Genomic DNA, 57,671 nt, shown 5'->3' on the forward strand with positions numbered 1-57,671 from the left:
AGACAGCTTGTGGAGTACCGAGTTGCTGCAGTTCACCGTCTTTCATTACTGCGATGCGATCCGCAAGAGTCATAGCTTCGATCTGATCATGGGTCACATAAACAATCGTGGTATTCAGCTTCTGGTGCAGACGTTTAATCTGATGGCGCATTTCAACACGCAGCTTGGCATCCAAGTTAGAAAGCGGCTCATCAAATAGATACAGCTTAGGACGGCGAGCCAATGCACGGCCCATCGCGACACGTTGACGCTGACCACCAGAAAGCTGCGACGGTTTACGATCCAGCAGCTGTTCGATTTGCAGCATTTCCGCTACTCGGTTTACCTCTGCATCGATCTCTTGCTGCGGCATCTTACGAATCTTCAAACCGAAAGCGATATTGCCACGTACCGTCATGTTTGGATAAAGCGCGTACGACTGGAATACCATCGCAATATCGCGATCTTTAGGTTCAACCTGCGCCACATCGACACCATCAATCACGATTTCACCCGAGCTAATATTTTCGAGCCCAGCGATGGTGTTCATTAGGGTGGATTTTCCACACCCCGAAGGGCCGACAAGTATCAAAAATTCCCCCGAATCGATACTAATATCGATGCCCTTTAACGTTTCGTTGTCCGCGTTGCGATAGGTTTTACGGATCTGTTTTAAATCTAATGTTGCCATGGGTAATTATCCTTTTACTGATCCTGCCGTTAGGCCACGAACAAAATATTTTCCTGCGAAGACATATACCAACAACGTTGGCAGTGCAGCGATGATCGCGGCAGCCATGTCGACGTTATATTCTTTAACGCCAGTACTGGTGTTGACTAGGTTGTTTAATGCCACGGTGATCGGCTGAGTATCTGAGCCGGAATAAACCACTCCGAACAAGAAATCATTCCAGATTGCGGTAAACTGCCAGATCACCGTCACCATGATGATTGGCGTTGAGATCGGTAATAAAATCTTGAAGAAGATGGTAAAGAAGCCAGCACCATCGAGCTTTGCCGCCTTGATCAATTCATCAGGAATCGAGATATAGAAGTTACGGAAAAACAGGGTCGTAAACGCCATGCCGTAGATAACGTGCACGATCACCAGACCAATGGTCGTGTTAGCCAAGCCCATCTTGCCAAGCATGGTTGCCATCGGCAGTAGCACCACTTGGAACGGAATGAAGCAACCGAACAACAGCAAGCTGAAGAACAGGTTCGAGCCTCGGAATTGCCATTTCGTCACCACATAACCATTGAATGCACCAAGCAATGTTGAAATCGCAACCGCAGGAATCACCATTTGGAACGAGTTCCAGAAGTAACCTTTAATACCTTCACATTTCACGCCAGTACAAGCGGTGTCCCACGCTTTATACCAAGCATCGAACACCCACTCTTTTGGCAAGCTCATCAGGTTGCCCGCCTTGATGTCTGGCAGAGTTTTGAATGACGTCAGCGCCATTACGAACAATGGCATTAGGTACACTAAACAGAAGAAAAGTAGTGCTGAATAAATAAAGATTCGAGCAAAATTGATGTTATTCATCATGACTTTTTCTCCCTAAGTTCAGAGTAAAGGTAAGGCACGAGAATCGCTAAGATACCAGCAAGCATCATCATGGCGCTGGCAGCACCAAGGCCGATTTGACCGCGAGTAAAGGAATGTGCGTACATAAATAGCGCTGGAAGATCCGATGAATAACCGGGGCCACCTGCCGTCATTGCGGTCACGAGGTCGAAGCTCTTAATCGCAATGTGCGACGTAATGATCACCGCACTGAAGACCACAGGGCGCAAACAAGGCAGAATGATTTTGAGGTAGATGGTAGGTAAGCTTGCCCCATCGATTTGCGCCGCTTTGATGATTGAAGAATCAATACCGCGAAGACCCGCTAAGAACATCGCCATCACAAACCCTGAAGACTGCCAAAGTGCCGCGATAACCAAGGTATAGACCGACATTTCAGAGTCGACTAGCCAATCAAATTTGAAGTCAGTAAATCCCCAATCTTGCATCAGCTTTTCAATGCCAAGACCCGGATTAAGAATCCATTTCCACGCCGTACCCGTCACAATGAATGACAGCGCCATTGGGTAGAGATAGATGGTACGAATCGCCCCTTCTTGACGGATATTCTGGTCAAGCAATACCGCTAAACCAACACCAAGCAAGATGGCAATCGCCATAAATAGAAAACCAAACAAACCGAGGTTGGTGATTGAGGTGATCCAGCGATCGTTATCCATCAGCTTTTCATATTGGGTTAAACCCACGAAATTAAAGCTCGGCAAAAATCGAGAGTTGGTGAACGACAACGCTGCCGTCCAAAAAATGTAGCCGTAGATACACACCACGGTCACTAACGCAGTCGGCGCCAGTACAATTTTAGGTAACCAATGTTGCAACCTGTCAGCAAAACTCGGTTTCGGTGCAGGCTGGCTCCTTGTGGGTTTTGGAGTCGACTCAGTCAAAACATGCTCCATAACTTATCCTTGTTGCACAATCGAGCCGATGGCTTACCTTTCGGCACCACATCAGCATCACGCATATCAGAATTGGGAGTGAAGAGTAGATAGGCTCCCTACGAGCCTACCCACCCTGGGGGTTTGGTGTTAGACCAAGTTAGATTAGATAGCCGCTTTCACTGCTTTTGCTAACTTAGCTGCCGCTTGTTTAGGATCGGCATCTTTCTCGTTGAAGAAGTTGGTCACCACGTCATAAATAGCGCCTTGAGCGTAGCTTGTTGTCGCTAAGCCGTGAGCCATACTCGGAACAAGATCGCCCGATTCAGCACTCGCTTTGAAGGTAGCCATTGAATCCAACGCACATTGGTCGAATTTAGACATGTCCATATCTAGACGTACAGGGATAGAACCTTTGTTAAGATTGAAGACTTCTTGGAAATCTTTGGTAAGAATGGTTTTCGCTAGGTCTTGCTGCGCTTTTTGGTTCTCTTTGTCACTCAGCTCAAAGAACGCAAAGCTATCGATGTTGAAAGTGAACTGGCCATCAGTGCCCGGTGCTGGTGCACAGATGTAATCTTTACCCGGCACTTTGCCTGCCGCAGTAAATTCACCTTTCGCCCAGTCACCCATGATTTGCATCGCGGCTTCGCCATTAATAACCATTGACGTTGCGACGTTCCAATCTCGACCTGGCGAGTTGCTGTCGATGTAATCACGCATCTTTTTGAACTTGGTGAACACTTCCACCAATTTGTCGCCAGATAATACGTCCATATCAAGATCAACGAACGCTTTGTTGTAGTCTTCACTGCCTAGTACATCAAGTGCCACGGCTTCGAATACCGTCGCGTCTTGCCAAGGTTGACCACCATGAGCCAATGGAATGAAGCCAGCCGCTTTAATCTTGTCTGCAGCAACAAAGAACTCATCTAACGTAGTTGGAACCGTAACGCCTGATTTTTCTAAAACAACAGGGTTAGCCCAAAGCCAGTTAACACGGTGAACGTTGACAGGAACTGCCACATATTCGCCATCCCACTTCATCACTTTAGTCACTACTTCTGGTAGTAGTTCATCCCATTGTTCTTGTTTAGCTGTCGCATCGAGAGACGTTAGAAAACCTAAACCACCCCACTCCTGAATATCATGACCTTTAATCTGCGCTGCAGAAGGTGGATTGCCCGATACTGCTCGCGTTTTCAAAACAGTCATCGCACTTTCACCGCCGCCACCAGCAACAGCAAAATCTTTCCACGTATGGCCTTGTTCTTCAATCATCTCTTTCAGTACCGCTGCGGATTTCGCTTCGCCGCCGGCAGTCCACCAGTGAAGCACTTCCACTTCACCAGCTTGAGAAAATGTTGAGGCAGCAAGAAGAGATAGAGTAAGTAGGGTTTTATTGATTTTCATTATAATCTTCCATGTTTAGCGGACTCGACGTCCGGTTCAATAAAGAGTCTACTTATTCTGATTTATAAGATTGAAACAAAAGGTAAGCCCTATGTAACACAATTGTTACATTACACTTCTAAGCCTCTTGGTATATAGACTTTGGCTTCTAAGCCACCTTGAGAGGAGTTGCGAATAATGAGATCTCCGCCGTGTCCATGTAGAATGTTTCGACAGATCCCGAGCCCTAAACCGTGTCCTTGGTCGTCGGTTGCCAGCCTAAAGTAGGGTTCAAACACCAACTCAAGTTTGTCTTCTGGGATTCCTTTTCCGTGGTCCTGAATCGTCACGATAACCCACACCGAATCACTGCTGATGTCGACCTCAGCTGATGTTCCATATTTCACCGCGTTGTCGATAAGATTCGTGAGCACACGTTTAATGGCTAATGGTTTGGCGACTAACGGTTCAACCACAGTGGGCTCAAATTCCACTATGGTTTGATGTTGGTTGTGCAGTTCAATCACGGAGAGCATCATCTCGTTGAGATCGATAATCGCGTTGTTTTCGTGAAGGTCAGTATCTCTTACCGCTTGTAACGCACCTTTGACCATCATTTCTAGCTCATCCAAATCCTTATTGAACTTGTCTTTCTTAACCTCACTTTCCAATAGCTCGGCTCGAAGCCTTAAGCGGGTGATTGGTGTCTTCAAGTCATGAGAGATAGCAGAGAAAAGATGCTCTCTATCGGCCACATAGCGACGAATCCGTTGCTGCATTCGATTAAAAGCCCGCGTCGCCATGACCAGTTCAGTTGCTCCCTCTTCGTTAAGTGGCGGCTGCTGAATATCCATACTCATTTCATTAGCCGCTCTTGCCAACTTTTTAAGAGGACGTACTTGGCGACGAATCATCAAGTAAGTCAACACCAGTAAAATGAGCGTTGAAGAAACTAAGAAGATCACCTGCTCTCTGCCAAGAATCGTATCGTCGAGTTTCACGTATGGCGCTGGCAACAGTGCGGCAATGTACACCCATTCATGACTGGTTAGCTCTATTTGAACAACCAGAATTGGCGGATTAAGAGGTTCTAACGTTAAGGTGTGATGCGCCCACGATCGCGGGAGATCGCTTAAGTAGATGTCGTTTTCAAGCAAGCGAAGGTGTTCAGGTCGAGAAAAATCTACCCGCACCGATTCGACTTTATTGAGCTTGCTACTTAAAACACTTTCTATCGCTTCTATCGATGCGGTTTTTAAGCGCGTGTCAGGGATCGGTTCAACGATCAAAGCCTCTTTATTGAAAGAAACGAAGAAGCGCGTACCGCCCATATTGCGGATCTGATCTAATACGATATGACGATACTTGACGGGCAAAGATTGGAAGAAAGTCACCGTTGAGGCAAACATGTTTGCCATGCTCGAAGAGGCAGAACGAATCCCTTCCAGTTCTTTGTGTTTGGATTCGCTATACCAAATAGACGTTGCGATACCTTGAGCAATCACAACGGCTAACAAGGTCAGCAACAATGTTCTTGCGACCAATGAGTTTGGTTTTAATCGACTCAACCAGTTCATAGGAAATACTTCATTGGCAAGGTGTTCATTAACAGCACTTGATTATCAGTGTTCATACTGAACAGGCACAGCAAGAATGTAACCGTTGCCGCGCATGGTTTTGATGTAGTGAGGGTATTTACCACTGTCGCCCAATCGGCTTCTCAGACGACTAAGCTGCACATCAATGCCACGTTCAAAAGGCAGCGCTTCACGGCCTCTGGTCGCGAAAGAGATGGTGTCACGGTCGAGAACTTCGTTAGGACGAGTTAAGAACAGCATTAACAAAGAAAAGTCACTGCCCGACAAATCCATCTCTTCTGAGTTTTCATTGTGGGAAATTCGATGCGCGAGCGTATCAAGTGTCCAATCACCAAAGATAATCTGCTTTGGCAGTGCATCACTCGTTTTGTCATCCACCACTTGAACGCGGCGCAATAACGCTTTGATTCGAGCCATTAACTGACGAGGGCTAAACGGCTTCGCGATGTAATCATCTGCACCAATTTCTAAGCCGATAATCTGATCGGTTTCATCCGATACCGCTGTCAGCATAATGATAGGCACATTTGATTGTTTTCGAACTCGCTGACACAAGGTAAAACCGTCGTCACCGGGCAGCATCACATCGAGCAGAATCAGGTCGGGATAACCTTGGCTTTGCAGGTGGGTTTCTAATTCAACACCGTCTCCAACAGAGGAGACATCGAAACCCGATTTAGTGAGGTACTCTTCCAGCAGCTCACGGATTTCTTGATCATCATCCACCACGAGAATTCGAGTATTTGTTGGCATCGCCCAAACCTATTAAATTTACAACTTATTCACATAGTGTATAGGCTGGCCGATTATTTGATTATTGACATGTTTGTAAAGTTAGACGAACAAACAGATAAAGATCACATCTTAGTGACCTCTACCTGTACTTAGCGACTCAAAGAATCATAGGAGGTTAAGAGGAACAGCTGATTTCCATGGCTTTGCCCCACTCAGGCGGCAAGGCAGCAAGATGTTCGTAGTCAGGATGTTCCGCATAAGGGTCTGCCAGCACCACCATTAATGCATCAATATCGCTGCTATCACCACGCTCAGCTTTATCTATCGCAAGCTGGGCTAGGTAGTTTCTGAGGATGTATTTCGGGTTTACTTGTCGCATCTTTTCACAGCGCTCGGCCACTGAACTCTCTTCCAATTCACAACGTTGCAAGTAGTTATTCACCCATAGCTTTGCGGCCTCGCGGTCGATAACCAAATCAATCACGTCTTGCGGCGGCAATGTATCTAGGTTCGACAGCGTTCTAAAGAACCTTGGGTAATCGACTTTGTTTTGCGACATCAGCTCGAACAACGATTCAAACAAACGACTGTCGCCTTCCTGTTTCGAAAGCAGCCCCAACTTACGACGCATTAACTGGCTGAAATAACCATTCATTTGCGGCTCGTACTGTTCTAACGCGGCCTCTAAATCGGCTTTATCGACTAGCGGAGAAAGAGAATGAGCCAGTGCCGACAAATTCCATAATCCAATTCTAGGCTGTTGATTAAAGGCATAACGACCTTGGTAATCCGAGTGATTACAGATCAATCTTGGGTCATATTCATCAAGGAAGGCGAATGGGCCATAATCGAAGGTTTGGCCGATGATCGACATGTTATCGGTATTCATGACTCCGTGAGCAAAACCATTCGCTTGCCACAGCGCGACCATTTCCGCAGTGCGATCAACAATCTGATTAAACATTGCAGCGTATGGCTTCTCTTCATCGAGACACTCTGGGAAGTGCCATTCGATGACTTTGTCGGCCAATAATTTATGTTCTGCCAACTGATTGGTATAAAACAGGTGTTCAAAGTGACCGAAGCGAATATGTGACTCAGCAGCACGAACCAACAATGCGCCCCACTCTTGCTTCTCTCGATATACGGGTGTATCGCTGGTCATCATCGCCAACGCGCGAGTGGTTGGAATATTAAGCCCTGCCATCGCTTCACTACATAAGTACTCACGAACCGTTGATCGAATAACAGCACGGCCATCGCCCATACGAGAATAGGGGGTTTTACCTGCACCTTTAAGGTGTAAGTCGAACGTTTCACCGCTTTTCGCGACAACTTGAGCTAATAACAGCCCTCTTCCATCACCTAAATCAGGGTTATAAGAGCCAAACTGATGACCTGCGTATTTCATTGCTACTGGCGAGAATTGCTCAGGTTCAACATTGCCCGACAACGTCTCAAGCAATTCCTCTGAGGCATCATCAAATGACGGAAAGCCGAGTTCATTCGCAAGGTTATGGTTCCATGCGAGCCATTGGACATTGTTTAGCGGTGTAGGTTGAATTGGGGTATAGAACAATCGAGGTAATGCAGTAAATCGATTGTTAAATGAAATAGAATCCCAGACAGACATGAGAGATACACTGTAGATAAAAGATAACTTAAGATTATCACAGTTTGATAACAACTTCAGATCAGGTTATGCAATGAGTCTATTGAGATAAAGGGGTTAATCAGACAAAGAGATTATTCAGAGAAAAAGGTTACTGAGAGAAAAGTACAGCTAAGAAAAGGTTAAGTGGCTAGCCTGATGAGAAGAGCCACATTTAAGAGAAGAAGAGTTCTGACTTTGAAGACTTTTTAACAAGTGTGTTCATAATAAAAACTAAAAATATAGAGCCATAAAGCTGACTACATTAGAGCAAGAATACCCACTAGAGACAGGGTAGAGAAAAGCCAAGTGCGGCTGATAACGCCAAAGTTACTGTGTTGAATCATTTCTTGATGCTGCATATGTCTCTCCTTGAGAACGTGATGGTGTAACACCAATATATCGGCTTTTCGCCAAAAGCAGCAAGCATATTAATATTAACCTTTTATGACAGCACTAAGAATTTTCTGTAACTATTCAGCCCTTTGATAAATCGAAAAGTTATGCTCGGCTTGTCGTCGAAAGTAGCGCTCCGGCACCAATAAACACACCCCCTGTAACACGATTAAATACTTTGGCTCGACCCTTTGCAAATAACCAAGTTGATGATTTTGCACCTAGGTAGGCATAGACCAATAACCAAGACAATTCCATGACAACGAAGGTCAAAGCGAACACCACAAATTGAGGAAATAGCGCTATCGATGGGGCAATAAACTGAGGGAAAAGTGCGGTAAAAAACAGGATGGCTTTTGGATTACTCGCGCCAACAATAAAGCCACTCACATAATGCTGCGTGGCACTTTCTTTAACAGGTTGAGAGCCTGCTTGTTGATTCGATAGCTTGTCATAATCTTGCTGACTCGACCGTAGCGACTTCCAACCGAGATAAATAAGGTAAGCAGCACCCGTCCACTTAATGATATTAAACACCACTTCTGATGAAGCAATAATCACCCCTAAACCGGTAAACGATAACGTTAAGATTCCGGTAATAGCAGTCACGCTACCCAAGGCGGTAAATATCGATAACTTAAAGCCTGATTGCACACCCTTAGTCATGCACAACAAAGAGCTTGGCCCTGGCGAGGCTGTTAAAATTAACACCGCCAACAAATAATAAATCCATGTATCAAAGCTCATCGCGAATTCTCCTTAACTCACTAAAACGACTAAATATTAAGCACCAATATGTAATAGCTATTCATATTAAGCAACTAAATATTGAGTATGTTCGCTCTGTGTTGATTACTTATCCCTTAAATTCCAGCAATAAAAAACGCCATGCATTGCTGCATGGCGTTTAAATTCAAACGTTTCAAATAGAACGTCTTATAAGGTTCTAATCTTAAGTTTCCAGCTTAATCCCTAAGCTAACAACTAACAGTAACCTAGTCTTTGTAGATAGAGAACTCGTCTGCGCAAGCTACTAACTGCTCACGAGTAATCATGAATACACCGTGACCACCGTTTGAGAATTCAATCCAAGTGAATGGAAGCTCTGGGTACTGATCCATCATGTGAACCATTGAGTTGCCGACTTCACAGATCAGAATACCATCATCAGTTAGGTAGTCTGGTGCGTTTGCCAAAATACGGCGAACCAGTTTCAGTCCGTCTGTACCTGCAGCTAGGCCAAGTTCTGGTTCGTGTGTGAACTCATCTGGCAGGCTGTTCATATCTTCTTCGTCCACGTAAGGCGGGTTCGATACGATCAGGTTGTATTTTTCTTTTGGCAAATCACGGAAAAGATCTGAACGGATTGGGAACACTTGTTGCTCCATGCCGTGATCTTGAACGTTCTGCTCTGCAACTTGCAGTGCGTCAGTAGAGATATCAATCGCATCCACTTCTGCATCAGGGAAAGCATGAGCACATGCAATCGCAATACAGCCACTACCCGTACACATATCCATGATACGAACAGGTTCTTCAGTTAACCAAGGTTGGAATTGAGCTTCAATCAGCTCACCAATTGGAGAACGAGGCACAAGTACGCGTTCATCAACAAAGAACTCAAGACCACAGAACCAAGCTTTGTTGGTTAGGTAAGCTGTTGGGGTGCGATCATTGATACGCTTAATCACGCGCTCAACAATACGTAGACGCTCACTGCTTGTTAAGCGAGAGTTCAAAACATGCGGAGGAACATCAATCGGTAGATACAGAGTAGGTAAAATAAGTTGTACCGCCTCATCCCACGCGTTATCAGTGCCGTGACCATAAAATAGGCCCGCTGCGTTAAAGCGGCTAACAGTCCAACGAATCACATCTTGAAGCGTGTGTAGTTCTGATACCGCTTCTTCTACAAAAATCTTATCCAAAATTGTCTCCGAAAAGCGCTACAATACTGCTAATTACGTTTCTAATTTAGAATTCATAACCTGATGAGCAAAAAAGACACCGACTTTGATGACGATTTCGCCTTATTCAACGATGCAGTAAAGGGCGTTAAAAAGTTGCAACAGGATACCATAGTCCAGCAGCCAAAAAGAAATACCAAGCAAAAAGAAATTACTCGAACGGCCAGACAAGCCAGTGATAGCGAGTTTTACTTCTCTGACGAGTTCATTCCGCACCTTAGTGAGGAAGGACCAACACGTTATGCGCGCGATGATGTCTCTAAATACGAAGTGAAACGCCTACGTCGTGGGGTCTATGTGCCCGACGTGTATCTCGATATGCATGGTATGACGCAACAAGAAGCCAAACGTGAGCTTGGGGCTATGATTGCACACTGTATTAAAGAAAGTGTGGCATGTGCCTGTGTTCAGCATGGTATCGGCAAGCACATCTTGAAGCAGAAAGTGCCACTGTGGTTAGCACAGCACCCAGACGTAATGGCCTTTCATCAAGCGCCTTTAGAGTTTGGCGGCCATGGGGCGCTACTGGTTTTACTTGCTATCCCAGATAAATAGCCATCGACTTGCTCTTTATTCTAAAAAGTACGTCCAGCACCTTGTCGTTTGGTCAAAATAGTCCGTTAGAAACAACAAAGGGCATCTCAATAATCATGAGGTGCCCTTTTATTTATCTTGAGAAAACGGTCTCAGCTATGGATTAATGTTCCAAAGCAACTCGCCCTTTTGTGTCTCAAGGTCGAATTCAATACACGCTAGCCCTGAGGTTGGGAACATAGGTGGCGCCATGCCCGTTGCAAATTCAGCCGTTAAATAGCCCACTAGAGGTAAATGAGAAACAAATAAAATGGTCTCTAGCTTTTCTACTTCAGCCATTGCTATGGTCAAATCAAACACATCGTCGGACATTCCGTAAGGCGTAATATCATCACAGGTTTCTACTTTCTTTCCAGAAAACGCTTGAGAGATTTCTAACCACGTTTCTTGTGCCCTTAAGTATGGGCTCACAAGCACTTTATCGAACTGGCTAAACCCTTGCTCATTTGCAGCTTGAGCTACCGCAAGAGACGCCATTTTACCGCGCTTCGTTAACGCTCGTTCTGCATCCGAGTTAGCAAAATGTTCTGCTTCACCGTGGCGCATTATGAATATTTTCATGTTCAGTCCTGTCTACGTAACATTTCGAAAGTCGATATATCCCATATCAGCGATACGCTACTTAGCGTTTGGCTCTCAAACTAGAGAAACCGCAGTCTATATAAATAATTATATCAAGTCACTTGCTAAAGAGTTCGACTTTCTTAACAATCTTATTAAAAGAAAATAAATCACTGATAAAAATCGATAAAAGTGATTTAGAAGTCGCCAAAAAGCACTTCATATCCCAAAATATGATCGCGAGGTTTGCACCTTAAATCATCGCGTACATAATTTAAAAACCACCTTCTCTGGAGATGCATCTGTGCATTTAAGCCCTAATGATGAACATCAATACCGTTACGTAACATTGGATAACGGGTTGAGAGTACTGTTAGTTCACGATCAGAACGCTCAAAAAGCTGCAGCCGCACTCGCCGTTAATGTCGGGCACTTTGATGACCCTACAGACCGAGAGGGTTTAGCTCACTACTTAGAGCATATGCTATTTTTGGGAACTGAAAAGTATCCAAAGGTCGGAGAGTTCCAAAGTTTTATCAGCCAGCATGGCGGTAGCAACAACGCTTGGACAGGAACAGAGCACACCTGCTTCTTTTTTGATGTTGAATTGAATGCCTTTGAAACCGCACTCGATCGCTTCAGCCAATTTTTCACGGCTCCCCTGTTCAACGAAGAAGCCTTAGACAAAGAACGCCAAGCTGTTGACTCAGAGTACAAGATGAAACTCAACGACGATTCACGACGCTTGTACCAAGTTACCAAAGAGCTGGTAAATCACAATCACCCATTCTCGAAGTTTTCTGTCGGTAATATCGATACGTTGGGCGACAGAAACGGTGAGACGATTCGACAAGAGATCTTAGCTTTCCACCAGCAACAATACTCTGCTGACTTAATGACGCTGACACTTTCTGGCAATCAGTCATTAAATGAGATGCAAAGCTGGGTTGAGGATCGCTTTAGCTCGATTACCAATAACAACCTACAAGGCAAGAAGGTTGAAGTACCCATTGTTGGCGAGTTAAGCACTGGCGTACAAGTACACGTAGAACCGATAAAAGAAGTACGAAAACTGATTTTAACTTTCCCAATGCCAAGCATGGATGAACACTATGGCATTAAGCCACTGTCGTTCTTTGCTCACCTATTAGGTTATGAGGGTGACGGCAGCCTAATGATGCAACTGAAGGAAAAAGGTTGGATTACTTCTCTTTCGGCCGGTGGTGGTGCCAGTGGCAGTAACTATCGTGATTTCACGGTCAGTTGTTCATTGACCATCGAGGGTTTGACCAAAACTGATAACATCATCCAAGCCGTATTCCAGTACATCAAATTGATTGAACAGCAAGGTATTGAAGAGTGGCGTTACCTAGAGAAGCGTGCGGTTTTAGAATCCGCTTTCCGCTTTCAAGAGCCCGCAAGGCCACTTGATGTCGTGAGTCACCTCGTGATCAACATGCAGCACTATCAAGAGCAAGACGTGGTGTATGGCGACTACAAAATGTCGCATTTCGATGAAGAATTACAACGCTCTCTGCTGCCTTACTTAACCACCGATAACATGCGAGCGACCATCGTTGCACAAGGTTTCGAATACGACCGAGAAGCCAAATGGTACTTTACGCCCTACTCCGTGACACCGTTTAGCAGCGAACAGCAACAGTGTTTTACCTGTATCAACCCCGGTTGGCAGTTTGAATTACCCGATAGAAACCCATTTATTTGTTATGACTTAGACCCTGCCGAGCTTGAAGAGCAAACTGAATTTCCACAGCTGCTCGAAGAGTTAGACGGATTTAAGTTGTGGCACCTACAAGATCATCAGTTTCGAGTACCTAAAGGTGTGGTGTATATCGCCATCGACAGCCCACACTCAGTGGCTAGCCCGAGAAACATCGTTAAAACACGCTTGTGTGTAGAGATGTTCTTAGACTCGCTTGAAAAGGATACTTATCAGGCTGAAATCGCCGGTATGGGCTACAACATGTATACCCATCAAGGCGGTGTCACACTCACGCTTTCTGGATTCAGCGAGAAGCAGCCACAATTGCTCAATATGATCCTTGAACGCTTTCAAGCACGCGACTTTAGTCCAACACGTTTCGAAACGATTAAGCATCAATTGCTCAGAAACTGGAATAATGCGTCGCAAGACCGTCCTATTTCGCAGCTGTTTAATGCGATGACCGGAATACTTCAGCCAAATAACCCGCCCTACTCTGTATTAATTGAAGCGCTGGAAACGATAGAGGTCGATGAACTCTCTTCTTTTGTTCAAGCTATCTTGGCTGAACTTCACGTAGAAATGTTTGTGTATGGCGACTGGAAAAAAGCCGATGCACACAAAATGGCGGAAACGCTAAAAGATGCCCTGCGTGTTCAAGACCAAGCGTACGAAGAGTCACTGCGCCCGTTAATCATGTTGGGTGAAAACGGCAGCTTCCAACGTGAAGTGGTGTGTAACCAAGATGATTCAGCCATCGTGGTTTATTACCAGTGCGCCGATATCTCACCTGAAAACATTGCGCTGTATTCACTGGCTAACCACTTAATGTCGGCCACCTTCTTCCACGAGATTCGTACCAAGCAACAGCTAGGTTATATGGTCGGCACCGGTAATATGCCGCTTAACCGACACCCAGGTATTGTGTTGTACGTGCAGTCCCCGAATGCTGCCCCAGCAGACTTATTAGCCTCTATAGATGAGTTCCTCAATGCCTTTTACATGGTGTTGCTAGAGCTAAATGACTACCAATGGCACAGCAGTAAACGCGGCCTCTGGAATCAAATTTCAACGCCAGATACCACCTTACGAGGTCGAGCTCAGCGCTTATGGGTTGCGATAGGCAATAAGGACTTGGAATTCAATCAAAGAGAACGTGTGCTAGAAGAGCTCAAAGGTCTGACTCGCTCTGACATGATGCGCTTCGTGGTTAGCCAACTTAAACCACGTACCGCAAATCGTCTGATTATGCACGCGCAAGGTAATGCGCATAACGAAGAAGAAAAGCTATCAGCAGGTGTGGAAATAGGCTCTATTGATGAGTTTCAACTGCGCCCGAAAGACTGTGAGCTTGGTTAGTCGTTCTTAGTAAAAAGATCAGAAGGTTGATGTGAAAGCATCAACCTTTTTTATTGAATGCAGCACAAGAGCAGATCTCCTATTACGCTCCTTCGTCGCTTTAGGAGATGACGGTAGTTTTGATTGAGGTGTGTTGACCACCTTCCTAATCAACACAATAGCTTACTTTTTACATCTCAATCGTCATTCCCAAGAGGGAGGAACGACTGAGTCGGGAATCTCCTTCTTTTCGCACACTCAAAAAATAAAAAGCCCGCATCAATTGCTTGGTACGGGCTTTATAATCAAAGTGCTAGAAAGTTACTAATAGAAGAGTTACTTATAAAAAGACTCATCCAACCCAGCACGTGTCAGTAGGCCATCACATGGCGCGAAACGATCACCGTACTTCTTAGCGAAGTCGTTCATCATCTCTACCAGTGACTTAATACCTACTTGATCCATATAACGGAACGGACCACCTAGGAATGGCGGGAAACCGATACCGAAAATAGCACCAATGTCGCCATCACGAGGGCTGCGGATAATGCCATCGTCTAGACAACGAACTGCTTCGTTGAGCATAGGTAACACACAACGCATTGCGATGTCGTTATCGCTTAGCTTAGGTTCAGGTTGCAGCTTAAGCAGCTTGTAAACTGACTTATCGACTTCTTTCTTCTTACCTTTGTAAGTGTAGAAACCTTTGCCACTCTTACGGCCTTTACGGTTGTCATTCAAAAGAATGTCAAACACATCAGGGCCTTGGAAACGTTCGCCTAATTCATTAACTAGAATCGGGATGATCTTCGCACCGATATCAACACCGACTTCGTCTAACAAAGTAATTGGGCCAACCGGGAAGCCGAAGTCCAGCAACGTGCTGTCGAGCTTTTCAATCGGCTCATTTGCCAATAACAGATGCGCTGCTTCATTCATGTATGGAGCAAGAATACGGTTCACGTAGAAGCCAGCTGTATCTTTAACAACAATCGGTGTTTTACCTTGCTTCTTCGCTAATGCAACAACCGTCGAAATGGTTTCTTCTGACGTTGTTTCATGAGGAATAACTTCAACCAGTGGCATTTTTTCTGCTGGGCTAAAGTAATGAAGACCGACTACGTTTTCTGGTCGTTGCGCCTTCTCTGCAATCTTATGGATTGGCAATGAAGAAGTGTTGGTCGCAAAGATAGTACTAGGCTTGGCATTGGCTTCAATGTCCGCAACCATCGACTGCTTAAGGTCAAGATCTTCAAATACCGCTTCAATCACAACATCAGTATGGTTAAAGCTTGTAAAGTCGATACCACCAGAAAGCTGAAGCATCTTACTTTCAAGGCCAGCTCGGCTCAGAATACGACGTTTACGCTGCTTATCGAACAACTTGTAGTTGTAGTTAAGCGCATTGAGCACACCGTCATTAGACACATCTTTAATACGAACCGGTACTTTCGCTTTAGCAACACTGACGTGGCTGATACCAGCGCCCATTAGACCGCCACCTAACACACCAACACGCTTAACCGCTTTCGGTTCTGCGTCTGCGCCGTGTTCTTTTTTCATTTCAGTCGTTGCGAAGAAAATCGAACGAAGGGCTTTAGATTCTGAAGTCATTACCAGTTCAGAGAAACGCTTCGCTTCATACTGAAGGCCTTTATCAAAACCGTTCTCGAGGCCATAACGAATCACATCAAGAATCGCATCGGCTGCAGGGTAATTACCGCGTGTTTTCTGGTTAGTTTTCTTCGAAGCCTGTTCAAAAATAACCTTGCGACCAAGCCCCGTACGTGAGATTAATTTTTCTTTGGTCGAAGCTTGGCTTTTAGACGCCAAACGCTTGCCCTTTTTACCGCCTGAGTTCTTTTCAACAAAGCTCTTAGCCACTTCCAACAAGATAGTTTCTGGCACACAAGCATCCACGACACCTAGCGATTTCGCTTTCTTAGCGCGCAGCTGTTTACCCGTAAGAATAAGGTCTAGAGAAGGCAGTAAACCGATAAGACGAGGAAGACGTTGCGTACCACCAGAGCCTGGTAACAGACCAAGTTGGACTTCTGGCAAGCCAAGGCGAGTCTTGTCTGAGTCTGTACATACGCGGTAATCACACGATAGTGCTAGCTCTAAGCCACCACCTAAACATGGGCCGTGAATCGCTGCGACAACAGGATAAGGCAAATCAGAAAGCGCTTGGAACATCTCTTGCCCCTGACGAGCGAGAGATTGTGCTTCATCAGCCGTCTTGCAGGCATCAAGCATTCGAACATCAGCGCCAGCAATGAAGTTATCTGGCTTCAATGAATGAACGATTAAGCCTTTAACTCGGCTTTGCTTTTCCTTCAACTGCTCGAAAATTGCCTTCATTTCTTCGGCAAACGCCGCTTGTAGCGTGTTCATTTTTTCGTTTGGCACATCGATCGCAAGCCATGCAATATCTTGGTCATCGATAGTTAAAGAGAACGCGGTCGCCGGTTTTATGGCTTCATCGTTTGAAATCGCCTTGTCACTTTTAGATGCAGTCACTGGCTTTGAATCCGTTTTTTTGACTGCTTTCTTTTCTTTTTTCACATCAAGAGTCGTAGACATTATTCCACCTCCAAGATCATTGCTGCACCTAAGCCACCAGCCGCACAAGCAGTATTCAATGCTAGGCCACCACCACGACGTTTAAGTTCACGCAGTGTCTGAGTCATCATACGCGCGCCAGTCGCTGCAAACGGGTGTCCGTAAGCAATTGAGCTACCCAGCACGTTGAACTTCTCCATATCAATCTCACCGATCGCTTTGTCACGGCTAAGATTCTTCTGAGCAAACTCATCGCTTGCGAACATTTTGACGTTAGCCAGAACTTGAGCTGCAAACGCTTCATGCATCTCGATAAGTGTTAGATCTGATAATTCTAGACCCGTGTTCTTCAAGACTTGAGAGGTCGCGTAAGTCGGACCCATCAACATATCCGTTTCAACACCAATCGCTGAGAACGCGTAGCCACGAATGTAGCCAAGTACTTCTAAGCCTAGCTCTTTCGCTTTGCCTTCGCGCATCAACATCACTGCGGCACCGCCATCGGTAAGAGGCGTGGCATTGGCTGCCGTTACGCTGCCGTATTGCCTGTCGAATGCTGGGCGTAATTTAGCGTAGCCTTCAACCGTCGAGTCATGACGAATGTTGTTATCTTCCGCTAAATATTTTTTATAAGGTGCTGGGAAAGCCGTCATCACTTCATCTTTTATTTTCCCTTCTTTCCAAGCTTGAGAAGCCAAAGAGTGAGAACGATGAGCAAGTGCATCTTGTTCTTGACGGGTAATACCATGAGTTTTCGCCATCTGCTCAGCGGTTTGACCCATTGATAAACCGGTCGAGTATTCGGCAACAGCAGGCGGCACTGGCATCAGATCTTTTACGGAAAGCGTTTTAAGAATCTTAAGCTTTTGACCCATTGTTTTGGTTTTGCTGAGCGCTAATAAGTTTGCCGCTAACTTTTTCGAAACGCCGATAGGCAATACAGAAGAAGAATCAGCGCCACCCGCAATACCGACATCAATAGTGCCTGCCATAATGCTCTCTGTGACGTTAACTGCCGCTTGAAAGCTCGTTGCACAAGCACGTGTCACACTGTACGCATCAGTATTAATGTCCATACCGGTGCCTAATACGATTTCACGCGCAATATTGGGCGCTTCTGGCATCTGCACAACTTGGCCGAATACAACTTGCTCAATAAGCGCAGGATCGATATCCGTTCGTGCAAGCATTTCGCTCACAACCATTTTGCCCAGGTCAACCGCAGGCACTTGGCTAAATTCTGTGCTCTGACGAGCGAATGGGGTTCGTAGTCCAGCGACAACGGCAACACGTTCTCCAGAACGCGTTTTGACTTCCTGTTTGCCCATGGTTTCTCCTTAAAGTTAAGAGGTCTGACCTGAAGCATTGTAAAGAAGTTGTTAATTAAATCAAACGAGCGTTTAAATAAACGTGATACGAGTATCTCACTGCTTGAAAATATAACTGCACATTCAGGCGAACCTTTTGGGGGGAAAGGTTGTCCTAAGAGACTAAACTATTGCTAGTTGAGACTGTTATGTGTGGGTAAAGAGTCGATGGTTTTGTATCAGAGTATTTTCTGAAGGCAAAAAAAAACCACACAAAGCTGTGTGGTCGGAATGTATATAAAGCAATTAACTTAACGCCAATTGAAATAATCAGTTTCCTGATTAGGAGAAAGTAAAGTCAGCCTTCAAAAGGAAGTGTCGTCTTGCTCAACATGCTAGCCACGAATGACTAACTAGACGACAAGGTGTACTATAACGGGTTCGAGGCCTTAGATTTTGAAGTAGATCAATTTTAATGTGATTTTACGATTTCCTGCCGATGATCGTTAGCTCTAAAAATATAAAAACGAAGCACAACGTATAGAGGACAGCTATACGCAGAGCAATTATGGAGGCTCGTGTGTCAATAATAAAAATGTTTGGAAAGAAAACAGCCAAGCGTCCGGTCAACTCTGATATGGACAAACAAAGAAAATACGAAGCACTCGTGCGTGCCTATCATCGTGACCTCTTTCGCTACGCCTATTGGTTATGTAAAGACAAAAGCATTGCCGAGGATTTAGTACAAGAGACTTGCCTTCGAGCATGGAAGTCACTCGATAGCCTACAAGATGAAAAAGCCGCTAAGTCTTGGCTGATTACCATCTTGAGACGCGAGAACGCTCGACGTTTTGAACGCAAGCAGTTTGATCTGGTTGATATCGACGATCATGGTAATGATGCTAGTGTCAGTGATGACCCACACCATCAACATCTGTGGTTACAAGCTCAGATCATGAAACTTGAAATTGATTATCGTGAACCTCTTTTCTTGCAAGTGATTGGTGGGTTTAGTGGTGATGAGATCGCAGATATTCTCGACCTCAACAAAAACACGGTGATGACACGTTTATTCAGAGCTCGAAATCAGTTGAAAGAGATGCTGGATACAGAAGAGGCAGAGAGGGGGCAACATAATGGATGATTTGGAATTTCGTCGTCGTGTATTGTCGGAACCTAAACAACGTACACAAGATATTATTGATGCCGCTGCAAATAGCGAAGCCAATAGTAACTTTTTAGACGATGTACTATCGCTTGATAAGAAGATCCATTCAGCAATGAACGTGGATGTGCCAGACGATCTTGCTGATCGTATTCTATTCAATCAAACCTCAAGCGAAGAAAGCAAAGTAGTAAGGCCTACTTTTGCTCGACGAGCGATGGCAATGGCAGCCTCAGTTGCATTCGTTGCAGGTTTACTCGTTGGCCAAGTTAACTGGGGAAATGCGTTAGTCTCTCCAGCTCAAGCAAGTTTGGCTGATACGGCAATGAAACATGTGGTTAATGAAAAGAGCTTCGTCAGTGGAATTGATGAACAAGTCACATCACAACAGATCAATGCCAAGATGAACCCATTTGCTTTTCAGTTTGATAAAGCGTTTCCTTATCACGTTTACTACCTAAATCATTGTGGCTTTGGTAAGTCCAACGCAATGCACATGGTTTTCCAAGGTGAAAAAGGCAAAGTCACGCTGTTTTTAACAGGGATTCCGACTGACAAATCGATCGACTTCGATGAGAAAGGCATGTCAGGTTCGGTAACACCTATCGATAACAGCAGTCTGATCCTCGTAGGTGAAGATGGCGAGGACGTTTCTAAGATCGCCGAAAAGCTAACCAAAATGATCAAACCGATGAGCTAATTCGCTCTCAAAGCCCCGTCACAAAAGGCCCAGCAACTATACTCTTGATATTGCTGGGCTTTATTTATAGATAAACCGGAAAACCATTCACACTGCCAATACCTCTAGAGTTAAAACTCTAAAAAGAAGCATTTCCCACCATTTTCGTGTCAGATAGGCGTCATTTCCATAATTTTATCCTCAAAATTCCCAATGGTCGGATTTGTATATCGTATACTTCCGAATAGGATCAGCCACCATTGAGCAATTGCTCAAATTAATCGCCCTGTAGAGGCGGATATATAAAGGAATAAATGAATGACTACCAACAACACGCGTCTGTTTAAAAAGTCTCTTTTAGCAGTAACAATCACACTGGCGTCTTCGCAAGCGATGGCAGCAGGTTTCCAACTTAACTCACAATCAGCAACCGGCCTTGGTCGTGCTTTTGCTGGTGATGCAGTAATCGCAGATAATGCTTCTGTTATGGCTCGTAACTCAGCAGCAATGGCTTTGTTTGATTCATCTCAGTTTTCTGCTGGTATCAACTACATCGAGACTGACATCGATGTGACAAACGTAAAAGCAGGCGGTACAGTGCCTGTCGATAGCGCAAACAATAGCAGTGGTACTCCGGTTCCTAATATCTATTATATCCACCGACTAAATGACCAATGGGCATTTGGTGCTGGTATCTACTCGAATTTTGGTACAACTAATAATTTTGATAGCAGCTTTGGTTCAAGCAGCGCTTTGGGCGGTGCACACACTGGTGTGTCTGCATTTGGCGGAACAACTGAAATTAAGAGCATAAACTATGCGCTATCAGCTTCCTACCGTGTTAACGAGCAGTTCTCTGTTGGCGCTGGTTTAGATATTGTTCAAGGTAGTGGTAAGCTTGAACGTAATTTAACAACGACGAACCCTTCAACAGGCGAAACTAGTACATCTAACCTAGCATCAATTGACGCGGATGGCGTTGGTGTGGGTTGGAACATTGGTGCGGTATATGAACTTGATTCAGCAAACCGCTTTGGCCTTTCTTATCACTACAGTCCCGAAATTGAAGCAGATGGCGACATGACTTTAGGTGGGGCGCTTCCATTAGATACGTTATACCTATCGTTACCAAGCATGGCTGAGTTTTCTGGTTACCATGAGATTAAAGATACTAAGTTTGCGGTTCACTATTCTGTTCAATGGATTGGTTGGAACACATTTGACACTTTAGAAGCGGATTCTGTTGCTGGTAAGCAAGAAATTGGTAACTACCAATGGCAAGATGGTTGGCACTACGCAATCGGTGGTACTTACTTCCTAAACGATGCTTGGACTCTGCGCGCTGGTTACATGTATGACACAGCTGCTCAAGATAAAGTAACTTCGATTTCTGTTCCTGATTCTGACCGTCAATGGTTCTCTGCAGGTTTCACATACGCATTCAAACAGCAGCATACTGTTGACTTCGGCTTTACTTACCTACTAGGTGAAGATGTAGATGTAAACGAGGGTAATGGTACGCTAACAGCAACTACTCATGCAGATGCTATCCTAGCTGGTGTTCAATACAGCTACAGCTTCTAATATAAGCTAAGTTATTAACCCCAAAGGGTCGCATTACGCGACCCTTTTTTGTTGCCTAAACCACTGACTCACATCGATTTAGGCTTACAGCTGTAGCCTGCAAAGGCAAAATACGCCTACAGGTGTACGCTCAAATTTCGCAACACAGCCGAAACATTCAGACTATTTACCTAATAATCAGTCACATTTTGTCATTAAATCCCTAAAACACTGTTTTATTCGAATTTCATTTTTAAAGTAATAACTCTAAACGTAGAATCACGCCACTAAATACTTATGATTCAGCGAACATAATAATGAAAATGAATAAGACTCTTCTATCCGCTGCAGTGGCAGTTGGACTACTTTCAACTTCTACCGTAACTCAAGCGGCCGGTTTTCAACTAGCAGAATACTCAGCAACAGGTCTTGGCCGTGCGTACGCTGGTGAAGCTGCAATGGCAGACGGTGCAGATGCTCAATGGCGTAACCCTGCAATGCTGACTTACCTAGAAGGCACACAAGTTTCTGTTGGCGCTATCTATGTTGACCCTAACATTGATATCGACGGTACTTCTACGTCTATGATGGGTAAGTCTACTTCATCAAACTCTAGTGATTTTGCACATAGCGCAGTAATTCCAAACTTTTATGTTTCTCATAAGTACAACGACAAGTTTGCATTAGGTTTTGCTGCTGGTACTAACTACGGTATGGAAACAGACCTAGGTAAAGACTTTGGTGGCGCAAACCACGGTAACGAAGCAAGTGTTACTACAATGGAGCTAAACTTAAACGCGGCTTACCAAGTACTAGAAACCGTTTCTATTGGTGGCGGTATTCGCTACATCATGGCTGAAGGCAGCTTTGGTGCAGTATCTACAGCGAACTCTCTAGTTCCTTTACCTGCAGGCACTGCTTTAAAATATATGGAAGGCGATGATACGGCTTGGGGTTGGCAAGTGGGTACAGCATGGCAAATCAATGAAAGCAACCGCCTAGGCTTTACATACAAATCAGAGGTAGACCTAACTCTAGAAGGTTATGCAAAAGGCTTTGGTTTCAACCAAGCAAATCCAGCTGCCCACAAGAGCGGCTCAATGGATCTTGCTCTTCCAGCAACAGCAGAACTTGCTAGCTTCCACCAGCTTACTGACAAAGTTGCGGTTCACGCGAGCATTAACTGGACTAACTGGAGCAGCTTTAAAGAGCTTGTTGCTGATTTTCCGGGTGAAAATAGCGTAGAAATCAAACAAGAGAACTGGGAAGACAACTACCGCTTTGCTCTTGGTACGACTTACCAAATGACGCCTAAGTTAGCTCTGCGCTCTGGTATCGCATACGATACTTCAGCGGTAAGTGAAGAGCACCGTACGGCAACGATCCCAGAAACAGACCGTACTTGGTTAAGCATTGGTGCTGGATATCAATGGTCTGAGCAATTAACTCTAGATGCTGGCTTCACTTACATTCTAGCGAAAGATGCCAAGATGCATGAAACCGATACTGCTGCTGATTTATTTGGTGGCAGCTTCGAAGGCGAAGTGACAGGTAGCATCTGGCTAGTGGGTATCCAAGCTAACTACCGCTTCTAATCGACTTAACCTAAAGTAACAAACAATAAAAAGGCTCGATGTTGCATCAACATCGAGCCTTTCTTTTATTCGCTATTCAGAATGTTATATCTAGTAATCTTCTAGGTATCCATCGATCAAATCTTCTTCTTCAAGGTCGACCTCTTCAGGCTCGATCTCGGCTTTAAAGTCACGACGTTGAATGTAAACATCTCGCGTTAACGCATACGGATCTGGCGAGTCATCCAACAGAGCTTCTTGAGAAACTAGCTGTGCACGAGTCTCCATACCTTCAAATGCCCACTTTCCGAGGCTTGCCCAGAAGTTCAACAGAGCTAAAGGCACATATAAACTATCCACTTGCTCCGTCACTTCACGAGTCGTAATAGGACCATAACCCGGCACCATAAAGTACGGCCCATTCCCTACCCCATAATGACCAATCGCATCAGAAAACGACTTATCATCATACTTGGTGATCCCGGCTTCACTCGCAATATCAATCAAGCCCAACAGACCAAAGGTTGAGTTAATCCAAAAACGGTTGAAATGATCGAGTGCTTTCTCGCCATTACCCATGAATAAGTTGTTCACCATACTTGCAGGTTCATCTAAATTGGCTAAAAAATTTGAGATACCAGAGCGAACTGGAACAGGAGTATAGCCAACATAAGCGAGGGAAACAGGGCGAACTAAATACGGGTCTAAATACTCGTAGTTGATATCCCACATAGCTCGGTTGAACCCTTCGAAAGGGTCATTCGGGTGGGACTCTTCGACGTATTCAGAGGTTTCGAGGTTATTATCATTAGTGCTTTCATCTGGCGCGCTAGAACAGCCCACCGTTAAGCTTGCGATAAAAAGTAAACTCGAGAGTCTTAAAACACTGACAGACATATCACCTTTTCCATAAGGAATTCATATAATAAAAAAGGCCAGCAATCGCTGGCCTCAATTGTTTGCGTAAGTCTATACCGTTTATCGCGAAATCGGAATAGCTAACACGTATGCAAAGTGATGATTAATATTGCTTATTGATGTTAATGGTCACTGGAGCTCCCAGTTCAACCACTTCACTTTCACCGTACCAATCACCATCGCGAGTTGAAACATTACCATCTGTATCAAGCCTAGCTCTAACCATCAGAGTTTCAAGGCTAGACAACTTGGCCCCTTCCATCATGCTGTTACCATCATCGAGAACAACAGTGCGTGGGAAAGAACCCAATGGGTAACGGGCTGCAGCGACCGGCATTGGCGAACCATCTGCTCTGTGTACTGACACAACCAGCACAGACTTAGGATCAGCATTCACATCGCCAGACAGCTCAAGCGTTACTGCAACACTCTTACCTTGGTCAACACCCATGGTGTCGCCCATTTTCTTCTGAGCACTTTCAATACTGCGTGACAGCATCTCGTAGCGACTGTCTTGTGGACCAATCATCTGTTGCATGATGCTCCAGTACTTCACAGCACCTGGGTAGTCTTGACGTTCAAACGAATCGAACGCTAGTAATGAGAACACACGAAGATCAACGTAATCATTTTGAATCAAGCGGCTCAAAATCAAACGAGCTTGGTTTTGATCGGCTTCATCAGGAGAAAGCATCAATGCTTGAGCGAAACCTAACTGAACATCTTCATTCTTAGGTTCAAGCTTGTAGGCTCTTTCCATTGAATCTTTCGCAGTTTCAGCATCGCGATTTGCTAATGCGATACGGCCCAGTAGCAGCCAACCCGTTGAGTCTTTTGGTTGATAGTGAAGACGAGTACGAAGCGCCAAAGTTAGGTCTTCCAATTCATCATCCGTTAACGCACCACCTTCTGATGACATCAGCTTTTTAGACAATGCAGGAAGATTTGCGCTCACTTCTTGCCAATGCTGCACCTTAGCTAATGCACCAAATTTAAAGTACATACCGTAGGTAACAACCAAAACAAGAATCACTGATGGTACAACGACACCCAGCGTAGAGATTTGTGTTTTCTTGATCTTTTCTTGTGCTGGAACATCATCAAGTAGCGACTGCTTTAAGTCAGCGATCAGTTCTTGCTGGTTATCAACAAGGCCTTCTTCCGCTTCTACTTCTAATTCAACTAAACGATCTTTATAGAAGGCTTTATTCAACTCATCGCGAAGCACGTCATCGTTGTTTTCTTTCTTATTCAAGAAAGGCAGAACAATCAATAAAACTGCGGCTAGCGAAAGGACAATTGTAGAAATCCAAAATAGAGTCATTACTGTTTATCTCCGTCGTTCTCTTCGTCGAGTAACGCTTTTAAACGTGCTTCTTTGTCTGCATCCCAGTCTTTATTGGACTCTACTGCTTTCGATTTTGACTTTCTGCTTCGTAAAACAATCAAACCAAAACCTAATACAACAACCGAAAACGGGCCAACCCAAAGGATCGATGTCGCTAAGGTCAGTGGCGGGTTATACGTTACAAAGTTACCGTAACGAGCAATCATGTAATCAATAATTTCTTGCTCAGACTTGCCATCTTTTGTCATCTCATACACTTTTTGACGCAAGTCGACCGCAAGTTCTGCGTTCGAATCACCAATCGTGTTGTTCTGACATTTTGGGCAACGAAGCGTATTGCTCAAATCTTTAAATTGTTGCTCTTGATCGACCGTATCAAATTCATGAAATTCGATAGGCGCAGCTGTTACCGACGCAGAGATAGCGAATGTGGCAAACAATGCTACAAGTGTTTGTTTAATCATTTTGCCTCCTCCAATAACTCTTGGTACATCGGCTCGAGTGTCGAAGCCCAGTTTGTTGGATTCACATCACCAACATGGCGGTAACGAACAACACCATTAGCGTCAATTAGGAACGTCTCTGGTGCGCCATACACACCGAGGTCTAGGCCTAGCATGCCATTACCATCGAATAAGCTGATCAGGTATGGATTGCCCAGTTCGTTCAACCAACCGACTGCTTTATTGCGATCATCTTTGTAATTAAGACCAATAATTTTAACGCCTTGATCAGCAAGCTTGTTCAAGTAAGAGTGCTCTGCATAGCAAGTAGGACACCAAGTCGCCCAAACGTTAAGCAGCAATGGCTCACCTTTAAAGATCGCTTGATCATGAAACTTACCAGGTTGTTCCAAATCCTCTAGGCCAAACTCAGGCACCTGCTTACCAATCAATACCGATTCCAGTTTAGTCGGGTCATCTCCCGACTGGTTACGCATCAGTTGGGTTGCAAAGACTCCAGCTAGAATCATAAAAGCAATCAGTGGAACGAATAAAATCTTCTTGTTCATTAGGCCTCCTGCTCTTGAGCCGACTTTTTCGTTGGCTTACGGAAACGGTAACGACGGTCACTGATTGCAATTACGCCACCAATCGACATGATCAAAGAACCCGCCCAGATCCAACGTACAAACGGTTTGTAGTAGATGCGAACAGCCCAAGACTTGTTGTCGTCTAAACGCTCACCCATTGCGATGTACAAGTCACGTGTTACGCCACGGTCAATCGCAGCTTCTGTCATCATAGACTTAGCTGTGGTGTAGAAACGTTTTTCAGCGTGAAGCGTGTTGATGTATTTGCCTTCTTTAGTAATTTCAAAGTCAGCAATATAACCATCGTAGTTAGGGCCATCTTTGTCACGAACCCCTGTGAACAGGAAGCTGTATTCTTCAAGCTGGTAGCTTTCACCAGGTGCCAGACGAACATCACGTTCAATACTGTAGTTTTGCACCATCGCGATACCGATCACTGTTACGGCTAAACCCATGTGACCACAGATCATTGCCCAATGGCTACGAGGCAGCTTAGTTAGGCCTTTCATGAAGGTATGACGGTGAGTCGCACGCTCATGCAGCTCAAAGCCGTGCATGAAGAAGATCCAGAACGCCATAACCCAACCAGCAAAAGCAGTACCACTGAAGCGGTCAGCCAGCAGAGTCACCATTAGCGCACTTAAACCTAACGAGAAGATACCCGAGACTAACATTGGCTTAATAAGCTTAGACAGGTTGTCACGCTTCCAGCGAATCAGTGGACCGATACCCAATAGGAACGAGAACGGAATCATTAACCAGAAGAACAACATATCAAAGAATGGTGCGCCGATTGAAACCGAGCCCAAACCTAACTGCTTATGAACTAGTGGAAGCAATGTACCCACTAACACAACCACTAACGCAGCAATCAATAAGATGTTGTTGCCGAGTAGTGCATTTTCACGAGAAACTAAATCGAAGTTACCACGGACACGAACCGATGCGCCTTTAACTGCGAACAACAGCAGTGAACCACCGATAACGAACACTAGGAAACCTAGAATAAACATACCACGAGCAGGATCCGACGCGAACGCGTGAACCGATACCAAGATGCCCGAACGAACTAGGAACGTACCGAGTAAGCTTAACGAGAATGCAGAGATAGCCAGCAATACTGTCCAAGCTTTAAATGTGCCACGCTTTTCGGTTACCGCTAGTGAGTGCATCAGTGCAGTACCAGCCAACCAAGGCATGAATGAAGCGTTTTCTACTGGATCCCAGAACCACCAGCCACCCCAGCCAAGTTCGTAGTAAGCCCACCATGAACCTAGTGCGATACCTACTGTTAGGAATAACCAAGCAGCGATTGTCCAAGGACGAGACCAACGAGCCCATGCCGTATCTAAACGGCCACTCATTAGAGAGGCAATAGCAAAAGAGAACGCTACCGAGAAACCTACGTAACCCATGTAAAGCATTGGCGGGTGAATAATCAAACCCGGATCTTGCAATAGTGGGTTTAAGTCACGGCCATCAACAGGGAAGAAAGGCAGCGTACGTAAGAACGGGTTAGACGTGATGATAATGAACAGCAAGAAGCCGACAGTAATCAAACCCATGATCGCAAGTACGCGAGCCACAGACTCTTGAGGCATACCGCGGCTAAACGTAGCAACAGCAACCGTCCAACCCGCTTGGATTAGAACCCAAAGTAATAAAGAGCCTTCGTGAGCGCCCCAAACCGCAGTAATACGGTAGTACCAAGGAAGTTGGCTGTTTGAGTTACTTGCTACGTATTGAATCGTAAAATCATTGGTGTAAAACGCGTAACACAAGATGAAAAACGAAATCGCCAGGAATCCGAACATACCCCACGACAACGGTCGTGCACTATTCATCAATAAAGTGTTATTTCGAGAGGCTCCATACAGTGGGAGCACACTCAAAAGCAATCCCAGCCCTAGGGACAGGATCATGGCAAAGTGGCCGATCTCGGCTATCATTGAGCACTTCCTTCTTTTTGTTCTGTCGAGTACTGCATTGGCTCATGGGTTTTCTTCATTGCTTCAGCAACTTCAGAAGGCATGTACTCTTCATCATGTTTCGCTAATACTTCGAACGCTTCAATTGTTGTCGCATCTTTTAGAACGCCTTGAGCAACAATACCTTGTCCTTCGCGGAAAAGATCAGGAAGAATGCCATCGTATAAAATCGTTACTTTAGGACCAACATCTTTCAAATCAAAGCTTACACGTAGTGATTCGTTGTCACGGCTTACAGAACCGACTACAACCATGCCACCAATACGTAGGCGTTGGCCAACTTCAGGTTTTTTACCATCTTTACCATTAACAAGCTCAGTTGGCGTGTAGAACAGATCCATGTTCTGGTTAAGTGCATAAACCATTAATCCAACAGTTGCACTGATACCAAAAAAGATCGCTAAGACAATGCCCAGCCTCTTTTTACGTCTTGGGTTCATAGAGTGTTCTCCATATTTTTTGCTGCATCGATACGAGCTTGACGATCAATCTTCGCTTGTACTTCAGTTAGTAATTGCTTACCACGACGAACACTTACTACCAGTAAGACGATCATCGCAAGGAATGTGATTCCAAATGCACTCCATACATATGAGGCGTAGCCACCCATGGCAAAGAAATCACTCAGAGATTCAAAATACATAATTACCTACCCTACTACGCTTTATCAGCCGCAAGTTTACGAACCCACGGACGGTGACTTTCTTTACTGATGATTTCGTTTCTAAAACGCACCATAGTGACTGCACCAAAGAAGAAGGCGAAACCGAATATGTTCAGAAGAAGCGGCCATAACATGTCATTTGAAATAGAAGGCTGATCAAACTTAGTAATTGTCGCGCCCTGATGTAGAGTGTTCCACCACTCAACAGAGAAGTGAATAATCGGCAGGTTGATAACACCTACGATAGCCAAAATACCCGCCGCTTTAGCCGCTGTTTTTTGATCATCAAAGGCGTGATGTAATGCAATTACACCCAAATATAGGAATAGTAGAATCAGCTCTGAGGTTAAACGAGCATCCCAAACCCACCAAGCACCCCACATTGGTTTACCCCAAACCGCACCCGTTAATAGCGCGATAAAAGTAAACACAGCACCAATTGGAGCCATTGCCAACGCAGCCATTTCAGACAACCTGACTTGCCATACCAAACCGATAAAGGCAGCAATCGCCATAGACATGTATACGCCCATAGACCAAATTGCTGACGGAACATGGATGTAGATGATTCGGAAACTATCACCTTGTTGGTAATCTGAAGGTGCGAACGCGAGCCCCCATACAGTACCGACGGATAGACACAATAGCGCTAGGATAGAGAACCATGGCAAAAGTTTACCAGCGAGCTGATAAGACGTTTCTGCTTTGGCATAGGGATGGAGCCATTTCCACATGTTGTAATCTCACTCTTACTTCATATTGCTTACAGCTATCACAGCTATAATTATTATAATTTAGTTGGCTTGTATCTTTTCCAGTGACTCTATGAGTTTGAAAGTGTTAATTAGTTCACTCTGAACAAACAAAGTGGAAGTGAGCGCTTAGTTAGCTAGTTTTAATCATAAAATTAACTAGTTAACACTCACTCTTAGCGCTGCGCTAATAGCAAATGGGGTAAGCGTCATTGTTCCCATTAACATCGCCCCTAATACTGCTAACTGTCCGTTATACGCAACACCTAGTGCTGCCGCATCAATCGCTGATGTAGCAAATATAAGAATTGGGATATAAAGCGGTAAAATAAGCAGGCTTAAAAGCACACCACCTTTCTGAAGCCCTACCGTTAAAGCCACCCCAATCGCACCAATAAAACTCAATGCAGGTGTACCGACCAATAACGTTAAAACAACCGACAGCCAGGTATCGAAATCCAAAGACAGTAATACCGCCAATAAAGGACTAATCAAAATTAATGGTAACCCGGTCAACAACCAGTGCGCTATGACCTTGGACAATACTACCAACTGCAACGGGATGGGCATCAGCATCATCTGCTCAAGGGCGCCATCTTGAAAATCATCGCGAAATAAACGCTCTAAAGAGAGCAATGCAGAAAGTAAAGCGGCAACCCAAACGATGCCTGCTGCAATGCGAGCGAGTAAGTTTGGCTCTGGCCCAATACTTAACGGAAAAAGGGTGATTACAATGATGAAAAACCACAGAGGGTTAAAGATATCCGCTTGACGGCGAAATGCGATAAGCAATTCGCGTCGAATGATCATTGTCATTGAAGAGATCATATTACTCACCCAACTTTATTTTTCTTAGTTTCGGGCTGTCAGCAAACATATCTTGGTGAGTGGTCAATAACACAATGCCACCATTATCCGCATGCTGAGAAAAAAGAGATTCCAGAACTTTGACACCCTGCTTATCAATTGCAGTCAGTGGTTCATCTAAAATCCATAACATTTGCTTACTCAACCAAAGACGCGCCAACGCAACACGGCGTTGTTGACCTGCTGAAAGTTGACCTGCAGGGACATCTTCTCTTCCCGCTAGACCCACTTGAGTCAAGGCATGATAGAGCTCTTCCTTAGTTGTATCAGCGTTATGAATCGATTGATAAAAACTAAGGTTCTCATACGCACTAAGTTCGCGCTTAACACCCGTTTGGTGCCCAAGAAACAGAAGGTTCTGATGATAAATGTCTCGACTCGACTCAATAGAGCTACCATCCCAAGAGATAGTGCCTTCATCACGGTCACCTAAGCCAGTGATGATCCTCAGGAGTGTCGTTTTTCCAGTACCGTTACGACCTTCAACTTGAACCAGTTCGCCTGGTTTTAGCTGAAAAGACAACGATTCAAATAGAACCCTGTCGTCACGAATAGCAGTTAAATTAGAGACTTCTAGCATAGGTAAATTTAGTCGAGTAATGAGAGGGCTATAGTAGCACACCAACAAGGTCACAAAACAGGACTAGGCGTTTTCGAGGGAACAAACTCCGTAAGAAACTGTTACTACCGCATCACAATTTACACATTTTTATTCTTGAAGCAGATATTGCTCTAGATACAAGCACTTATAAACATCGTTCTATAAATAAAGCGACAGACATAAAAAAAGAAGCCGAAGCTTCTTTTTAAGAGGAGTACATAATAAACATCTGAATATTAATACTGATTGGGCGCTCAATTTAACGACGTCGAGGCTTGCGATCGTGAGAAGAAGGCTGTTCATCAAAAGATGACGGATTACTTCTTAATGAAGGAATCTTCTCTTTGCCTGCAAGCTTATTCTGCAGAGACATCATTAGCTCAGCTTCCGCTTTTGGTAATTCGCATTCTTCAATCAGTTCGTTGATCCCAGCACCAAGCTGAACCATTTTGGTTGCTCGTGTATACAAACGACCATCAGTATCAGCGTGTTCGAGTTCAACAATACGCTCATTCAAATGCTTAATCACATCTTGCTGCTCAGTCACTTTTTGACCAAGACCAAGAACAACAGAACGAACCTCAAGTAATTGCTTACTCGATTTTTGCAGCTCTTTGTCCAAATTACGAACTTGAAGGCGTGATTGATCCACCTGTTTTTGAATAGCACTTTTTACTTTGCTAAGCAAAATCAAGATGAACAACGTAAACACGCCGACTCCTGCAATTAACACTGCAGGACTCAAAGGAAGCGCTTCAAACATTACAGGTGAGCCATCTCATCCCATTCGTCTTCGCTTAGTAGTTTGTTTAGATCTACTAAGATAAGCAGCTTGCCATCACGGTTGCTTACACCTTGGATGAACTTAGCACTTTCGTCAGTACCAACACTTGGAGTCGTGTCTATTTCAGAAGAGCGTAGGTAAACCACTTCAGCAACGCTATCCACTAAGATACCAATAACTTGACGCTCAGATTCAATAACGATGATACGAGTGTTGTCTGTGATTTCACCTTGCATCAAACCAAAGCGAGAACGAGTGTCGATAACAGTAACCACATTACCACGTAGGTTGATAATACCTAGAACGTAGTCTGGAGCACCCGGTACTGGAGCGATTTCGCTGTAGCGAAGTACTTCACGTACCTGCATAACATTAATGCCGTAAGTTTCTTCTTCTAGCTGGAATGTCACCCATTGAAGTACTTCATCATTAGTTGGGTCTTTTCTTACTTCAATTTCACTCATATGAGACATATTTAATCCTCTTGCCGTCGTTACCGACCACTATTGTTAACTTGATGCTTGTTGTTAGCCTAATGCTTATTACTAGCTTAATGCTTTTACATCTAGCCCTGCGTTTAGCATGGCGATCAATGCTTCGACGTGAATCAAAGCACACATTTTTTCTTTTACCATACCAGCGAGCCAAGGTCTTTTCCCTGCCATTTCTCGCCAACGTACTTTATCTGTATTGAGAAGCTCGGTGCCTTTCAGCTCGGTGCCGGCAAGCCCCCACAAGCTTTCTCCAAGCATAACTATATATTGATAGTTCTCTTTGTATTCATCATTTGTTAGTTTCTCAGACATCACCCATTTTGCGGTGTCGACAACATCTAACTGACTCTCTCGGTTTGTTTGCAAACCCAAATACCAAGCAGGCTTACCAATCAAATGGCTTAACTCTTCAAGGCGATGAATACCACCCAATTCATCAAGAGGAACCGCAAAAGTTACCCCGTTGACATCAAAATACAGTACCTGAAAATCTTCTGTTCGAGCTGTACTTTCCCAAGACGTAAACCTTTCAATACCGCCAGGTTGAGTTTCAAGCTCAACCTCAGGTTCACTGATCGATTTGATCTCTGGTTGTTCAATATTCGTTTCGTCTTGTTGAACTTCGACGTTCAACTCTTCAGCTATTGGTGACTCAATTGTCGGCTCGATAGCTTGTTCAACAGATTGCTCAACAACCATTGAAAAATCAGGCTCAGGGAGGTTCCAGTCTTGAATTTCAGGTTCTACAGAAAGCTGAACGGATTCAACGGCAGCATCAAACATTTTCATGTCTGCGTGCTGAGCAATTTTCTGTGTGTTTTGATCCATTAATTCATCAAGATTCAGTTCATCAACCACGTTCGTCGCTTCTAAGCGACTCAGCAGTTTTTGTACATCCTCAAGGTTTGGAACCTCAAACTCCGCCTGTCGCAATTCTGCATAGGTGGAGTAACTAGCACGTTTTGGCTCTGGCTCTGGCTCTGGCTCTGGCTCTGGCTCTGCAGATGATGACTCATCATTAGACTCGTCAACAACAAATTCGTCAGAATCCAGAACTTCATCGCCTAACAGCGCAGTAAAGTAATCATCAAGTGCTTGTTCACTCGATAAGCTAGGTCGCGCCATTGTTGATTCGTTATTCGCGCTCATTTATCGCCAGCCTTTCGAGATAAATAAGCAGCTGTTTGTAAGCAAATACACCACGACTACCCGATGCAAAATGAGATGCTGGTAAGCGCTTTAGGCTTGCATCTCTAAACTTAGTGTCAATAGGGACAGCAGACGTCCAAACTTGATTTGGATAATCTTCTTTCAGCTGAGTTAACGTCTGTAATGAAGCTTTGGTTCGCTTGTCATACATCGTTGGTACCACCGTCACTTTAAACGGTGTTTTTCGAGATTTTTGCATGATGGTCAGAGTGCGGATCATGCGCTCCAGCCCTTTCATTGCTAAAAACTCAGTCTGGACTGGAATCAATATACGATCGCTAGCAGCCAATGCATTGACCATCATCACACCAAGAATTGGCGGGCAATCGATCAGTACATAGTCATAGTCATCTTTCAAAGCGGCAAGCGCACGCTTTAAAATTAACCCCATTCCACTGCGATTACCCATCACACGGTCTAATGTCGCGAGCGACATATGTGCAGGGATAATATCGATGCCTTCGACTTCCGTTTGTAACAGCAACGGTCTTACAGTCTGAGCATTAAACTCACGCAACTGAAACAGATCAAACAAACTCGACTCCACTGTATCTGAGTCGTAACCCAGATAAGTGGTTAGTGATGCATGTGGATCGGTATCAACCAATAGAACACGGTGCCCTTTCAAGGCAAGCAAGCCTGCCAAGGTCACTGTCGTGGTTGTTTTACCAACACCACCTTTTTGGTTTGCAACACTCCAAACAATCATGTCGATTTACCTAAGCTAAGCCAACTTCAACCAGAATCCTTTCCGCAATGCGGTCTAGAGGTAGGTCTTCAGTAGAAATGCCAGCTTTTGCTACAGCTTGAGGCATACCATATACAACACAGCTATCTTCGTCTTGTGCCCAAATCGTCGAGCCCGCAGTTTTTAACATACGTGAACCTTCTCGACCATCAGCGCCCATACCGGTCAGTATCATAGACAAGACTTTGTCACCGTAGATCTTCGCAGCAGAACCGAATGTGACATCCACACAAGGCTTGTAGTTCATTCGGTCGCCGCCGTCGATAATTCTCAAGCGAGCAGACCCTGCACGGCCATCAATCATCATCTGTTTACCGCCGGGAGCAAGGTAAGCCACTCCAGGTTTCAACACATCTCCGTCTTGCGCTTCGCGAACTTCAATCTTACACAAGGTATTCAGTCGGCTTGCAAATGCAGCGGTAAAAGTTGCTGGCATGTGCTGAACCAACACGATCGGATGTGGATAGTGAGCTGGAATACGAGTCAAAATTTTCTGTAGTGCAACAGGACCGCCAGTCGACGTACCAATGGCAGTTAACTGATACTTTTTTCCTGACGCTCTAAATTTTGCTGTTGATGCAACAACAGGCTTCGCAGCAGGTGTTGCCGCTGAAGTTGTTTGACGTAGCGATGAAGGTGCCGACGCAGTCGTTGCTGCCGTTGCTCGAGGAGCAACAGGTGTACGACGCATGAACGCACGCTTAGCGGCAATTTGAATCACACGTTGCTGAAGCAGAGCGACGGCATCATCTCGGTTTCGAGCAATGTCTTCGAACTTCTTAGGTAAGAAATCCAGAGCTCCGGCATCTAACGCATCCAATGTTGCTCTAGCACCATCATGCGTTAGCGATGAAAACATCAAAATAGGCGTTGGAGACGCGGCCATAATTTCACGAACGGCTGTGATGCCGTCCATGACTGGCATTTCGATGTCCATAGTAATGACGTCAGGTCTAAGCTTCTTTGCTTTTTCAACCGCTTCTTTACCATTTACAGCTACATCGATGACTTCTAGGCGAGCCTCTGAGTTGATGATCTCGCTTACGCGACGGCGGAAAAAGCTCGAATCATCAACGACTAATACTTTAATCGCCATATTTATCCTTAAATTAAATTCTTGATGCTGCAGCGTACTGCTTCAACAAGTCAGGCACATCGAGAATCAATGCAATGTGTCCATCACTTGTAATTGTCGCGCCTGCCATACCTGGCGTACCTTGCAACAACTTATCAAGTGGCTTGATAACGACTTCTTCTTGGCCAATCAGCGTATCGACAACAAAGCCAACTCTTTGGCTGCCAAGCTGAACGATAACAACGTGACCATGTCCTTTGCGAAGTTCAACAATACCGGCTTTTGGTGCAAGCCAATTTTGCAAGTAGAACAACGGGATAGATTTGTCACGAACGATGATGGTCAACTGGCCATCAACTACGTTAGTGCGGCTAAGGTCTAAGTGGAAAATCTCGTTCACAGAAGCCAATGGCAATGCGAATGGGTGACCCGCAACACCGACCATCAAGGTTGGTAGAATCGCAAGCGTCAGTGGAACCTTGATCGTAATCTTGGTGCCTTGACCCATTTCAGAATCGATATCGATCGAGCCATTCAGTGTATTGATCGCTGTTTTCACAACGTCCATGCCTACACCACGGCCAGAAATATCTGAAATTTGCTCTTTGCTTGAGAAGCCAGGTGCAAAAATAAGATTGAAACACTCTTTGTTCGATAAGCGAGACGCTGCATCTTCATCCATCAAACCACGTTTAACCGCAATAGCACGAAGCTTATCAGGGTCCATACCGCCACCGTCATCAACGATAGCCAATTCAATATGGTCACCTTCTTGCGAGGCAGACAGGATCACTTTACCTGTTTGTGATTTGCCAGCCGCAATACGAGCTTCAGGCATCTCAATACCGTGATCCACAGAGTTTCTCACTAAGTGAATCAGAGGATCGGCAAGTGCTTCTACTAAATTCTTATCAAGATCCGTTTCTTCACCGCGCATTTCAAGAACAATGTCTTTCTTCAAACTACGAGCAAGGTCGCGGACAACTCGAGGGAAACGACCAAAAACTTTTTTGATCGGCTGCATACGAGTCTTCATTACCGCACCTTGAAGGTCTGCGGTAACAACGTCTAAATTCGAGACAGCTTTCGCCATTTCTTCGTCGTTGCTGTTTAAGCCTAAACTCACCAGTCGGTTACGAACCAATACCAACTCACCCACCATGTTCATGATGGTATCGAGAGTTGATGTATCAACACGAACCGTTGCTTCTGCTTGTTGCTTCTTAGCTGGAACATTCGGCTTAGGTTCAGCTTTAGCAGCAGGTTTCGCAACAGCAGGAGTTGCTGGCTGTGGCTTAGGCGCGACTTGTGGTGCAGGTGCAACAGAAGCAGCTTTTACATCAGCAGGCTTAGTTGCAGCGTCCAGTTCTTCAATCGACGGGCCATTACCTGAACCATGTAACTGATCAAGTAACTTCTCAAACTCTTCGTCCGTCATCAGGTCGTCGCCTTCAGACATCGCCGAAACTGGATCAGCAACAGGAGGTGGTGGCGGTGGAGGCGTTGAACTTGCCGCTGTCGGACTCTTACCCGCACCGTGCAGTTCATCTAATAACTTTTCAAATTCGTCATCAGTAATATCACCACTGTCAGCAACTGGCTGAGGTGCAGCGGGCACTGGCGGCGGAGTTGGTGCAGCAGCTGCTGTTGGTGAACCACCTTTACCATGAAGTTCATCAAGTAGGCGTTCAAACTCATCTTCAGAGATATCATCCACTGAAGATGCACTGATACTAGAGCTTTCTACAACAGGCTCAGCAACAATAGGTTCAGGGATGACAGGTGCTGGCGCGACTTCATCAGCAGCCTCTGGTTTGCAGAGACGATGAAGTTCATCCAATAAAGATTGATCAGCGGGTACTAAAGCTTCCTGATCTTGCACGGCTCGAAACTGTACATTAACTGTATCGAGAGCCTGTAGCATCGTGTCCATCAAACCTGATGTTACGCTGCGTTGGCCGTTTCTTAGAATGTCGAACACATTCTCAGCACCATGACAAGTATCCACCAGCTCAGTCAGTGCTAGGAAACCAGCACCACCTTTTACTGTATGGAAACCACGGAAAATAGCATTTAATAGGTCTTTGTCGTCAGGGTTATTCTCAAGCTCTACCAATTGTTCTGATAGGAGTTCAAGTATCTCTCCTGCTTCGACTAAAAAGTCCTGAAGAATATCTTCGTCTAAATCGTAGCTCATACGTTACCTTTAAAATCCAAGACTGGATAACAAATCGTCGACTTCATCTTGAGATGCCACAGCGTCTTCGCGCGCTTCTGGGTTCATGATAGGACCCTCAGGAGCAATAGATGCTTTCTTCTCTTTCTCTGGAGTTGGCTCTATCTGATTCGCACCGAATACCGTGAGAATCTCGACCAAACGCCCTTCAACCTCATTTACCAAGGTAATAACTTTGCTAATGATCTGCCCAGTTAAATCTTGGAAATCCTGAGCCATCAAGATTTCAGTCAGTTGTCCACGTAGTTCAGTACTATCGCCTTCTACTTGGACAAGTAATCCATCAATGCGGTGACATAAAGCTTTAAATTGTGCCAGCTCAATGCGGCCATGCATCAGTTCATTCCATTGAGGCCTTACTTGAAGTAAACACTCGTGTAGGTTGTCTGCTATTGGCATACAACGATCGACTGCGTCCATCGTCTTGTTTGCTGCAACTTCCGTTTTATCAATGACATATTGAAGGCGATCCCTAGCATCAGGGATTTCATCATTTGCGATAACGCTGATGCGTTCATCGAAATTGAATTGAGCCAAAGAGTCATGGAGGTCGCGAGTCAGACTACCTATTTCTTGAAGCATTGGATTGTCTTGAAGACTAAAATTATCTTCGTAAATACTTCTAACAAGAGAATCAGCACCTTGCTGCTCGTCGTTTTCAAGCAGCTCTACTAATTTTTTTGCTTGTTCTAATGAAATCATCCTGAGTTCGGCCTTACTCCGCATACTTTGTGACGCTTCGACTATTAAGGTAAACAACAAGCTTAATAGTGAGTGTTTCTCTAGAAGCGCCTAAAAACAGGTTATTATTGACGCTTATAAGCGATCAAAAATCTTATCAAGTTTCTCTTTCAGAGTTGCCGCTGTGAAAGGCTTCACAATGTAACCATTAACACCCGCTTGAGCAGCTTCGATGATCTGTTCACGTTTCGCTTCTGCCGTGATCATAAGCACTGGAAGGTGCTTAAGTTCTGCGTCTGCACGAACGTGTTTTAACAGGTCAATACCTTGCATACCAGGCATGTTCCAGTCGGTTACCACGAAATCAAATTCGCCTTTTTTCAGCATTGGTAACGCGGTCAAGCCATCGTCTGCTTCTTGAGTGTTGTTGAAACCTAAATCGCGTAGTAGGTTTTTAACAATTCGGCGCATCGTTGAAAAGTCGTCAACAATGAGAATTTTCATGTTTTTGTTCAAATTAGCCTCCACTGAATAAAACCAGTGTTGTTAGTCGTTCTGTGTCCAAGCACTTAACTTAGTGCGTAAACGCTGCATAGATTGGCTCAGTATTTGGCTGACACGAGATTCGCTGACACCTAACACTTCCCCAATCTCTTTTAAATTGAGTTCTTCGTCGTAATAAAGCGAAAGCACGAGGCCTTCCCTTTCTGGAAGTTGTTTTATCGAATCGATCAAAGCTTGGCGGAATGACTCATCTGCAACCCCTTGAAAAGGCGTATTGTCTTGAGAGTCTTCATTCGGAGATATGACATCATCCGAGACGCCTAAATCTTCGATACCGACCAATCTTGAGCAGTTAATATCGGTTAAAGCACTGTGATACTGGTCTAAACTGAGCCCCATGTGTTTTGCCACTTCGGCATCACTTGGGTCTCGATTAAGAACACTCTCCAGTTCTGCAATCGCACTGCTGATTTCTCGATTATTTTTATGAACCGATCTTGGCACCCAATCCCCACGGCGAATGTCATCCAACATAGCGCCACGAATTCGAATACCTGCATACGTCTCAAAGCTTGCGCCTTTCGTACCATCATAGTTTTGTTGCGCTTCAATCAAGCCAATCATGCCAGCTTGAATTAAGTCATCAACCAATACATTAGGCGGCAATCGCCCCAACAAGTGATGAGCGATACGTTTAACCAACACAGAGTACTTCTCAAAAAAAGCCTGTTGGCTATTGAGATTTGCATGCTGATCGTAGGTAAGCGCTTTATTCACCAAATGGTTCCTCTACAAATTCAGGACGGTTCAGCAGCCTTTCAACAAAAAATTCCAAATGTCCACTTGGCGTTTTTGGTATTGGCCAGGTCAATGCTTTATTTGCTAATGAACTGATTGCCAACGCCGCAGGAGAGCGAGGGAACGCATCTACTACGATTTTCTGTCTCTTGACTGATTGACGTACTTTATCATCTAAAGGAATACATGCTACGAGTTCGAGGCTCACATTCAAGAAACGCTCTGTGACCAAAGTCAACTTTGCAAATAATTCTCGGCCTTCGCGATAGCTTCTGACCATATTTGCAACGATTTTGAATCGCTGAACTTGGTGCTCTCGGCTCAACAGCTTAATCAAGGCATAGGCATCAGTGATCGAAGTTGGTTCATCACAGACCACAACCACGACATCTTGCGCCGCTCTTGAAAAGCTAATCACCATGTCCGAGATGCCCGCTGCCGTATCGACTAGCAAGATGTCCATCTCGTCTTCAAGAGAACCGAACGCTCGAATCAAACCAGCATGTTGAGCATGTGAAAGTTCAGTCATGCTTTGTGTACCCGATGTCGCTGGAATTATCTTAATTCCGTACGGCCCTTCGACAATCGCATCCTTAAGTTCACACTCACCCGCCAAAACGTGCCCTAGGTTTCGTTTAGAACGAATACCTAGCATGATGTCGACGTTAGCCAATCCTAAATCGGCATCCAGTACCATGACTTTTTTGCCTTGGCGAGCCATGCAAATAGCCATACCTAACGTCACATTAGATTTACCTACCCCACCCTTACCGCCAGTTACAGCGATAACTTTCGTGATTGAAGGCTTCGTTAAGCGACGGAGGCCGCTAGCTTGATCATGTATCATATTTTCATTCATATTTATCCGCCGCCTAGAGTCCTTCAGAATCGCTATTCCAGTAATGAGGTTCATTCTCTGTAGATTTTTCTAATAACTCATTCGCCTTAGCAATCATGTACTTTGGCTGAGCTATAACGATATCCTCAGGAACTCGTTGACCATTTGCTATGTAAGCAACTGGTAATGCATTTTGTATTACCACACTGATGAACTCACCCAAACTGAGCGATTCATCCAGCTTAGTCAGGATACATCCTGACAACGGGATTCTTCTAAAGTGTTCAATGGTTTCTTGCAGCACTTTACGTTGCGCAGTTGCCGGCAACACAAGGTAGCTATTGATAACGGAACCACTCTCTTGCATCAATGTGTCTAACTGCTCAGATAGACGCACATCTCGCTGTCCCATACCTGCAGTATCAACCAGAATCAGGCGACGATTACGTAATTGATATATTACATCGGCCAGTTCGCTAGAATCTTTAGCAACTCTTACAGGACAACCCATAATTCGACCATAAATCGATAACTGCTCATGTGCACCTATGCGATATGTGTCTGTTGTCACTAGCGCAACGTTGTCTGCACCGTACTCCATTGCTGCGCGGGCTGCGAGCTTAGCAACAGTAGTTGTTTTACCTACGCCAGTCGGGCCAAGTAAGGCCACAATACCACCGCGTTTTAAAATATCTTTTTGTGTCACAGAGATTTGATCAGCGACCAGAGCAAGCAAGGCTTTCCATGCTCGTGCTGGTTTTGTGTCTTCTGGAATGTAGCAGGCCATTTGATCGGCGAGTTCTGCCGAAACGCCCATACGTTCTAGGCGCTTGATAAGCATCGCTCGCAAAGGTTCGCGACGTTCGACTTCTTGCCACATGAGCCCAGAGACTTGATGCTCTAACAGACGGCGAATTGAGGTCATCTCTTCGCGCATCGTTTCCATTTCGGTGTCTGAGCCTTTCGACTGACCAGGATCACGGCCACGATCGTAGCGAGTAGGATCTAAGCGAGGTGCCGGACGCTCAACTCTGCGATCTTCAGCAATCAATTTAGACAAACCAGACTCACGAGCAAAAGCTGAATCTACGTTGCCACCGCTACGAGGCTGATGGTTACCGAGAGATTGCTGATTTCCTAGGGATCGATTACTACCAGACTGGCGGTTAAGCAACGCGGATAACGAGTCTTCATTTTCAGCTCGGTGTTGCGGTTCGTCGTCTGCGCCGTGGCTATATTGCTTAAGCATATTAGCGAAGCGCTTAGTCATTGAACGTCCGCCTTCAGCATTCGACTGCAGACTGACTTTGTCATCATCTAACTGACGACGCCCAGCGGAAGCGGCTGGCGCTGCCATTTGGGTATATTGACTTTGCGTAGGCTGCTGAGGCTTATTGAGTTTTGAGCTGGCTGTCGATGGGCTAGATTCGCCATCAATAGCGGCCACAATTTCAACGCCACCTGCGACCTTTTTGTTAGACATGATCACCGCTTCTGAACCAAGTTCTTCTTTAACTTGGAGCAGCGCGGTTCGCATATCTTTTGCAAAAAATCGTTTAATTTTCAATTCGATCGTCCGTTCTAATTAGGCGGCTTAATTACCAACAGCTTGTACAATGCGTATCTGTTTTTCGTCCGGTATCTCTTGGTAAGACAAAACTCTTAAGCTTGGGATCGTGTTTTTCACGAACTTCGCAAGAGTGGAACGTAACACGCCAGAAGTCAGTAACACGGCGGGCTCACCTTTCAGCTCTTGCTCTTGCGTTGCATGGCTGAGGGATGTCTGTAAACGTTCGGCTAAACCAGGTTCAATACCAGCAGATTCTCCGCCGGATGCCTGCATGGTTTGATGCAAGATTTGTTCCAGCTCAGGAATCAAGGTAATCACTGGCAATTCAGGCTCTATACCATTGATTTCTTGAACAATTAATCGTTTCAAGGAGATACGAACCGCAGCAGTAAGTATGTCAGGTTCTTGACTCTTGCTTGAATACTCCGACAAAGTTTGGACTATAGTGCGGATATCTCGAATTGGGATGGCTTCATTCAGCAAATTTTGTAGCACTTTCACGACCACGCCAAGTGGCAATTGGTCTGGTACAAAGCCTTCAACCAGCTTAGGTGTCGAACGACTTAACATCTCGAGTAAGTTTTGTACTTCTTCATGACCAATAAGCTGTGATGCATTGTTGGTTAACAGTTGGCTGAGATGTGTAGCCAGCACGGTAGACGAATCTACAACCGTGTAACCTAACGCTTGTGCGTGTTCACGCTGTTCTTCTCGAATCCACACCGCTTCTAATCCAAAAGCAGGGTCAATCGTCGGCTCACCATCGATCATCCCATAGACTTGGCCAGGGTTAATCGCCAGTTCCATATCAGGCTTAATTTCAGCCTCACCCACAGCAACACCCATCAAAGTAATTCGGTAGCTGTTTGGCGTGAGTTCAAGGTTATCGCGGATGTGTACTGCTGGGATCAAGAAACCAAAATCTTGAGACAACTTCTTACGAACCCCTTTTACACGCTCAAGCAGTTCACCGCCTTGATCTCTATCTACTAACGGAATCAAACGATACCCGACTTCCAAACCAATAATATCAACAGGTTGAACATCATCCCAAGAAAGTTCCTTCTGGGAACCCGTTTCTCCATTCGCTTCAACCGTAGCAGGAAGGTTAGGCTGTTCAGCTTTTTTCTTGTTCTTTTTATCGATGTAATACGCACCTGCACCTGCAACGATGGCAAGACTCAAGAATGAGAAATGCGGCATACCAGGAACAATACCCATGATGCCAAGGATGGCGGCAGTGATCATTAGGGCTTTAGGGTTGTCGAACATCTGAAAGACAAGTTGCTCGCCCATGTCTTCATCGGTGTTTTGACGCGTTACCATCATCGCCGCAGCAATAGAAAGTAATAGAGACGGGATTTGCGCAACCAGACCATCACCGATAGTCAGTAGCGTATAGATTTCGATTGCTTCACCAAAACCAAGGTCAAACTGAGCCATACCAATGCTCAAGCCACCAATGATGTTGATGAACAGGATCAAAATACCGGCTATTGCATCGCCTTTAACGAACTTAGACGCACCATCCATCGAACCGTAGAAATCCGCTTCTTTGGTGACTTCAAAACGTCTGGTACGAGCCTGATCTTGGTCGATCAAACCCGCATTCAAATCGGCATCGATTGCCATCTGTTTACCGGGTAAGGCATCCAACGTGAAACGTGCACTTACTTCCGAGATACGACCCGCACCTTTGGTTACAACCATGAAGTTGATGATCATTAGAATCAAGAACACCACTAAACCAACCGCATAGTTACCACCGATAACCACGTTACCAAAAGCTTCAATCACGTTACCGGCAGCATCGCCCCCTTCATGACCGTGGAGCAATACCACACGTGTCGAAGCAACGTTCAAGGCCAGTCGAAGTAGAGTGGCAATCAGAAGTACCGTTGGGAATGCAGCAAAGTCCAAAGGCCTGCGGGTATAAACCGAAACCAATAGCACAACCATAGACAGTGCAATGTTGAAGGTGAAGAACATATCCAACAAGAAAGCTGGAATTGGCAACACCACCATAGCGAGCGTGGCAAGTACCATAACAGGCGCGCCAATCGCAGGCATGGCACGGTTAGGGATTTTAGGTAGCTTGTCCGCAAAAGGCAGGGTAAATTTCATAAATCTGGGTAGTATCGCTATGTTGTAGCTTTTCCACCAAGCGAATCGAGGCTCAGGGCTAAGCTGTATTGCCAAAGTTTATAGCAATAAGGTTTATAATGGTCAGGTTTTCCCTGATCGGACTTATAATGTTCGGCATTGATATAGCAAGCACTGTACCAATATCTCAACGTCAATTTATCGTCACAACTTACAAATAAAGACGATCAGATACGGTGACCATTATCCGGCTTCATTGGGCTGAGCTCAAGCAATTGATCTAATGACGTAAATCAGGTGGGATCGGCATATTAGAATCTTGCAATTTTGGCCTCTCCCCTCCTCTTTTTCTGTACTGCTTCAGCTGGAATACATATGCAAGAACTTGAGCTACAGCTGTAAACAGACCGTCAGGAATTTGCTGTTCTAGCTCGGTAGTGTGATAAAGCGCCCTAGCTAACGGAGGCGCTGGAATAATATAGATGTCGTTTGCACGTGCAATTTCACGAATCTTCATCGCCATATGATCGACACCTTTGGCAACGACTATTGGTGCTTTATCTTGATTCTGTTTGTAGCGTAGAGCGACCGAAAAGTGCTCCGGGTTGGTAACAATCACATCAGCCTGAGGAACATCAGCCATCATACGTCGCTGAGCCGCTTCTCTCTGCAACATACGAATACGACCTTTAACTTCAGGCTTACCTTCGGTGTCTTTGAACTCATCTTTCACTTCTTGCTTGGTCATCTTAAGTTGATCGGCGTGTTGCCAAATCTGGAATGGGATATCAATCGCCACCACTATCAACAAAGAGCAACTGATAAGCAGAATAAAGTTAAGCAAGATATCCAAGGCGTGGAAGATATTCTGCGGATACACGTCCATGCTCAATTGCATTAAGTCATGTTGAGATGCTTGGATAAGATAGATAGCCATGCCTGATACCAAAGCGACCTTCAAAATAGATTTCAGCAGCTCAACCCAACTTTGTAGGCCAAACATACGCTTAATACCGCTCAAAGGATTGAGCTTAGACGCCTTAGGCATAGCGGCTTGCATCGAGAAGTTAACACCACCGACGCCCGCAGCACCAATCACAGCCGCCACAAACAAAGTGATGAGAATCAAGAACAGTGGAAACAGCAGATTGACCAAGGCACCACCCGCGATTTCCAGCAGCTTATTGGTATCAAAAATTTCGTCACGGCTGAGCGAAAACAGGCGTTGCATGGCCTCGAACAAAGCTTTCGCCATCGATTCGCCAAACCACATTAAAGAAATCGCGCCTACAATAAGTACCGACGCTGACGCTAACTCTTTTGACCTTGCAACCTGCCCTTTTTCTTTGGCCTGTTGCAAGCGTTTGGGCGTGGCGTCTTCTGTGCGTTCTTGACCGTCTGACTCTGCCATTTCAGTCTCCTAGCAATCCAACCTGATGAGACGACATATCTGCTGCTCTCCTTGTAACCAATACAGCTCATAGTGGCTATATAAGCCGCCAAGAATGTACCAACAAAGCAACAGACCCACGAGTAGCGCAAACGCAAAACCCAAAGAGAATATATTTAACTGAGGTGCAGCACGTGTCATTACACCAAAAGAGAGGTTAATCGTGAGCAGCGCAATAATGCCAGATAAAGACATCGCCAACGCTGTTTTGAACATGATACCCAACCACAAGGCTAGCTCTCTGAAATCAACAGCGGTTAAAGAACCACTGCCAATAGGTAATGTGGTAAAGCTAAACACCACCAGCTGCAGCATTTTTAAGTGGCCGTCTGTCGCCAGAAAGAACATGGTCGCGAGCAACATAAACAGCTGACCAAGTACTGGCGTATTCTGACCGTTTGCTGGGTCAACCATAGACGCGAAGCCCAAGCTCGATTGCATACCCAGAATCTGACCGAGCATAACAAAGGTTTGAATCAAAAACTGAGTGACAAACCCCATGGCGACACCAATCACGATCTGTTCAAAAACCGTCAGAAAGCCTTGAAACGAAAGTAGTTCAATGTCTTTAGGGACGGCAGGAATGGCAGGCATAACCGCAAGCGTAATTGCTAAGCCTAGATACAGACGAATACGTGGCGACACAAAGCGCGCCCCGGTTACCGTCATCACCATCAGCATGGCTGAGATGCGAGTATATGGCCAAAAGTAATTGGCTAACCACTCGAGTACTAGACTTGTTGGGTATTCCATTGCGGTTTAATACAACACTTGCGGTAAGCGTTCAATGAGTTCAAAAAAGAACTCCATCATCATCTGCGTCATCCAGTGAGCAAACAACATTAACGCCAACAAAGTTACGATCAAACGAGGCAAGAAGCTGAGGGTTTGTTCATTGATAGAGGTTGCAGCTTGGAATACCGCCACGACCAAACCAATCAGCAGGCTAGGAATAATAATGGCGCACACCATTATCAGTACCATCCAAAGTGCATCTCGGAACAATTCTACGAATATTTCAGGATTCATTATTCCCCCAGCTACAAGGCAAAACTGCCGGCGAGTGTGGAGAGTATCAAGTTCCAACCATCAACAAGGACAAACAGCATCAATTTAAATGGCAAGGATACAATCATCGGTGACAACATCATCATACCCATGGCCATCAGCACCGAGGCAACGACTAAATCAATAATTAGGAACGGCAAGAACAGCATAAAACCGATTTGGAATGCCGTTTTTAGCTCTGACGTGATAAACGCAGGGATCAGAACCGCCATTGAAACATCTTCAGGGTTGGTCACTTCCGCGCCCGAGATCTCAACAAAGGTTTCCAAATCTTTGATTCGAGTCTGCTTGAGCATGAAGGATTTAATCGGGCCTTGGGCGACATCGAATGCCTGTCGTGCCGATATCTGTTCATTCAGATAAGGTTGAACCGCTTGCTCATTGACCTGATTGATCACCGGAGACATGATGAAGAAGGTCAAAAATATCGCGATACCAATGATGACTTGGTTTGAAGGTGTTTGTTGCAAACCCATCGCCTGACGCAAGATAGACATCACCACCACAATACGGGTGAACGACGTCATCAAAATCACCATCGCTGGCAAGAAGCCAAGCATGGTCATCAAGGCTAAGATTTGTAAATTAATCGAGTAGTCTTCGCCGCCACTAGCATTGGTTGTCATGGTAAAGGCAGGAATACCGCCACCATTTCCCGTTAGACTGCCCGTGGTCATGGTTTGCGATTTAGCTTGGTCTTGCTCCATCGTACTAATGGTCACCGACTCTGAACCAGCCGTATTCGCTGGAATCACGGTGCCATCTTCAGTTTGTGCAAATACCGACATGCTGAAGACTAGAGAGCAGAGGAGAATGAGCGGAACTAACCACACTTTCACCATTCGGAAAACTCCGCTTTGGCAAAAGTAAGATGAGTTCAAAAGTCCGTTACTTGTTTGCATCTTTTTTTATTAGCTGGGAAAGCTGACTTGAGAATGTGCTTTTTTCCAGCATCTCCTGAGTAAGAGGTTTATCAAGCTTAGAGATCAGCTGAATCGATTGGGTAGTGATACCCACTAGATACTGATCCTCACCCGCTTGAACGATAGCAATACGTTCTTTGGTTCCAACCGCTATCTGCCTCACAATGGACAACCCTTGTTGATTGGACATTGTTGGCACTTGCATTCTCTTAAGCAGCCAAGCGATAAACAAGATGAAGGCTATAACGAAAATTAGCGACCCAAAAGTGGTCGCTAAATCGAGAGAAGGCGGCGTTGCAGCAAAGGCAACGGAAGGCATAGAAAACAGGCCTATGCCTATTAGTCCACGAAGCAAACCCGTCATCCCGCGAGATAAATTGGTCACTTCGCGAGACAAGCCCACTAGCCTTTGAGACGAAAGGCTCATTAACGTAGCTTCTTAATACGTTCTGTTTGGCTAATCACGTCAGTCAAACGGATACCAAACTTGTCATTCACGACAACCACTTCGCCGTGCGCGATCAAAGTGCCGTTAACCATTACATCCAATGATTCACCAGCAATTCTGTCTAGCTCAACAACCGAACCTTGGTTCAATTGAAGTAAGTTACGAATACTGATCTGAGAACGGCCCACTTCCATTGAAATGGTTACTGGAATATCCATGATGGTATCCAGTTTACGACGCTCATCTTCAGAAATCGGCGACGACGAATCCGTTAGCTCATCCAGTGGCGCCGCGAGAACATCATCAACATCAATTGACGGTGCTGAAGGGTCTTCACCAAGTGCTGCAGCCCATTCGTCTGCTAGCTTTTGATCTTCACTAGGTTCCATTACCAATTCCTATACATTTAAATTTTGCTAATCGTTATCATCGCTGTTTTCTAGTTCAGACATCAAGTCTTTACCTAGGAAAGCGAGATCGGTTTTAACCACGTGCGGTCTTTGAATTTTTTCAGAAATCTGTACGGCCAGCTTTTCACCTGAGCGTCCCATTTTCACACGGTAGGTTGGTAGCTCTTCAACGAACATCGTCGCATGTTCTGGCATATTCATCGGGATAACATCGCCAGGACGAAGTTCCATCAAATCACGCAAAGAGATATCTTGCTCAAGCAAATTGACACGGAAGTTGACTGGCACATCCATGATTTCATCACGCAGTGCTGAACTCCAACGAACGTCGGTTTCCATCTTGTCCGATTGCACACCCGCATCCAGCAATTCACGAATCGGCTCTACCATGGAGTAAGGCATAACCACGTGGAAATCACCACCGCCGCCATCAACCTCAATATGGAACGAACTCACCACAATCACTTCTGTTGGGCTGACGATATTCGCCATACTCGGGTTCACTTCTGAATCCAAGTATTCAAACTCAACGCCCATCACGGGAGACCAAGCTTCTTTGTAGTCTTCGAATACAATTTTAAGCAGTAGCTGGATGATTCGTCTTTCAGTTGGCGTAAATTCACGACCTTCAATCTTGGCGTGGAAGCGTCCATCCCCACCAAAGAAGTTCTCTACCAAGATGAAAACAAGACGAGCTTCCATGGTGATCAGCGCCGTGCCTTTTAGCGGTCGGAAACGCACCATGTTTAAACTGGTCGGTACATACAATGTGTTTTGGTACTCACCAAATTTCATCATTTGTACGCCGTTGATCGACACTTCAGCCGTTTTTCGCAACATATTAAACAAACTAATCCGCATATGACGCGCGAAACGCTCATTGATAAGTTCAAGGGTCGGCATTCGACCACGAACGATTCGGTCTTGAGATGAGAAGTCGAAATTAACCGCATTCTCGTTTTCGGACTCTAAGACATCTTCAACTTCTTCAACATCGTCGACACCATGTAATAGCGCATCAATTTCGTCTTGGCTTAATAAATCGGTCACAAATTACCTATTGAATTACGAAGTCAGTGAATAACACTTTTTCAATAACAGGCTGACCCACTGCTTGAGCCAGACTTGCTTTAATATCTTCTGTCGCCTTGTCACGAAGTTCTACTCGCCCTATCGGAGAGCGCAATTGGTCTACCGTTGCAGAGGCAAAGGTCGCCAATAACGTACTTTCAACGAGTGGAGAGTGGTATCGAGCAAGGTCTTCATTCTTGCTGCCTCGTACCATAAGCTGCGCTTTGATCTGTACCAGACGATCTTTTTTGTCACCGGTGACATTGAACAAAAAAGGTTGTGGAATATTAACATACATCACAGGTTCAACCGCGACTACAGCGGTAGCAGACTGAGATTTCGATTCAGAGGCATCGTCACTAGAGCCCATAAAAAAGAACACAGCAGCACCGATAGCAAGCAGTAAAACAACGACAGCAATTATGATTATAAGTAGCTTACTTTTCTTTTGACCTGGGGCTTGTTCTGCAAACATATTCTTCTCTAACTTCCTGTTATTTCCACGGACTAACGGATCTAAACCTGATACTAGGCATAATAACTAATTCCATCACGCTTTGATGCGACATTCAATTCAAGATTGCTGCCGTTATCAAGGTTTTCATCACCTTGCCCATCATTTGTGCGGTTAGAGCCTGATTGTTGTTCACCATTGTTATAGCTATTTTGGCTCTGCCCAGAATTCTGTTGTTGGACGGACGAATCGGCCAGTTGCATACCTTGTTGAGCAAGCATCTCTCTCAAACGTGGCAAAGTCTGCTCAATCACATCTCTGGCTTGTTGATTGCTCACCGTAAAGTGCACGTTCGCCACGTCATTATTCATGCTCATGCGAATTTTCATCTGACCCAACTCTGGTGGATCGAGGCGGATATCCAAGTTCTTAAGGTTCTTAGACATCATCATTTGTACTTTTTCTGCCACTTGCTCATTGGCCAGTTCTTTAGTGAGTTGCAAAGGAGCTTGTTGAGCAGCTTGAATCTCAGCGCGTGTAGGAGCCGAACCAGTCGTTGCAGTACCTTGAACACCAGCGGCAGATGCTATCTGCTGAGCCAATGTCGAATCTTTGGAGTCTTCTCTAGCACCTGCCTTTCCAAGACCAGACAATGCAGCCGTGCCAGCGCCAGCTTTGAGCAACATATCCGTTGCACCCGCTTTAGTCGCTGCTACCGGTGTATTCATTGCCAAGCTTTGCGCCGTTAAACTCGGGTCCAAGGCTGCTTGTTGTGCAGAAGCGGCATTGCCCTGCTGAGCTGTTAACTGTTGCGCGGCAGCCTGTTGAGCCGCGTGCGCATTATTGGCATGTAACATTGTTGCCTTGTCTGCCACAGCATTAGTTGCAGCTTGAGATGACATCTGTGACGTCGCTTGTTGGGCTGCCGTCGCAACAGCCGCTGTCGATGCCACTGCTGCTAACGCTTTGGCTTCAGCCGAATCCGTATTATCCCACTCAATTGCGGCTGTTTGACCTAATGCACCGTTCAAGTCCGGAGCTTGGCTTAACAGAGCGTTTGCTTGCTGTTGAACATTAGTGAGTTGCTGGTTCAATACTTCGAGGTTAGACGTCGCTTTAGCCAGAGCGGTTTGCTCATCAACCGACAACTTAGCCCCGCTTTGTTGCTTTTGAAGCAGACCATCGACGATTGACTGTTCTGATTCGATTTGCGCATTCAATTGGTTCAACGCTTTGGTTTGAGCGTCAACCTGCTTTGCGAGATCAATATCTGCTGGCGAGATTGCTTGACCTTGAACAGCCGCAACATCGCTAGCCGCATTTTTTTGGCTCAGTTCTCGGCTCATACTCGTTTCGATTTGCTCGGGAGTAACGCCTTTGTCCATCAATTGACGGATTTCATCATCTGTCAGTTGAGAAACGCCTTTACCACCGGTAAGCACTGCGATTTCAGAATCGACGTCCAAGCCATTATCTTGATTTGCCACATTGGCTTGTAGTGCCGCCTTGTCCATTTCGCCTGTAGGGGAAGAAGCCCCTGCAACAGAAGCACCCGCGATATGACCTTGAGCTTGCTGAGGCAAGCCTTTGCCGTTCGGTGTTTGATTGAGCGTTTTATTTGCCTCATCCAACTGACCAAGTAATTTGTTGCCCTCACTCATTGCAGCATTCGCTTGAGAGGCACCTTGAGGTTGTTCCCCTTTGGCTAGCGATTTCTCGGTGAGTGCATTGCCATCGGTTGGATTCGATGAGCTTGTGCCTTCCAGTGTCGGTTCTAATTCAGACGTTTGTTCAGCAGCCATTTTTTCAGTGACAGCCTTTTCATTAGAAACTTTTTCAGCCTCCAACTTTGCAGAAGCTTGCTTAGTTTGAGCTTCACTTGCTGCGTCTGCGCTCTTAGATTCACTACCATCGCCTTTAGTCACTTCAGAAGATGCTTCATCTTCAGCAGAACTCGATTTAACCGATGCACTGTCGTCACCCGAAATCGAGGTTTGGTTACCGTCAGATTTAGAGGCGCTGTCGGCATCTTTAACTGTTGTTTTACTGTCACTTTCTTCAAAGCCTAGCGCTTCTTTAAAAGACTCAAAGAAACCTTTTGAGTCACCGGTTTCTTCTACCTTTGGAGAGGCAGAACCGGTGTCCAACAATGATGACGTTTTGTTGGTCGCTGAATTTGAGGAAAGACTAACATTCATATATACAAGCTCTATCTACTAGCTTTGCTGCCACAAACTAGGCAACAAAAAGAAAGTCGGGCGTTTTTCATACCGTTGTCGGGCATAACACGCAATTTTATATAAAACGGAGCAAGAAACATGCCTATAAGTTTCGATTTTACAATCTGCCGAACAATACCTGCATCGTTCGTGGCTTAGGATCACATCTTCTTTCGGCCATACATCAGAGTCGAGAACTCATCCATTTGTTTTTGTTCTCTTTGGTCTTGCAGTTTGGCTTTCTCTTTCTGCTTTTTCTCCATCAACCACTCGTAGGATTTACGCTTTTTACGTAGTTCCATCCAATAGTCTTGGCAGTTATCGACCTGATTTTTGAAGTGATGTTCCGCTTCTCTTTGCTTGGAAAGCGTTTCGTCAAGCTGAGTCAGGAATCGATTCAAGTGACCATATTGGCTAGCTGTAAGCCCCGCTTTACCTCGGTCGATCAATTGCTGACAGTAATCAAGTCGGTATTTTTCAATCTGCGAGACCTGATCGTAGTAACCTTGTAACTCAGAATTCGCTTTGTTTAGCGCCAATACGGCTTGGTTCTCTTGGTCTTTCGCTTGATCGAGAAGAAATTCTAACGCGTTATCCATGATTGACCTTATTCAACACGGCCTAGCCCCCTAACACATGCTTCAACATGTTGACGCACATGTCATAAGGAACCGTTTCTTTCATTTTCTGTTGTAAGTACTCATCCAATCTCGGTTTCAAGGTGAAGGCACTATCAATGGCAGGATCAGCCCCCGGTTTGTAGGCGCCAATCGATACCAAATCTTGGTTCTTACGACAAATAGACAACACTTGGCGCACTGCTTTCGACATCAAAACATGTTCTTCAGTGGTAATTTGAGGCATAACACGACTGACCGACTTCTCTACATCAATCGCAGGATAATGACCGGCATCGGCCATCTCTCGAGACAACACAATGTGACCATCCAAAATCGCTCGCGACGCATCAGCAATCGGGTCTTGCAAGTCATCACCTTCGGTTAGAACAGTGAAGAAAGCGGTAATAGAGCCTTGTTCATCATTACCGTTACCCGCTCTTTCCACTAGCGCAGGAAGCTTGGCAAACACAGATGGCGGATAACCTTTGGTTGCTGGCGGCTCACCGACCGACAGAGCGATCTCACGTTGTGCTTGAGCAAAACGGGTTAGTGAATCCATCAACAGCAAAACATCTAAGCCTTGGTCTCGGAAATACTCGGCAACGGCTAGTGCGGTTTGGCAACCCTTCAAACGCATTAATGGTGATGAATCCGCAGGAGCGGCGACAACTACCGAACGTTTACGGCCATCTTCGCCAAGAATCTCTTCGATAAATTCTTTAACTTCGCGTCCACGTTCACCAATCAAACCCACTACGACCACTTGCGCCGTTGTGCCTCGAGTCATCATACCAAGCGTGACCGATTTACCGACACCGGAACCTGCAAACAGGCCAATACGTTGACCTTTACCCACCGTGAGCAAGCCATTGATGGCCTTCAAGCCGACATCGAGTGGCTCAGAAATAGGTTTACGAGCTAAAGGGTTGATGGGTTCTGCGTTAAATGAAGCGCGTTGCTCGGTATAGATTGGACCTAGCCCATCAAGCGGGTTACCTACGCCATCGATCACACGTCCAAGCAGTTCCATCCCGACAGGAATGCCACTTTCAGAGGTCACTGGAGTAACACGTGCACCCGGTAAGATCCCCGTGATTTGCTCACTCGGCATCAAAAATAGATTATCACCGGAGAAGCCAACCACCTCGGCTTCCATCTGACCAGACATGGTTTCGACCAAGCACAGACTACCAATCGGAGCTTTACAGCCAGTTGCCTCAAGCGTTAAGCCAACCACACGCACCAACTTACCTGAGGCAATCGGTCGTGATTTCAGCCCTTCGACTTTGTATTGGCTTAGGCGATTCGCGAGTTCAAGCATTACTCATGACCTTGATGACGATTGGCGCCACAGAAGTTTTGAATCACGTTTTTCACGCGATCTTCCATGCGGTAATTAACACTCGACTCACCGGCTTCGATTTGCACATCACCACGGTTGAGTGCAGGCTCTGCTACTAGAGTCCAATTCCGACATTCCAGTTCAGAGTCACCATGTGCAGAACGGATAATCGCAACATCTTCAGGGTTAAGTTTTAAAGTGATTGCGTGACCAGAGATCGGCAATGACTCGACCGATTCTTTCACGGTATCTAATATGATTTTCGGGTTGGTTTGAACTTCAACATGAACGACTTCTTTAACCATGGTTAATACCATGTCGACCAATTGCTTCTCTACCTGAGCGTTCATTAGCTCTAATGGCTGTGCGAATTGGTTAGCAAGCCCCATAAAAACTGCGACCTGTTGTTGAATATATTCTTGCCCAGCAGTAACACCTTCAAGCTTACCCGCTTCATTGCCCTCTGCATGACCCGCAACAAGTCCTTCTTCTTTGCCTTTTTCGTAGCCCTGCTTAAAGCCAGCTTCTTGCCCTTGGTGAAGGCCTTCCTGATAAGCGCCTTGCTTGATCAGTTCGATTTGCTCTTCAGTCAGAACAAGCTCTTCGTCTTCAATGGCTTCTTCAACTGTGGGCATCCAGCTAGGGTCGTAATTAAACGCCGTCTCTTTAGCATTTTTACTCACGTCAGAAGTGTAATCAGGGAGCCCCCATTTTTGAGGCTGGGCAACCGTATTATCTTCATCGGGACGAAGGAAGCCGCGTTTTCTATCACCTGACATATCAGTACCTATCTATGTGTGAGTCAAACTACTATTTAAATTCAGAGAGTTAGACTTAAATAATTGGGATTTCGAGATTGGATAAAGAAAAGCCCCAACACTGTGGGGCTTTGAGATTTCGTATTAGAGGAACTCGTCGGCACCGCCAGATAGCATAATCTCGCCACTGTCTGCCATTTTCCTCGCAATACCCAAGATCTCTTTCTGAGCCGCTTCCACTTCAGAGACTTTCACTGGCGGCATCGCCTCAATATCGTCTCTCATCATATCGGCAGCACGTTTAGACATGTTCTTGAAGATCTTCTCACGTAGACCTTCATCGGCACCCTTAAGTGCTTTCTGAAGAATATCTTGTGGAACATCACGCAGCAATCGTTGAACGCCTTGGTCATCAACTTCGATAAGGTTTTCAAAGACAAACATAAGATCTTGAATCTGCGTTGCCATGTCTTCGTCTTGATCTCGGATTTGATCCATCAAGACACCTTCGACGTTATTATCCATGTAGTTCATGATTTCAGCCGCAGCTTTCAGGCCACCAATTTTGGCTGCTTGAGCACCAGCTTGACCCGCAAACTGTTTCTCCATGATTTCGTTCAATTCAGCAAGCGCCGAAGGTTGAACTTCTTCAAGGTTAGCAATACGCATCATTAAGTCTAGACGCACACGTTCAGGGAACTGAGATAAGATCTCAGCTGACTGATCGGCTTCTAGGTAAGACAATACAATCGTTTGAATCTGAGGGTGCTCGTTGATGATAATACTTGCCACCTGACGAGGATCCATCCACTTAAGAGAATCCAAACCTTTCGAGCCTGTACCCAGAAGGATCTGGTCAACAAGGTTATTCGCCTTATCTTCACCCAGAGCCGCCACCAATGCGTTACGCATGAAGTCTTCACTGCCCATGCCGATGTTAGTGTACTTCTGAATATCATCTAAAAAGGCACGGTGAACTGCGCCGACTTTCTCTTGCGACAAGTCCGTGGCACGTGCCATCGCACTACCTACACGTTGAACCTGCTTAGGCTCTAAGTGACGAATAATACCGGCCGCATCTTCTTCATTGAGACTCAATAACAAGATTGCTGCGCGTTCATCACCCGATATCGAGTCGATGTCCACACTAGCGACATCAAGCACTTCACCGCCTTCAGCTTGTTGTGGAACAATTTCGTTAGCCATCTGCCATCCAATTCTTAACTACTTGAGCTGCTAGCTCTGGTTCATTCGCTACAAGAGCACGTACTGCTTTAAGCACATCTTCGTCTTTATGAAGGTTAGGTAAATCTATACTCGAACCGAATTCGAACAATTCACCACCTTCGATATCGCCACCAATCAGGCTGGTTTCGCCATCGGCGCCAATCGGCATGCCATCAGGGCCGTACATCTGATCATCATTGTCTGCAGCTGGGTTAAGCAATTTCTTCATTGCTGGGCGAACCAGAACCAACACCACTACAATAATGACCAACGCACTTGCAAACCAACGGATCCAATCGTTAAAGTTTGGATGCTCCCAAATTGGTACATCCGCTACGATATCGGTCACTTGAGGCGCAAATTGCATGCTCAATACATTAAGTAGGTCACCACGAGTTTCATCAAAACCCACAGTACCGATCAATACCTGACGAATCGCATTGATTTCGCTCGCTGGGATTGGCGTGTGAACGACTTCACCGGTATCTGGATTCAACGACTGGCGATCTTTGATTGCGACAGAAACCGTTTGGCGATTAACCGTGCCACTTTGCTTACGCTCATGGCTGATGGTGGTATCTAGCTCGAAGTTTCGAGTCGCTTCTTTATGAACCGAACCCTGCCCTGTCAACGAACCGTCTTTCATCTGAGCAACATCTTGAGGAATAGAAGCATCTGCCGGTGGTTGATTGCTCAAAGCACCTGGGATACCTGCCACGGTATTGCCATTGTTGTAATCTTCTAACGTGTATTCACTTCGTGTTGCTGGTGTGTTCGGGTCAAAACGCTTTCTTGTTTGCTCTACCGCGCTAAAGTCGAGTTGAATATCTACCTGAGCGGTGTAATTACCAAAACCAAGAATAGGGATAAGAATAGAGTCAATTTTTTCGCGCAACGCTTGTTCTTGGTTGCGTTCGAGTTCGTGCTCTTTGCGACGAGCTGTGGACATTGGGTCTTGAGAACCTGAGCTCAGAAGTCGACCGTGCTGATCGGTCACAGTAATACGCGAGGTTTTCATTCCCGGTACAGCACTGGCTACCATATCAACAACAGAATCCACTTCTTGTTGTTTTAGGTTGGCGCCGGTTTTCACCGTTAGGAATACAGAAGCGGACGCTTCTTGATTGTGTCGAACAAACACACTTTGCTTTGGCAAGGCCAGTAAAACCTGCGCTTTACGCACCTGTTTCATCTGTTCAATGGCTTTCGCAAGTTGT

54 protein-coding genes (1 of these 54 running past the window's edge) are annotated in these 57,671 nt (G+C 45.3%); 6 read left to right on the forward strand and 48 right to left on the reverse strand.

All coding sequences use genetic code 11. From position 1 onward, the window contains the following. From OW495_RS21210 to prmB, 9 genes are all read right to left on the reverse strand, one after another. On the reverse strand, positions 1 to 670 hold a 670-nt coding region (locus OW495_RS21210), incomplete at its 3' end, for an ATP-binding cassette domain-containing protein (protein WP_289888207.1). A gap of 6 nt (positions 671 to 676) precedes the next feature. Continuing rightward, the gene (locus tag OW495_RS21215) at positions 677 to 1,534 is read right to left on the reverse strand and encodes a carbohydrate ABC transporter permease (protein WP_004736059.1); all 858 of its coding nucleotides are present in this window, start codon (positions 1,532 to 1,534) and stop codon (positions 677 to 679) included. Beyond that, positions 1,531 to 2,469 carry a sugar ABC transporter permease gene (locus OW495_RS21220; RefSeq protein ID WP_099166264.1) on the reverse strand — a complete coding sequence of 313 codons (939 nt, stop codon included), beginning with the start codon at positions 2,467 to 2,469 and terminating at the stop codon, positions 1,531 to 1,533. Before OW495_RS21220 ends, OW495_RS21215 begins: the two co-directional genes overlap by 4 nt. 144 nt (positions 2,470 to 2,613) lie before the next feature. Next, entirely contained in the window at positions 2,614 to 3,861 is a 1,248-nt protein-coding gene (locus OW495_RS21225; RefSeq protein WP_102513121.1) for an ABC transporter substrate-binding protein, read from the reverse strand. A gap of 110 nt (positions 3,862 to 3,971) precedes the next feature. Next, entirely contained in the window at positions 3,972 to 5,417 is a 1,446-nt protein-coding gene (locus tag OW495_RS21230; protein WP_289888208.1) for an ATP-binding protein, read from the reverse strand. Positions 5,418 to 5,462: 45 nt separating this feature from the next. Then, complete coding sequence (locus OW495_RS21235; protein ID WP_102513123.1) at positions 5,463 to 6,191, reverse strand: response regulator transcription factor; 729 nt, start codon at positions 6,189 to 6,191, stop codon at positions 5,463 to 5,465. A 157-nt stretch (positions 6,192 to 6,348) separates the two neighbouring features. Further along, positions 6,349 to 7,806, reverse strand: coding sequence for a protein adenylyltransferase SelO (locus OW495_RS21240; RefSeq protein ID WP_102513124.1), 1,458 nt, complete (start codon positions 7,804 to 7,806; stop codon positions 6,349 to 6,351). 519 nt (positions 7,807 to 8,325) lie between these two features. Beyond that, positions 8,326 to 8,967: a LysE family translocator gene (locus OW495_RS21245; RefSeq protein ID WP_289888209.1), complete on the reverse strand. Its 642-nt coding sequence runs from the start codon at positions 8,965 to 8,967 to the stop codon at positions 8,326 to 8,328. Positions 8,968 to 9,215: 248 nt separating this feature from the next. After that, positions 9,216 to 10,148, reverse strand: coding sequence for a 50S ribosomal protein L3 N(5)-glutamine methyltransferase (gene prmB / locus OW495_RS21250; RefSeq protein ID WP_017104863.1), 933 nt, complete (start codon positions 10,146 to 10,148; stop codon positions 9,216 to 9,218). Positions 10,149 to 10,211: 63 nt separating this feature from the next. Between prmB and smrB the strand changes: the two genes are divergently transcribed. Further along, the gene (gene smrB, locus OW495_RS21255; protein ID WP_065104881.1) at positions 10,212 to 10,742 is read left to right on the forward strand and encodes an endonuclease SmrB; all 531 of its coding nucleotides are present in this window, start codon (positions 10,212 to 10,214) and stop codon (positions 10,740 to 10,742) included. Positions 10,743 to 10,877: 135 nt separating this feature from the next. Here the strand turns inward: smrB and sixA are convergent, their stop codons facing one another. Then, the gene (sixA, locus tag OW495_RS21260) at positions 10,878 to 11,342 is read right to left on the reverse strand and encodes a phosphohistidine phosphatase SixA (RefSeq protein ID WP_065104882.1); all 465 of its coding nucleotides are present in this window, start codon (positions 11,340 to 11,342) and stop codon (positions 10,878 to 10,880) included. 304 nt (positions 11,343 to 11,646) lie between these two features. Between sixA and OW495_RS21265 the strand changes: the two genes are divergently transcribed. After that, the gene (locus tag OW495_RS21265; protein WP_289888212.1) at positions 11,647 to 14,424 is read left to right on the forward strand and encodes an insulinase family protein; all 2,778 of its coding nucleotides are present in this window, start codon (positions 11,647 to 11,649) and stop codon (positions 14,422 to 14,424) included. 315 nt (positions 14,425 to 14,739) lie between these two features. Here the strand turns inward: OW495_RS21265 and fadJ are convergent, their stop codons facing one another. Both fadJ and fadI read right to left on the reverse strand, forming a co-directional pair. Then, positions 14,740 to 16,986 (reverse strand): fatty acid oxidation complex subunit alpha FadJ, encoded by a 2,247-nt coding sequence (fadJ, locus tag OW495_RS21270; RefSeq protein WP_198599776.1) that lies wholly within the window; start codon positions 16,984 to 16,986, stop codon positions 14,740 to 14,742. Beyond that, the gene (gene fadI, locus OW495_RS21275; protein WP_102513126.1) at positions 16,986 to 18,293 is read right to left on the reverse strand and encodes an acetyl-CoA C-acyltransferase FadI; all 1,308 of its coding nucleotides are present in this window, start codon (positions 18,291 to 18,293) and stop codon (positions 16,986 to 16,988) included. Before fadI ends, fadJ begins: the two co-directional genes overlap by 1 nt. Before the next feature lie 574 nt (positions 18,294 to 18,867). Between fadI and OW495_RS21280 the strand changes: the two genes are divergently transcribed. The 4 genes from OW495_RS21280 (at position 18,868) to OW495_RS21295 (ending at position 23,274) form a co-directional block, all read left to right on the forward strand. Continuing rightward, positions 18,868 to 19,416: a sigma-70 family RNA polymerase sigma factor gene (locus OW495_RS21280; RefSeq protein WP_004736042.1), complete on the forward strand. Its 549-nt coding sequence runs from the start codon at positions 18,868 to 18,870 to the stop codon at positions 19,414 to 19,416. Continuing rightward, on the forward strand, positions 19,409 to 20,137 hold the full coding sequence (locus tag OW495_RS21285) for a DUF3379 domain-containing protein (protein WP_017104859.1): 729 nt from the start codon (positions 19,409 to 19,411) through the stop codon (positions 20,135 to 20,137). The genes OW495_RS21280 and OW495_RS21285 overlap by 8 nt, the downstream gene beginning before the upstream one ends. A 297-nt stretch (positions 20,138 to 20,434) precedes the next feature. After that, complete coding sequence (locus tag OW495_RS21290) at positions 20,435 to 21,700, forward strand: OmpP1/FadL family transporter (protein WP_102513127.1); 1,266 nt, start codon at positions 20,435 to 20,437, stop codon at positions 21,698 to 21,700. A 296-nt stretch (positions 21,701 to 21,996) separates the two neighbouring features. After that, entirely contained in the window at positions 21,997 to 23,274 is a 1,278-nt protein-coding gene (locus OW495_RS21295) for an outer membrane protein transport protein (protein ID WP_102513128.1), read from the forward strand. Between the two features lie 90 nt (positions 23,275 to 23,364). Here OW495_RS21295 and OW495_RS21300 read toward each other — a convergent pair whose 3' ends face one another. From OW495_RS21300 to fliF, 36 genes are all read right to left on the reverse strand, one after another. Further along, entirely contained in the window at positions 23,365 to 24,150 is a 786-nt protein-coding gene (locus tag OW495_RS21300; RefSeq protein ID WP_099166256.1) for an MlaA family lipoprotein, read from the reverse strand. A gap of 124 nt (positions 24,151 to 24,274) precedes the next feature. Continuing rightward, positions 24,275 to 25,495, reverse strand: coding sequence for a c-type cytochrome biogenesis protein CcmI (ccmI, locus tag OW495_RS21305; RefSeq protein ID WP_102513129.1), 1,221 nt, complete (start codon positions 25,493 to 25,495; stop codon positions 24,275 to 24,277). Beyond that, positions 25,495 to 25,983 (reverse strand): cytochrome c-type biogenesis protein, encoded by a 489-nt coding sequence (locus OW495_RS21310; protein WP_017110114.1) that lies wholly within the window; start codon positions 25,981 to 25,983, stop codon positions 25,495 to 25,497. Before OW495_RS21310 ends, ccmI begins: the two co-directional genes overlap by 1 nt. After that, entirely contained in the window at positions 25,980 to 26,531 is a 552-nt protein-coding gene (locus OW495_RS21315; RefSeq protein WP_065113378.1) for a DsbE family thiol:disulfide interchange protein, read from the reverse strand. Before OW495_RS21315 ends, OW495_RS21310 begins: the two co-directional genes overlap by 4 nt. Further along, positions 26,531 to 28,501: a heme lyase CcmF/NrfE family subunit gene (locus OW495_RS21320; RefSeq protein ID WP_065113379.1), complete on the reverse strand. Its 1,971-nt coding sequence runs from the start codon at positions 28,499 to 28,501 to the stop codon at positions 26,531 to 26,533. Before OW495_RS21320 ends, OW495_RS21315 begins: the two co-directional genes overlap by 1 nt. Further along, a complete protein-coding gene (ccmE, locus tag OW495_RS21325; protein WP_017076805.1) occupies positions 28,498 to 28,980 on the reverse strand; it encodes a cytochrome c maturation protein CcmE in 483 nt (160 codons plus the stop codon). The genes OW495_RS21320 and ccmE overlap by 4 nt, the downstream gene beginning before the upstream one ends. Then, positions 28,977 to 29,183 (reverse strand): heme exporter protein CcmD, encoded by a 207-nt coding sequence (gene ccmD / locus OW495_RS21330; RefSeq protein ID WP_017110117.1) that lies wholly within the window; start codon positions 29,181 to 29,183, stop codon positions 28,977 to 28,979. The genes ccmE and ccmD overlap by 4 nt, the downstream gene beginning before the upstream one ends. 14 nt (positions 29,184 to 29,197) lie before the next feature. Continuing rightward, a complete protein-coding gene (locus OW495_RS21335) occupies positions 29,198 to 29,938 on the reverse strand; it encodes a heme ABC transporter permease (RefSeq protein ID WP_017104850.1) in 741 nt (246 codons plus the stop codon). A gap of 177 nt (positions 29,939 to 30,115) precedes the next feature. Beyond that, the gene (gene ccmB / locus OW495_RS21340) at positions 30,116 to 30,784 is read right to left on the reverse strand and encodes a heme exporter protein CcmB (RefSeq protein WP_017104849.1); all 669 of its coding nucleotides are present in this window, start codon (positions 30,782 to 30,784) and stop codon (positions 30,116 to 30,118) included. A 1-nt stretch (position 30,785) separates the two neighbouring features. Then, complete coding sequence (gene ccmA / locus OW495_RS21345) at positions 30,786 to 31,403, reverse strand: cytochrome c biogenesis heme-transporting ATPase CcmA (protein WP_029223446.1); 618 nt, start codon at positions 31,401 to 31,403, stop codon at positions 30,786 to 30,788. Positions 31,404 to 31,683: 280 nt separating this feature from the next. Further along, positions 31,684 to 32,187 (reverse strand): DUF2802 domain-containing protein, encoded by a 504-nt coding sequence (locus tag OW495_RS21350; protein ID WP_017110118.1) that lies wholly within the window; start codon positions 32,185 to 32,187, stop codon positions 31,684 to 31,686. Next, positions 32,187 to 32,681: a chemotaxis protein CheW gene (locus OW495_RS21355; protein ID WP_004736225.1), complete on the reverse strand. Its 495-nt coding sequence runs from the start codon at positions 32,679 to 32,681 to the stop codon at positions 32,187 to 32,189. Before OW495_RS21355 ends, OW495_RS21350 begins: the two co-directional genes overlap by 1 nt. Before the next feature lie 72 nt (positions 32,682 to 32,753). Beyond that, positions 32,754 to 33,851, reverse strand: a complete 1,098-nt coding sequence (locus OW495_RS21360) for a chemotaxis protein CheW (RefSeq protein WP_289888250.1) — start codon at positions 33,849 to 33,851, stop codon at positions 32,754 to 32,756. Further along, positions 33,838 to 34,620, reverse strand: coding sequence for a ParA family protein (locus OW495_RS21365; RefSeq protein ID WP_017104845.1), 783 nt, complete (start codon positions 34,618 to 34,620; stop codon positions 33,838 to 33,840). The genes OW495_RS21360 and OW495_RS21365 overlap by 14 nt, the downstream gene beginning before the upstream one ends. Before the next feature lie 10 nt (positions 34,621 to 34,630). Further along, on the reverse strand, positions 34,631 to 35,755 hold the full coding sequence (locus OW495_RS21370) for a chemotaxis response regulator protein-glutamate methylesterase (protein WP_102308172.1): 1,125 nt from the start codon (positions 35,753 to 35,755) through the stop codon (positions 34,631 to 34,633). 13 nt (positions 35,756 to 35,768) lie between these two features. After that, positions 35,769 to 37,931 carry a chemotaxis protein CheA gene (locus OW495_RS21375; RefSeq protein ID WP_102514430.1) on the reverse strand — a complete coding sequence of 721 codons (2,163 nt, stop codon included), beginning with the start codon at positions 37,929 to 37,931 and terminating at the stop codon, positions 35,769 to 35,771. Between the two features lie 9 nt (positions 37,932 to 37,940). After that, complete coding sequence (locus tag OW495_RS21380; protein WP_017104842.1) at positions 37,941 to 38,672, reverse strand: protein phosphatase CheZ; 732 nt, start codon at positions 38,670 to 38,672, stop codon at positions 37,941 to 37,943. A 114-nt stretch (positions 38,673 to 38,786) separates the two neighbouring features. Then, positions 38,787 to 39,155 (reverse strand): chemotaxis response regulator CheY, encoded by a 369-nt coding sequence (gene cheY / locus OW495_RS21385; RefSeq protein WP_017104841.1) that lies wholly within the window; start codon positions 39,153 to 39,155, stop codon positions 38,787 to 38,789. A 42-nt stretch (positions 39,156 to 39,197) separates the two neighbouring features. Continuing rightward, positions 39,198 to 39,932, reverse strand: a complete 735-nt coding sequence (locus OW495_RS21390) for an RNA polymerase sigma factor FliA (protein ID WP_017104840.1) — start codon at positions 39,930 to 39,932, stop codon at positions 39,198 to 39,200. Further along, positions 39,925 to 40,812: a MinD/ParA family protein gene (locus OW495_RS21395; protein ID WP_017110122.1), complete on the reverse strand. Its 888-nt coding sequence runs from the start codon at positions 40,810 to 40,812 to the stop codon at positions 39,925 to 39,927. Before OW495_RS21395 ends, OW495_RS21390 begins: the two co-directional genes overlap by 8 nt. A 13-nt stretch (positions 40,813 to 40,825) precedes the next feature. Continuing rightward, entirely contained in the window at positions 40,826 to 42,358 is a 1,533-nt protein-coding gene (gene flhF, locus OW495_RS21400; RefSeq protein ID WP_102514431.1) for a flagellar biosynthesis protein FlhF, read from the reverse strand. A 27-nt stretch (positions 42,359 to 42,385) separates the two neighbouring features. Next, positions 42,386 to 44,485 carry a flagellar biosynthesis protein FlhA gene (flhA, locus tag OW495_RS21405; RefSeq protein WP_065104897.1) on the reverse strand — a complete coding sequence of 700 codons (2,100 nt, stop codon included), beginning with the start codon at positions 44,483 to 44,485 and terminating at the stop codon, positions 42,386 to 42,388. Positions 44,486 to 44,744: 259 nt separating this feature from the next. After that, positions 44,745 to 45,875 (reverse strand): flagellar biosynthesis protein FlhB, encoded by a 1,131-nt coding sequence (flhB, locus tag OW495_RS21410; protein WP_017110125.1) that lies wholly within the window; start codon positions 45,873 to 45,875, stop codon positions 44,745 to 44,747. A 9-nt stretch (positions 45,876 to 45,884) separates the two neighbouring features. Continuing rightward, positions 45,885 to 46,667 carry a flagellar biosynthetic protein FliR gene (gene fliR / locus OW495_RS21415; protein ID WP_017110126.1) on the reverse strand — a complete coding sequence of 261 codons (783 nt, stop codon included), beginning with the start codon at positions 46,665 to 46,667 and terminating at the stop codon, positions 45,885 to 45,887. A gap of 6 nt (positions 46,668 to 46,673) precedes the next feature. Continuing rightward, positions 46,674 to 46,943 carry a flagellar biosynthesis protein FliQ gene (gene fliQ, locus OW495_RS21420; protein ID WP_029235191.1) on the reverse strand — a complete coding sequence of 90 codons (270 nt, stop codon included), beginning with the start codon at positions 46,941 to 46,943 and terminating at the stop codon, positions 46,674 to 46,676. A gap of 11 nt (positions 46,944 to 46,954) precedes the next feature. Continuing rightward, positions 46,955 to 47,884 carry a flagellar type III secretion system pore protein FliP gene (gene fliP / locus OW495_RS21425; RefSeq protein WP_170961333.1) on the reverse strand — a complete coding sequence of 310 codons (930 nt, stop codon included), beginning with the start codon at positions 47,882 to 47,884 and terminating at the stop codon, positions 46,955 to 46,957. Next, positions 47,871 to 48,332 (reverse strand): flagellar biosynthetic protein FliO, encoded by a 462-nt coding sequence (gene fliO / locus OW495_RS21430; protein WP_065113387.1) that lies wholly within the window; start codon positions 48,330 to 48,332, stop codon positions 47,871 to 47,873. Before fliO ends, fliP begins: the two co-directional genes overlap by 14 nt. Then, positions 48,332 to 48,742, reverse strand: a complete 411-nt coding sequence (gene fliN / locus OW495_RS21435; RefSeq protein ID WP_004739851.1) for a flagellar motor switch protein FliN — start codon at positions 48,740 to 48,742, stop codon at positions 48,332 to 48,334. The genes fliO and fliN overlap by 1 nt, the downstream gene beginning before the upstream one ends. A 27-nt stretch (positions 48,743 to 48,769) precedes the next feature. Further along, on the reverse strand, positions 48,770 to 49,813 hold the full coding sequence (gene fliM / locus OW495_RS21440) for a flagellar motor switch protein FliM (protein WP_017110130.1): 1,044 nt from the start codon (positions 49,811 to 49,813) through the stop codon (positions 48,770 to 48,772). Between the two features lie 7 nt (positions 49,814 to 49,820). Beyond that, positions 49,821 to 50,309: a flagellar basal body-associated protein FliL gene (fliL, locus tag OW495_RS21445; protein ID WP_065104900.1), complete on the reverse strand. Its 489-nt coding sequence runs from the start codon at positions 50,307 to 50,309 to the stop codon at positions 49,821 to 49,823. Positions 50,310 to 50,362: 53 nt separating this feature from the next. Then, a complete protein-coding gene (locus tag OW495_RS21450) occupies positions 50,363 to 52,486 on the reverse strand; it encodes a flagellar hook-length control protein FliK (RefSeq protein ID WP_102514432.1) in 2,124 nt (707 codons plus the stop codon). A 182-nt stretch (positions 52,487 to 52,668) separates the two neighbouring features. Then, entirely contained in the window at positions 52,669 to 53,106 is a 438-nt protein-coding gene (gene fliJ / locus OW495_RS21455) for a flagellar export protein FliJ (protein ID WP_017104828.1), read from the reverse strand. A gap of 22 nt (positions 53,107 to 53,128) precedes the next feature. Beyond that, a complete protein-coding gene (gene fliI, locus OW495_RS21460) occupies positions 53,129 to 54,448 on the reverse strand; it encodes a flagellar protein export ATPase FliI (protein WP_102514433.1) in 1,320 nt (439 codons plus the stop codon). Next, the gene (gene fliH / locus OW495_RS21465; protein WP_065113389.1) at positions 54,448 to 55,248 is read right to left on the reverse strand and encodes a flagellar assembly protein FliH; all 801 of its coding nucleotides are present in this window, start codon (positions 55,246 to 55,248) and stop codon (positions 54,448 to 54,450) included. The genes fliI and fliH overlap by 1 nt, the downstream gene beginning before the upstream one ends. 123 nt (positions 55,249 to 55,371) lie before the next feature. Continuing rightward, positions 55,372 to 56,433 (reverse strand): flagellar motor switch protein FliG, encoded by a 1,062-nt coding sequence (fliG, locus tag OW495_RS21470; RefSeq protein WP_017104826.1) that lies wholly within the window; start codon positions 56,431 to 56,433, stop codon positions 55,372 to 55,374. After that, positions 56,426 to 57,671: the 3' portion of a flagellar basal-body MS-ring/collar protein FliF gene (fliF, locus tag OW495_RS21475; RefSeq protein WP_065104904.1), read on the reverse strand. 497 nt of this gene lie beyond the right edge of the window; 1,246 of the gene's 1,743 nt are visible here — the last part of the coding sequence; its start codon lies off the right edge, out of view — the gene reads right to left on this strand; its stop codon occupies positions 56,426 to 56,428. The genes fliG and fliF overlap by 8 nt, the downstream gene beginning before the upstream one ends.

Source organism: Vibrio sp. 14N.309.X.WAT.E.F5, assembly GCF_030397615.1.
Classification (GTDB): domain Bacteria; phylum Pseudomonadota; class Gammaproteobacteria; order Enterobacterales; family Vibrionaceae; genus Vibrio; species Vibrio lentus.

Bases quoted from the DNA above. Each gene is read 5' to 3' on its own strand.
- OW495_RS21235 (WP_102513123.1), bottom strand. From the start codon at position 6,191: ATGCCAACAAATACTCGAATTCTCGTGGTGGATGATGATCAAGAAATC.
- fliL (WP_065104900.1), bottom strand. From the start codon at position 50,309: ATGTTTGCAGAACAAGCCCCAGGTCAAAAGAAAAGTAAGCTACTTATA.
- fliP (WP_170961333.1), bottom strand. From the start codon at position 47,884: ATGCAAACAAGTAACGGACTTTTGAACTCATCTTACTTTTGCCAAAGC.
- ccmD (WP_017110117.1), bottom strand. From the start codon at position 29,183: ATGTATTTTGAATCTCTGAGTGATTTCTTTGCCATGGGTGGCTACGCC.
- OW495_RS21320 (WP_065113379.1), bottom strand. From the start codon at position 28,501: ATGATAGCCGAGATCGGCCACTTTGCCATGATCCTGTCCCTAGGGCTG.
- fadJ (WP_198599776.1), bottom strand. From the start codon at position 16,986: ATGTCTACGACTCTTGATGTGAAAAAAGAAAAGAAAGCAGTCAAAAAA.
- ccmI (WP_102513129.1), bottom strand. From the start codon at position 25,495: ATGACTCTATTTTGGATTTCTACAATTGTCCTTTCGCTAGCCGCAGTT.
- OW495_RS21245 (WP_289888209.1), bottom strand. From the start codon at position 8,967: ATGAGCTTTGATACATGGATTTATTATTTGTTGGCGGTGTTAATTTTA.
- OW495_RS21380 (WP_017104842.1), bottom strand. From the start codon at position 38,672: ATGATTTCATTAGAACAAGCAAAAAAATTAGTAGAGCTGCTTGAAAAC.
- OW495_RS21355 (WP_004736225.1), bottom strand. From the start codon at position 32,681: ATGTCTCATATGAGTGAAATTGAAGTAAGAAAAGACCCAACTAATGAT.
- OW495_RS21350 (WP_017110118.1), bottom strand. From the start codon at position 32,187: ATGTTTGAAGCGCTTCCTTTGAGTCCTGCAGTGTTAATTGCAGGAGTC.
- OW495_RS21335 (WP_017104850.1), bottom strand. From the start codon at position 29,938: ATGTGGAAATGGCTCCATCCCTATGCCAAAGCAGAAACGTCTTATCAG.
- OW495_RS21370 (WP_102308172.1), bottom strand. From the start codon at position 35,755: ATGGCGATTAAAGTATTAGTCGTTGATGATTCGAGCTTTTTCCGCCGT.
- OW495_RS21240 (WP_102513124.1), bottom strand. From the start codon at position 7,806: ATGTCTGTCTGGGATTCTATTTCATTTAACAATCGATTTACTGCATTA.
- flhA (WP_065104897.1), bottom strand. From the start codon at position 44,485: ATGAAATTTACCCTGCCTTTTGCGGACAAGCTACCTAAAATCCCTAAC.
- fliR (WP_017110126.1), bottom strand. From the start codon at position 46,667: ATGGAATACCCAACAAGTCTAGTACTCGAGTGGTTAGCCAATTACTTT.
- fliN (WP_004739851.1), bottom strand. From the start codon at position 48,742: ATGGAACCTAGTGAAGATCAAAAGCTAGCAGACGAATGGGCTGCAGCA.
- OW495_RS21360 (WP_289888250.1), bottom strand. From the start codon at position 33,851: ATGAGCGCGAATAACGAATCAACAATGGCGCGACCTAGCTTATCGAGT.
- OW495_RS21310 (WP_017110114.1), bottom strand. From the start codon at position 25,983: ATGATTAAACAAACACTTGTAGCATTGTTTGCCACATTCGCTATCTCT.
- OW495_RS21215 (WP_004736059.1), bottom strand. From the start codon at position 1,534: ATGATGAATAACATCAATTTTGCTCGAATCTTTATTTATTCAGCACTA.
- OW495_RS21295 (WP_102513128.1), top strand. From the start codon at position 21,997: ATGAAAATGAATAAGACTCTTCTATCCGCTGCAGTGGCAGTTGGACTA.
- OW495_RS21365 (WP_017104845.1), bottom strand. From the start codon at position 34,620: ATGATTGTTTGGAGTGTTGCAAACCAAAAAGGTGGTGTTGGTAAAACA.
- OW495_RS21450 (WP_102514432.1), bottom strand. From the start codon at position 52,486: ATGAATGTTAGTCTTTCCTCAAATTCAGCGACCAACAAAACGTCATCA.
- OW495_RS21285 (WP_017104859.1), top strand. From the start codon at position 19,409: ATGGATGATTTGGAATTTCGTCGTCGTGTATTGTCGGAACCTAAACAA.
- OW495_RS21315 (WP_065113378.1), bottom strand. From the start codon at position 26,531: ATGAACAAGAAGATTTTATTCGTTCCACTGATTGCTTTTATGATTCTA.
- OW495_RS21375 (WP_102514430.1), bottom strand. From the start codon at position 37,931: ATGAGCTACGATTTAGACGAAGATATTCTTCAGGACTTTTTAGTCGAA.
- ccmB (WP_017104849.1), bottom strand. From the start codon at position 30,784: ATGATCTCTTCAATGACAATGATCATTCGACGCGAATTGCTTATCGCA.
- OW495_RS21395 (WP_017110122.1), bottom strand. From the start codon at position 40,812: ATGAATGAAAATATGATACATGATCAAGCTAGCGGCCTCCGTCGCTTA.
- OW495_RS21300 (WP_099166256.1), bottom strand. From the start codon at position 24,150: ATGTCTGTCAGTGTTTTAAGACTCTCGAGTTTACTTTTTATCGCAAGC.
- OW495_RS21280 (WP_004736042.1), top strand. From the start codon at position 18,868: ATGTTTGGAAAGAAAACAGCCAAGCGTCCGGTCAACTCTGATATGGAC.
- OW495_RS21230 (WP_289888208.1), bottom strand. From the start codon at position 5,417: ATGAACTGGTTGAGTCGATTAAAACCAAACTCATTGGTCGCAAGAACA.
- ccmA (WP_029223446.1), bottom strand. From the start codon at position 31,403: ATGCTAGAAGTCTCTAATTTAACTGCTATTCGTGACGACAGGGTTCTA.
- fadI (WP_102513126.1), bottom strand. From the start codon at position 18,293: ATGGGCAAACAGGAAGTCAAAACGCGTTCTGGAGAACGTGTTGCCGTT.
- fliH (WP_065113389.1), bottom strand. From the start codon at position 55,248: ATGTCAGGTGATAGAAAACGCGGCTTCCTTCGTCCCGATGAAGATAAT.
- fliO (WP_065113387.1), bottom strand. From the start codon at position 48,332: ATGAGCCTTTCGTCTCAAAGGCTAGTGGGCTTGTCTCGCGAAGTGACC.
- sixA (WP_065104882.1), bottom strand. From the start codon at position 11,342: ATGAAAATATTCATAATGCGCCACGGTGAAGCAGAACATTTTGCTAAC.
- fliQ (WP_029235191.1), bottom strand. From the start codon at position 46,943: ATGAATCCTGAAATATTCGTAGAATTGTTCCGAGATGCACTTTGGATG.
- fliG (WP_017104826.1), bottom strand. From the start codon at position 56,433: ATGGCTAACGAAATTGTTCCACAACAAGCTGAAGGCGGTGAAGTGCTT.
- OW495_RS21225 (WP_102513121.1), bottom strand. From the start codon at position 3,861: ATGAAAATCAATAAAACCCTACTTACTCTATCTCTTCTTGCTGCCTCA.
- OW495_RS21220 (WP_099166264.1), bottom strand. From the start codon at position 2,469: ATGGAGCATGTTTTGACTGAGTCGACTCCAAAACCCACAAGGAGCCAG.
- OW495_RS21290 (WP_102513127.1), top strand. From the start codon at position 20,435: ATGACTACCAACAACACGCGTCTGTTTAAAAAGTCTCTTTTAGCAGTA.
- fliI (WP_102514433.1), bottom strand. From the start codon at position 54,448: ATGCTTGAACTCGCGAATCGCCTAAGCCAATACAAAGTCGAAGGGCTG.
- cheY (WP_017104841.1), bottom strand. From the start codon at position 39,155: ATGAAAATTCTCATTGTTGACGACTTTTCAACGATGCGCCGAATTGTT.
- flhB (WP_017110125.1), bottom strand. From the start codon at position 45,875: ATGGCAGAGTCAGACGGTCAAGAACGCACAGAAGACGCCACGCCCAAA.
- ccmE (WP_017076805.1), bottom strand. From the start codon at position 28,980: ATGAACCCAAGACGTAAAAAGAGGCTGGGCATTGTCTTAGCGATCTTT.
- smrB (WP_065104881.1), top strand. From the start codon at position 10,212: ATGAGCAAAAAAGACACCGACTTTGATGACGATTTCGCCTTATTCAAC.
- fliJ (WP_017104828.1), bottom strand. From the start codon at position 53,106: ATGGATAACGCGTTAGAATTTCTTCTCGATCAAGCGAAAGACCAAGAG.